The organism is Hydrogenophaga sp., from assembly GCF_026125825.1.
GTDB lineage: Bacteria > Pseudomonadota > Gammaproteobacteria > Burkholderiales > Burkholderiaceae_C > Hydrogenophaga.
Genome location: NZ_JAHCKK010000018.1, coordinates 1 through 54,127, shown reverse-complemented (window position 1 = coordinate 54,127; position 54,127 = coordinate 1). Strand labels below are relative to the sequence as shown.

Below are 54,127 nucleotides of genomic sequence, written 5' to 3'. Positions count from 1 at the left end.
CGCGGTGGAGCGCGCGCTCAAGAAGCGCCGTCACCGCCCCATGTTCATGGTCGATCTGGCCGTACCGCGCGACATTGAGGCCGAGGTCAAGGCCCTGCCAGACGTGTACCTCTACACCGTGGACGACCTGGCGACCGTGGTGCAGACCGGCAAGGATCACCGCCTGGCCGCCGTGGCACAGGCCGAGGCCATCATCGACGCAGGTGTGCTCAGCTTCATGCATTGGATGGAGCAACGCGATCCGGCTCACGGCGTGGTGCCGCTGATCCAGCAGATCAATGCCCAGGCCGACCAATGGCGCGCCGTGGAAATGGCACGCGCCCGACGGCTGCTGGCCAAAGGCGAACCGGTCGAGGCCGTGTTGGAAGCGCTCTCGCGCGGCCTGACGCAGAAGATGCTGCACGGCACACTCGCCGAACTGCACACCGGGGACAGCGCCACGCGCGCTGCCACCGCGCAAACCGTTTCGCGGCTGTTCCTGCGGGACGAACCGCTCAAACCCCGGCGCAACGCGCAAAACTAGCTGACCCGGCCTGTGCGCAGTGTTGCGGGCGCGCGCCCGCACCCGTGTGCCAGGCTTCAATGCTCCTCCATGAAACCTTTTGTCCGTGACACCCTGCTGCGCCAGCGAGCGCGACTGCACGAGCTCGATGCCTTGCTGTCCGCGCCCGATGTCGTCGACCACATGGACCGCTTTCGCGCGCTGAGCCGTGAGCACGCCGAGGCCTCCACCGTGGTCGAGGTGTTCAACCGCTACCTGCAGCGCGAGACCGACCTGGCTACGGCGCGGGACATGCTCGACGATCCCGACATGGCTGAGATGGCGCAGGAGGAAATCCTCAGCGCCGAGGCCGACCTGGCGCAACTCGACGGCGAGTTGCAGCAATGCCTGTTGCCCAAAGACCCCGACGACGAGCGCAACGCCTTCGTCGAGATCCGCGCCGGCACGGGTGGCGACGAGTCAGCCCTGTTTGCGGGCGACCTGGCCCGCCTGTACACGCGTTACGCCGAAAAGCAGCGCTGGCAGGTCGAAACCGTGAGCGAATCACCCAGTGAACTCGGCGGCTTCAAAGAAGTGGTGCTGCGCATCGCTGGCCCAGGCGCCTACGGACGACTGCGGTTCGAGTCCGGTGGCCACCGGGTGCAGCGGGTGCCCGCCACGGAGACCCAGGGCCGCATTCACACCAGCGCCGCCACCGTGGCGGTGATGCCAGAGCCCGACGAGACCCAGGCGGTGCAACTCAATCCGAGCGAGCTGCGCATCGACACCTTCCGGGCCAGCGGCGCGGGCGGTCAGCACATCAACAAGACCGACTCCGCCGTGCGAGTGACCCACCTGCCAACCGGCATCACGGCCGAATGCCAGGACGGCCGGTCGCAGCACAGCAACAAAGCCAAGGCGCTGCAGGTCCTCACCGCTCGCTTGCAGGAAAAAGACCGCAGCGAGCGCGCGGCCGCCGAGGCCGCCACTCGCAAAGGCCTGATCGGCAGCGGCGACCGCAGCGACCGCATCCGCACCTACAACTTCCCGCAGGGACGCTTGACCGACCATCGCATCAACCTCACGCTGTACAAGGTGCTGCAGGTGATGGAGGGTGATCTGGACGAAGTGATCCACGCGCTGCAGGTGGCGCGCGGTGCCGAGTTGCTGGCGGAACTCGAACAACGCAACGGCGCATGACGACCACACTGCGTGAGGCCCTGGCGAACCTGCAGCGCGAGGGCCTGGACCGGATCGACGCACAGATGCTGCTGTTGCTGGCCCTGCAGCGCGAAGCGCACGACCGTGCATGGCTCTTGGCTCATGACGGCGACGCAATGGAAGCCAGCGCTGCCACCCGCCTGGCGGCACTGGTGCAACGCCGGCGGCGCGGCGAACCCATGGCCTACCTGCGCGGGAACCAGGAGTTCTTCGGCCTCACACTGCTGGTGGACGAGCGCGTGCTCGTGCCACGGCCGGACACCGAAACCCTGGTGAGCTGGGCGCTGGATCTGCTGGATGCGCAGCCGCCTTCGGCCCAGGTGCTTGACCTGGGCACTGGCAGTGGTGCCATCGCGCTGGCCATCAAGGCCGAGCGCCCGGCTGCCAGGGTCTGGGCCACAGACGCCAGCGCCGATGCACTGGCCGTTGCGCGCGCGAACGCCGATCGGCTGCACCTGAGCGTGGATTTCCACCTCGGCCACTGGCTCGCCGCGGTGCCGGCTCAGCGCTTCGACCTGATCGCCAGCAACCCACCTTACATCGCTGAAGGCGACCCGCACCTCGCGGCCCTGGACCATGAACCCGGCTCGGCCCTGACGGCCGGACCCGACGGCCTGGACGACATCCGGGCCCTGGTGACCACCGCGCCCGCTGCCCTGAACGCGGGCGGCTGGCTGCTGCTGGAACATGGGCACGACCAGGCGGGCGCCGTTCGCACCCTGCTCCAGGCGGTCGGCTTCACCCAGGTCGGCAGCCGCACCGACCTCGCGGGCATTGAGCGCTGCAGCGGCGGCCGGTGGCCGCTGCGGCGATAATGTGAGCCGTTTCCGGGTCACCCCAGACCCTTTCGCAGAAGGACCTTCAGCCATGAGCGACGCACAAACCCGAATCGACCAGTTGGTCAAATCCCACGACATCGTGTTGTTCATGAAAGGCAGTGCGAGCTTTCCCATGTGCGGCTTCTCGGGCCGTGCGATCCAGATCCTCAAGGCTTGTGGCGTGGAGACCAAGACGTTGACCACCGTCAATGTTCTGGAGGACGACGGCATTCGCCAGGGCATCAAGGAATACAGCAACTGGCCCACCATCCCACAGCTCTTCGTCAAGGGCGAGTTCATTGGCGGCTCGGACATCATGATGGAGATGTACCAGTCGGGTGAACTGCAACAGGTCATCAACGGCGACGCCTGACCCGTTTCTTCTGCATCCGCCAAGGCCACCTCCGGGTGGCCTTGGCGTTTCTGGTGCGTGATTTCGCACACCTCGTGCTCATCTTCCGGAATGCGGTGACTTTGCCGGGCATTTCTGCATTGAGGTCAGGCATGTTGTGTGCTTGAATGAAATCGTCACCGAACCTCAAGGAGAATCGCATGAGCTCTCGCAGCCTGGTCGCTTCACCCTCCCTCGGTCTGCCCATCGCCCAGATGCGCAGCGTGTTCAGCGCCGACGACGTCGAGCGCAAGCTGGCGCACCTGCAGGCCAGTGGCAACGAGCGCGACTATGAAAGCCTTCGCAACACCTGGCAGCGCATGCTGGAGCGAGGCCCCCAGCGCTTCGCGGTCAAGCCCTCGGGGGTGCCAGACATGGCACCGCTCTACGACTTGCTGCCCAACTTTGGTGAAGTGCTCGACGATGTGAAACGCCACGTGGCGCTGAGCCAGGACAGCCGCGACAGCCTGGAAGTCACGCCCATCTTGCTGCTGGGCCCGCCCGGCGTCGGCAAGACCCATTTCGCGCGCCAACTCGCCGACTTGCTGGGCACAAGCATGAGCCTGGTGCCCATGAGCTCCATGACGGCCGGGTGGCTGCTCTCGGGCTCATCCTCGCAATGGAAGGGCGCCAAACCCGGCAAGGTCTTCGAGGCCCTGGTGGATGGGCAGTACGCCAATCCGGTGATCGTGGTGGACGAGATCGACAAGGCTGCAGCAGACGCGCAGTACGACCCGCTGGGCGCGCTGTACAGCCTCCTGGAGCACGACACCGCGCAGAGCTTCGTCGACGAATTCGCGGAGGTGCCGATCGACGCCAGCCAGGTGATCTGGGTGACGACCGCCAACCACGAGCGCGGCATCCCTGAGCCGATCATGAACCGCATGAACGTGTACGAAATCGCGCCGCCCTCGCCCGAGGCCGCGCGCAAGATCGCAGCTCATCTCTACCGTGGCATCCTGGGGGAGCACGACTGGGGCCAGCGCTTTGACCCGGAACCGGCGAACGATGTGCTGGACTTGCTGGCCACCCTGGCCCCACGCGAAATGCGCCGTGCGCTCGTCACGGCGTTTGGCAATGCGCGGCTGGACAACCGCTACCGCATCGAACCCGAGGACCTGCCTCGCGCTGGCCCGGGCAAGGGCCGCATCGGCTTCCTACAGTAGGCAGCGCCGGCGCGTTTACGCGTCCGGGTGGGCCCAGTTCCTGGCGGCGGCATACACCGCGGTCGGGTACTCGGCCCGTCCCCGGCTGCCGTTGTAGCGGCCCAGCGCCATGAAGGTGTCACCACGCTCCCGGTCCAGATAGTGGCGCAGGATCACGCAACCGAACCGCAAGTTGGTCTGCATGTTGAAGAGGCGGCTGGCATCACCGTCGCCGATCAGGCGCGACCAGAACGGCATGATCTGCATGTAGCCCCGCGCGCCCACGCGTGAAATGGCGAACTTGCGAAACGCACTCTCGACCTGAACCAGCCCCAGTACCAGGGTGGTGTCCAGCCCCGCGCGCCGGGTTTCGTACCAGAGCGTCTGCAAAAACTCGATGCGGGTCTGGAAATCCGGCTTGCGGCGCTGCAGCCGGTCGCTGGATGCGCCAAGCCAGCGCAGATAGGCCAGGCGTCTTTCCAGGTCGGTGAACTCGGGCACGGGCGGCGCGCGATTGGCAATCGCCGCGCTCAAGGCGCCGCGCACCGCATCAGCCAGGGGCTCTTCCAGTTGGCCTCCAGCGCGCACGGCCGGGGACCAGGAGCCCAGGCCCACCGCACCAGCGGCCAGCAGGCAGTCGCGGCGCGACCAGGCCAACGGCTTCATGCCGCCAGCTTGCCCTTCAAGAGGGCGACCACCTCGCCCACCGCCACCTGGGTGGCAGCGGCATCGCGTCGGTGCTGGTATTCCACCTGGCCGGCCTTGAGACCCCGGTCACCGATGGTCACGCGGTGAGGCACACCGATGAGCTCCCAGTCCGCGAACATCGCGCCAGGGCGTTCGCCTCGGTCGTCCAGGATCACGTCCACGCCAGTCGCCAGCAGCTCGCCATACAGCTGTTCAGCGGCGGCTTTCACTTCCGGACTGCGGTCCATGCCGATAGGGCAAACCACCACGGTAAACGGTGCGAGCGCGTCTGGCCAGATGATGCCGCGCTCGTCGTGGTTCTGCTCGATGGCCGCGGCCGGCAGGCGCGTGATGCCGATGCCGTAGCAGCCCATCTCGAAATGCGCGGGCTTGCCGTCTTCCCCCAGAAAGGTGGCATTCATGGCCTTGCTGTACTTCGTGCCGAGGTAGAACACGTGGCCGACCTCGATGCCGCGCTCGATCGCGAGAACGCCCTTGCCATCGGGCGACGCATCGCCTTCGACCACATTGCGCAAGTCGGCAACCAACATCGGTTCGGGCAAATCGCGGCCCCAGTTCACGCCCGTCATGTGGAAGTCCGGCTCGTTGGCCCCGCAGATCCAGTCCGCCAACACGGCCACCTCGCGGTCCACGACGAGGTTCACCGGCTTCTTCAGACCGATCGGGCCCAGGTAACCCGGCTTGCAGCCGAAGTGCGCATCGATTTCGGCGCTGGTGGCGAACCGGAAGCCGGCATGGAGGCCTGGCACCTTGGCCACCTTGACCTCGTTCATGTCGTGGTCGCCTCGCAGCAGCAGCAGCCAGACCTGGCTCTTGACAACTTCGCCTTCCTCGTTGAGTTCGTCGGTGGCCAGCACCAGGGATTTCACCGTGGTGGCCAGCGGCACCCCCAGCAGCGTGGCCACGTCTGCACAAGTCGCTTTGCCCGGCGTGGGCGTCTTGGTCATGGCATTGGCCGCAGCGGGGCGCGGTCCAGCCGGCGCCAGCGCCTCGGCCTTTTCCATGTTGGCCGCGTAGTCGCTCGCGGGGCAATAGACAATGGCGTCTTCCCCCGTGGCAGCGATCACCTGGAACTCTTCGCTCAAGTCACCGCCAATAGCACCGCTATCGGCTGCCACCGCCCGATAGCGAAGACCGAAGCGATCAAAGATGCGCCGATAGGCCGCGGCCATCACCTGGTAGCTCAGCTTGGCAGCCGATTCGTCCCGGTCAAAGCTGTAGGCGTCTTTCATGATGAATTCGCGCCCCCGCATGAGGCCAAAGCGCGGACGCCGTTCGTCGCGGAACTTGGTCTGGATCTGGTAAAGGTTCTTGGGCAGCTGCTTGTAGCTGCGGAAGTCCTGACGAGCGATGTCAGTGACCACTTCCTCACTGGTCGGCTGCACCACGAAATCGCGGTCGTGCCGGTCCTTGATGCGCAGCAGCTCGGCGCCCATCTTGTCAAAGCGCCCCGTCTCCTGCCAGAACTCGGCAGGCTGGATCACCGGCATGGTGAGTTCCACCGAACCCGCGCGGTTCATCTCCTCGCGCACGATGGCCTCCACCTTGTGGATCACGCGCAGGCCCATGGGCATGTAGCTGTAGATGCCAGCGCCGAGCTTCTTGATCATGCCGGCGCGCGTCATCAGTTGGTGGCTGACGACTTCCGCATCGGCCGGGGCTTCCTTGAGGGTGGAAATCAGGAACTGAGAGGCTTTCATGGGCGAGCTGGGTTCTGCCGGGAGGCAGTGTTGCGGTCTATCGGAAGGGGACCCGGAGAACGGCGCGCCCGGCAATCTGGACGGCCCACCTGCGCCCGGAGATGCAACAGGTGTGTGATCACTTCGCAACTTGCATGTCGCGATGCATAATGAACACAGTTTAAAAATTTGGGGTTGATTATGCTTGACAGAGAAGGCTTCAGGCCCAATGTCGGCATCATTCTGCTCAACCAGCGAAACCAGGTGTTCTGGGGCAAGCGCATCCGCTCACACTCCTGGCAGTTTCCGCAAGGTGGCATCGACAGAGGCGAGACACCTGAGCAGGCGATGTACCGCGAGTTGCACGAGGAAGTCGGGCTCATGCCAGAGCACGTTAGCATCGTCGCGCGCACACGCGACTGGTTGCGCTACGAGGTGCCGGACCGGTTCATCCGCCGAGATGCGCGTGGTCACTACAAAGGGCAGAAACAGATCTGGTATCTGCTGCGCCTCGTGGCTCAGGACTGGAACCTGAACCTGCGTGCAACCAGTCACCCCGAGTTCGATGCCTGGCGCTGGCACGACTACTGGGTGCCGCTCGACGTGGTCGTGGAGTTCAAGCGTGGCGTCTATGAAATGGCGCTCACCGAACTCTCGCGCTACCTGCCCAAGAACGATACCCGCAACCGATATCTGCGCGGCGGCTCTCGCCATCGCCACGACGAAAGCTCGGAGCCCTCATCCCTATCGGGACCGCCGCCCGGCCTGGAGTTGCCGCCAGGTGCCAGCTTTGATCCCGACCCGCAGAGCGGCACCCGCTCTGCTCACATCGAACACAAATGACTTCTCTCCGCCACCGGTTGCCGCGATGTCTCGCCATCGCGGCAACGCTGATTTCGTTCTTTGCTTTCAGCAGCGCATCGCAGGCTCAACTGAGAGACGACCCCGATGCCGCTCCCTGGCAGGAAGCAACAGTCAAACCACCAGCCAGCTTTAGCACAGACCAATTGCAGGCCATCGATGTCTCAGCAGGTACGGCGCTGAGCTATGGCATTGACCCCAGGACCTTGAGCGTCGGCGAGGACGGTGTGGTGCGTTACGTGATGGTCGCCCGCAGCTCCAGCGGGGCGCTCAACGTGCTGTACCAGGGTGTGCGCTGCCAGACCGGTGAAGTCAAGACTTATGCGCGCTGGAACAACAATGCCTCCAGCTGGAACGTGAACGCCAAAGAAGAATGGCATGAGCTATCGTTTTCCGGGTTCACCCGGCCGGCCATGTTGCTGGCCCGGGCCGGCATCTGCGAAGGCCGGACCATCAACGGCAACGCGCAGAAAATACTGCAGACGCTCAAGCACGGTCGCCCGGAAACGCGCTGAGCGCGACGGCACGCAGGTCTTACCCGCGCGCCAGGACCAGATTGTCGCGGTGGATCATTTCAGGCTCTGCCACGTACCCCAGCAGGCGCTCGAAGTCCTGAGATGACTTGCGGCAGATGAGCCGGGCCTCGCTGCTCGCGTAGTTGGCCAAGCCGCGTGCCACCTCCGCCCCGCGCGCGTCGCGCACGGCGATCACATCGCCCCGGGAGAACTCACCATCGACGCCCGTCATCCCAATGGGCAACAGGCTTTTGCCTTCGCCCACAATCTTGCCCACCGCGCCATCGTCCACGACCACCGCGCCACGCAATTGCAGGTGATCGGAAATCCAGCGCTTGCGTGCCTGATGTTTGGGCGTCTGTGCCACGAGACAGGTGCCGAAGGATTCACCCGCCGTCAGCCTCAAAAGCACGTCCGGCTCACGTCCCCAGGCAATGACCGTGGATGCTCCCGAACCGGCAGCGCGTTTCGCCGCGAGGATCTTGGTGATCATGCCACCCTTCCCGATGCCGCTGCCAGCGCCACCAGCCATGGCTTCCAGGCGCGCGTCGCCCGCGCGGGCCACGTGAACGAACTCGGCGGAAGGATCTCGTCGGGGATCGGCCGTGTACAAGCCCTTCTGATCGGTGAGGATCACCAGAACGTCCGCCTCGACAAGGTTGGCCACGAGCGCGCCGAGGGTGTCGTTGTCGCCGAACTTGATCTCGTCGTTGACCACGGTGTCGTTCTCGTTGATCACGGGCACAACACCCAGCTGCAGCAACGTCAGCAAGGTTGAGCGGGCATTGAGATAGCGCTCGCGGTCCGCCAGGTCTGCATGCGTCAGCAGCACCTGCGCGCTGCCGACACCACAACCGCGCAGCTTGCTCTCATACATCTGCACCAGGCCCATCTGCCCCACGGCCGCTGCCGCTTGTAGTTCGTTGATCTCCTTGGGCCGCACGGTCCAGCCCAGGCGTTTCATGCCTTCGGCCACCGCGCCGCTGCTCACCATGATGACTTCACGTCCCTGCTGCACAAGGGCCGCCAGCTGCTGACTCCATTGCCCGATGGCTTCCTCGTCCAGGCCACGGCCTTCGTTGGTGACCAGACTGGAGCCGACCTTGACGACAATGCGCCGGGCCGTCTTGAACACAGCCGCTGGCGCCATGCCATGCACATTCACGGAATCAACGGATGAGGTGTTGGTCGAAGCGATGTCCATGGAGACGTCAGAGTCAAAATCAGAGGGTGTCCGGACCATGGGCGAAACGGGGATCCACATCCACGGGCGCCTGTGTCGCCCGATGCACCTGTGCGATGTGCTGGTAGATTTTTTGCACCAGCAGTTCGCAACCTTCGCGCGTGAGAGCGGAAATTTCGAACACGGGGCCCTTGTATTTCAGGCGTTTCACGATGTCCTTGACCCTGGCTTCGCGCTCCTCGGCGGGCACCATGTCCAGCTTGTTGAGCACGAGCCAGCGAGGCTTCTCGTACAGTTTCTGGTCGAACTTCTTCAACTCCGCCACGATCGCCTTGGCCTGTGCAACGGGATCGACTCCTTCGTCGAAGGGTGCAACATCCAGCATGTGCAACAGCAGGCGCGTGCGCTGCAGGTGCCGCAAGAACTGATGCCCCAGGCCGGCACCCTCCGAAGCTCCCTCGATCAGACCGGGGACATCGGCCACCACGAAGCTCTTTTCCGGGCCGACGCGAACAACGCCCAGATTCGGATGCAATGTGGTGAAAGGGTAGTCGGCAATCTTGGGGCGGGCGTTGGAGATGGCCGCGATCAGAGTTGACTTGCCTGCATTGGGCATGCCCAACAGCCCGACGTCAGCCAGCACCTTGAGCTCGAGCTTGAGACTGCGCTTTTCCCCCGGCCATCCGGGCGTCTTCTGACGTGGCGCCCGGTTGGTCGAGCTCTTGTAGTGCATGTTGCCAAAGCCACCATCACCCCCTTTGGCGATCGTCACCTGCTCACCCGGTTGCAGCAGCTCGAACAGCACTTCACCGGTCTCGGCATCCGCAATGATGGTGCCCACAGGCATCTTGAGCACGATATCGTCGCCTTTGACGCCGAACATGTCGGAGCCTTTGCCATGTTCACCGCGGTGGGCTTCAAAGCGGCGGGTGAACCGGAAATCCACCAGCGTGTTCAGGCTGGCGTCCGCCACGGCGTACACATGGCCGCCACGGCCACCATCGCCGCCGTCGGGGCCTCCGAACTCCTTGTATTTTTCATGCCGGAAAGATGCGCAGCCATTGCCGCCATCGCCCGCAGCGACATCGATCGTGGCTTCGTCCACAAATTTCATGACATGCTTTCCAGGAAGGAAGTGCTAGGGAAGTGCCAAACAAAAAGCCCGCACGGGCGGGCCTTTTGCATTCAACGCATCACATGTGCTTGACCGCACTGCATCGATTTTTCAATCTTGCAGCACCGGAGCACGCCCGCTCAGACGGGGGTGATGCTGACAACCTGACGATTCAGCGCGCCCTTGATGGCGAAGCTCACGTGGCCATCGACCGTTGCAAAAATCGTGTGATCCTTGCCCACGCCCACGTTCATGCCGGGGTGGAACTTGGTACCGCGCTGACGCACGATGATCGAACCGGCGCTGACCAGTTCACCACCAAATGCCTTCACGCCGAGCATCTTGGGCTTGGAATCGCGCCCGTTTCGCGTTGAGCCGCCGCCTTTTTTCTGTGCCATGTTGACTTACTCCTCAGGCTGCGATCGATGCAATCTGCAGTTCGGTGAAATTCTGACGGTGCCCTTGGCGCTTCTGATAGTGCTTGCGACGGCGCATCTTGAAGATGCTCACCTTGTCGTGCCTGCCGTGGGCCAACACCGTGACCGTGACCGTTGCGCCGGTAACCAAGGGAGTGCCAACCTTGATTTCGGTGCCGTTACCGACAGCCAGAACCTGGTCAAACACGATCTCTTGGCCCACATCCGCAGCAATCTGTTCTACTTTAATTTTTTCGCCAGCAGCAACACGATACTGTTTGCCACCGGTTTTTATGACCGCGTACATATGAACCTCTTTAAAAATTCCACGAATGGAAGCTCGGCGAACCCAATTCCACCGAGCCTTAGATTTTAGCATGTGCCCGGAAAACCGGCAAGCAGCGGCCCCGACGCGGTCTGCGGCCCCCGCCAGGGCGGCCATGCCCAAGGGGCGCGAGGGCTCGGTTCCTATAATCCCAACCCAGCCCGACACCCCCTTTACCGACCGCGCGTTTCCACCTTGACCACCCCCATCTCATCCCCCGCCAGCCCCTTGGAGCTGATCCAGCCCGACATGCAGCGGGTGGACCAAGTCATCAGCGAACGCTTGACCACCGAGGTGCCGCTGGTCCGGGAAGTCGCCCAGTACATCATCTCGGCGGGCGGCAAACGCTTGCGCCCAGCCCTGTTGTTGCTGGTCAGTGGCGCGATCAACAGTCAGAACCCCCAGCGCCATACGCTGGCGGCCGTGGTGGAGTTCATTCACACCGCGACGCTCCTGCATGACGACGTGGTCGATGAATCCACCTTGCGCCGAGGGCGCGAGACCGCCAATGAGCGATTCGGCAACGCCGCCAGCGTGCTGGTGGGCGACTTCCTGTACTCCCGCGCCTTCCAGATGATGGTGGACATCAACGACATGCGCGTGATGCAGGTCCTGTCCGACGCCACCAATGTGATTGCCGAGGGCGAAGTGCTCCAGCTCATGAACATGCACGACGCCACCATCGACGAGGCCGCATACCTGCGTGTGATCCGGTCCAAGACGGCCAAGCTGTTTGAAGCCAGCGCCAGGCTGGCCCCCATCCTGGCGGGCGCAGATGCCCACACCGAGGCTCTGTGCGCGCAATACGGACAAGCGCTGGGCACCGCCTTCCAGGTGATCGATGACGTGCTCGACTACGAGGGCAGCGCCGACGAACTCGGGAAGAACCTGGGGGACGACCTGCGAGAAGGCAAGGTCACGCTGCCCATCATCTGCGCCCTCCGTTCGGGCTCCGATTCGCAAAAAGCCTTGCTGCGCCAAGCCATAGAACAAGGTGATGTGGCTCACCTCGATGCGATCAGGGACATCATTCTTCAAACCGGCGCCCTGGACGCCGCGCGGATGAGCGCACAAGCAGAGGCCCAAAGAGCGATCGAGGCCGCGAAGCAATTGCCGGTGAATACGTACAGCGCGGCTTTGCTACAATTGGCAGCTGGTCTGCTTGAGCGTCGCTCATAGGCAGCCACGGAAGGCCTGCGGCCTTCTGACGATTGACCTTTCTTGGTCCATCGGGGTGTAGCTTAGCCTGGTAGAGCGCTACGTTCGGGACGTAGAGGCCGGAGGTTCGAATCCTCTCACCCCGACCAGTTTCCCTTTTCCGACATTGCCGCTCAGGCCGTTCCAACGACCGGTCGGTCGGAATTCGCCTCTTCGAAACAACGGCCTGCGGGGGGAATCCGCAATTCCGACACAAGTTGCCTCAATAATGGCGGGCAAGTCGTTGATTCACGATAGATTACAAACCCATGGCGTCCGTCGAAACCCTCCCTCAGGAGACCCCGTCCATGGCCTTGCCAGGCCTGGGGCGGGCACTCGTGTCTGCTGGAAAGCTTGGCCAGAAGGCGGCTGAAGATCTGTACCGGAAGGCGCAAAGTGGCCGCACCAGCTTCATCGCGGAGCTGACGGGCTCCGGCGCGGTTTCCGCCTCGGATCTGGCGCACACCATGTCCGTGGCATTTGCTGCGCCACTGCTCGACCTCGATGCCATCGACGTGCAACGTCTGCCGGCCGGCCTGCTCGATGCAAAGATCTGCAGCGACTACCGCATCGTCGTCCTGAGCAAGCGCAACAACCGCCTGATGGTGGCGACGGCCGATCCCGCAGACCAGCAGGCGGCCGAGAAGATCAAGTTCGCGACGCAGATGGGCGTGGACTGGGTGATTGCCGAGTACGACAAGCTCAGCAAACTGGTGGAGACCCAGACCACCAGCGTCAACGACACGATGGACAACATCATCGGTGGCGAGTTCGAGTTCGACGAAGCGGCCACCGACACCAGCGTGAGCGACGTGACCGACAAGGCATCGGAGGTCGACGACGCACCGGTGGTGAAATTCCTGCACAAGATGTTAATCGATGCCTTCAACATGCGGGCATCCGATCTGCACTTTGAGCCTTACGAGCACAACTACCGGGTGCGCTTCCGGGTGGACGGCGAGCTTCGCGAGATTGCGTCGCCGCCCATTGCGATCAAGGACAAGCTGGCGTCCCGCATCAAGGTGATCTCCCGGATGGATATCTCTGAGAAGCGCGTGCCCCAGGACGGGCGCATGAAGCTCAAGATCGGCCCGGACCGCGTGATTGACTTCCGGGTCAGCACCTTGCCCACCTTGTTCGGCGAAAAGATCGTGATTCGTATCCTGGACCCGAGCAGTGCCAAGGTCGGGATCGATGCCCTGGGCTACGAACCCGAGGAAAAAGAAAGGCTGCTGAACGCAATCAGCCGGCCGTATGGCATGGTCTTGGTCACAGGTCCCACGGGTTCGGGAAAGACCGTGTCGCTGTACACCTGCCTGAACATCCTGAACAAGCCGGGCATCAACATTTCCACGGCCGAAGATCCGTCCGAAATCAACTTGCCTGGCGTCAACCAGGTCAACGTCAACGAGAAGGCGGGTCTGACGTTTGCGGCAGCGCTCAAGGCGTTTCTGCGTCAGGATCCTGACGTGATCATGGTGGGTGAGATTCGCGATCTGGAAACGGCCGACATCTCGATCAAGGCGGCCCAGACCGGCCACATGGTGCTGTCCACCCTGCACACCAACGATGCCCCGACCACGTTGACGCGAATGATGAACATGGGCATTCCCACGTTCAACATCGCCTCCAGCGTGATCCTGATCACCGCCCAGCGACTCGCGCGGCGGCTGTGCGCCACCTGCAAGGCCCCACTGGATGTGCCCCGCAAGGCGCTGGTGGATGCGGGATTCAAGCCTGAAGACCTCGACGGCACCTGGACACCCTACAAACCCGTGGGGTGCTCGGCCTGCAACAACGGCTACAAGGGCCGCGTCGGGATCTACCAGGTGATGCCCATTTCGGAAGAAATCCAACGCATCATCCTGCGCGGCGGCAGTGCGCTGGACATCGCGCAGCAGGCCGGCAAGGAAGGCGTTCGCACGCTGCGCGAATCCGGTCTTCTCAAGGTGAAGTTGGGCATGACTTCGCTGGAAGAAGTGCTTAGCGTGACCAACGAATGACCCCGCTCCAGACACAAGGCTCAGAGGGATAGAGGCACACCATGGCAACCGCAGTATCCAAGAACGTCAAGGACGCCGTCTTCGAGTGGGAGGGCAAAGACCGCAACGGCAAGACCGTGCGTGGCGAAACGCGGGCTGCGGGAGAGAACCAGGTGCTGGCCGCCTTGCGTCGCCAGGGCATCGTGCCAGGCAAGGTCAAGAAGCGCCGCATGAGCTCGGGCAAACGAATCAAGCCCAAGGACATTGCCATCTTCACGCGCCAATTGGCCACCATGATGAAGGCTGGTGTGCCACTGCTCCAGGCGTTTGACATCGTCGGTCGCGGCAATGCCAACCCCAGTGTCACCAAGCTGCTCAATGACATCCGCACCGATGTGGAGACTGGCACCTCGCTGAGTTCGGCGTTCCGCAAGCACCCCTTGTACTTTGACAGTCTGTACTGCAACCTCGTGGAAGCAGGCGAAGCCGCCGGCATTCTGGAGGAGTTGCTCGATCGCCTGGCGACCTACATGGAGAAGACCGAGGCGCTCAAGTCCAAGATCAAGTCGGCGTTGATGTACCCCATCGCCGTGATCGTCGTGGCCTTCGTGGTGGTGACCATCATCATGATCTTCGTGATTCCCTCATTCAAGGAGGTCTTCTCCTCCTTTGGAGCCGACCTGCCCGCACCGACTTTGTTCGTGATCGCAATGAGCGAGTTTTTCACCGAGTACTGGTGGCTGATCTTTGGCGTGCTCGGTGGCGGCTTCTACTTTTTCATGCAGGCTTGGCGGCGCAATGAGAAGGTTCAGCGGTTCATGGACCGCCTGTTGCTCAGGTTGCCCATATTCGGGCCCTTGATCGAGAAATCGGTCATCGCACGGTGGACAAGGACGTTGGCCACGATGTTTGCGGCAGGCGTGCCTCTGGTCGAGGCCCTCGACTCGGTGGGGGGCGCAGCCGGCAACTCGGTCTACGCCATCGCGACCGAGAAGATCCAACAGGAGGTGTCGACTGGCACCAGCCTGACCAATGCCATGACCAATGCCAACGTCTTCCCTTCCATGGTGCTGCAGATGTGCGCCATTGGCGAGGAATCGGGCTCGATCGACCACATGTTGGGCAAGGCCGCGGACTTCTACGAAGCCGAGGTCGATGACATGGTCGCAGGCATCTCCAGCCTGATGGAGCCCATCATCATCGTCGTGCTGGGCACCGTCATTGGCGGCATCGTGGTGTCGATGTACCTCCCCATCTTCAAGCTGGGTCAGGTGGTTTGATGCTGACCGGGTCGGGCGCGCCGGGCGCGGCGCTGCTGGGTGTGCTCGGTTTGTTGGTGGGCAGCTTTCTCAATGTGGTGATTCACCGCCTGCCCAAGATGATGGAGTTGCGCTGGGCAGCGGAGTGTGCGGAGATCCAGAACACGGAGGAAAGCCCGGTGGATTCTTCGGCCCCGGAGCCGTTCAACCTCATGGTGCCGCGCTCGCGCTGCCCGCAATGCGGGCATCAGATCCGCTGGTACGAGAACATACCGGTGTTCAGCTACCTGGCTTTGCGAGGCCGATGCAGCCAATGCGCTGCGCCAATCAGCGCGCGCTATCCGGCGGTGGAACTCACGACCGCAGCGCTGTTCGCGTGGTGCGGGTGGCATTGGGGTCCGGGTTGGGAGGCGCTGGCTTGGTGCGGATTTTCCGCGGCCGTGCTGGCCCTCGCTTGCATCGATTGGGACACTACCCTGTTGCCGGACGACATCACCCTGCCATTGCTGTGGGCGGGCCTGTGCGCGGCCGGCCTGCGGGTGACAGACACCCCACTGCCAGACGCCCTCTGGGGCGCGGTGGCCGGCTACCTCTCTCTATGGCTGGTGTACTGGGCCTTCAAATTGATCACGGGCAAGGAAGGCATGGGCTATGGTGACTTCAAGCTCTTCGCTGCATTCGGTGCGTGGTTCGGCTGGCAGGCACTGATCCCAGTGATCTTGATGGCCTCCGTGATTGGTGCTGTGATCGGCATCGCCATCAAACTCAAGGGCAACCTGCGCGAGGGTGGCTATGTGCCCTTCGGCCCCTTCCTGGCCTTGGCGGGTCTGACTTCGATGGTCTTCGGTCCTGCGGCCATTCTGTCTTCGATCGGCCTGTGAATCCGATGCTGCACACCCCGCCCCTGCGGCTGGGACTCACCGGCGGCATTGGCAGCGGCAAAAGCACGCTCGCGCGCCTGCTGCAGGTCCGTGGGGCAGAGGTGATCGATGCCGACGCGATCTCCCGCCGCAGCACCCAAGCCGGTGGGTCTGCGATGCCCGCCATTGCGCAGACCTTCGGCCAGGCCTTCTTGACCCCGGATGGGGCGCTCGATCGGCAACGCATGCGCGATCATGTGTTTGCGCATCCCGAAGCCCGTCACATGCTGGAGCACATCATCCACCCCCTGGTGGGCGCGGATATCCTGCGCCAAGCCCAGGCGTCGACCTCACGCTGCCTGGTATTCGATGTCCCTTTGCTTGTGGAGTCGGCACGCTGGCGGCCTCAGTTGGACCGCGTGCTGGTCGTTGACTGCTCGCAAGCCACGCAGATCCGCCGCGTGCATGCTCGCAGTGGATGGGACGCCGCGACCACCGAAGCCGTGATGCGCAACCAGAGCCCACGCGCCCTGCGACTGGCGGCGGCCGACCTCGTGGTCTACAACGACAGCGATGACCTGCCCCTGCTGGAGCGCACTGCCGAGGCCCTGGCCAGGCGGTTCGGGCTATGATGAACCCCCACCCGCCGCTCCGTCCCGCGACCGCCCCGCTGCCGTGATCCTGTACGACTACCCCTTCAACGAACGCATTCGCACCTACCTGCGGCTTGAACAGCTGTTTCGTCGCATGGTGGAACTGGTGCCCCGCAGCCACCCGCTGGACCACCACTATGCGATCCAGACCATCTTCGAGATCATGGATGTGGCGGCCCGGGCCGACATGAAGTCGGACGTGCTCAAGGACTTGGACCGGCACAAGCAGCAACTCATCGGCTTTCGCGGCAATCCGATGATCGCCGAGCAGGCTCTCGAAGAAGTCATTCAGAAACTGGAGGATTGCTTCACTCAGCTCAGTGAGATGACCGGCAAGACCGGGCAAGCCCTGACCGAGAACGACTGGCTGATGAGCATCCGCAGCCGCATCGGCATTCCTGGGGGCACCTGCGAGTTTGATCTGCCGGGCTACTTTCACTGGCAGCATCGCAGCGCCGAGGAACGGCGGGCGGACCTCCATCGCTGGTCCGTGCCACTGGCCCCGCTGGCGGAGTCCATTGTTCAGTTGCTCAAGATGCTGCGCGAATCGGGCTCGGCCCAGAAGGTCATCGCGCCAGGTGGCCAGTTCCAGTTGACCCTGCCGCAAGGCCGCAGCTTTCAGTTGCTGCGCTTGCGCATCGACCCGGCCACCGGGCTCATCCCCGAGATCAGCGGCAACCGGTTGATGCTCTCGGTGCGCCTCATGCGCCATGGCGAAGACGACCGCCTGCACCCCGCGCAAGAAGACGCCGCGTTTGAACTGACCTTGTGTGCCTGAGGTCCGCGTGAACGGCACCGCCAACAGCGCACCCGTCAGAACCGTTCGCTGCCCGAATTGCGGCGGGCCCAGCGTCTACGCGCCGAGCAACGTGTACCGGCCATTCTGCAGCGAACGCTGCAAGCAGATGGACCTCGGTGCGTGGGCGAATGAGGAATTTGGTCTGCCGGAGAAGGAAGGCCAGAGCGACCCCGGTTTCGAACAGAGCTGAAACCAGCTCCTCAACTGCGCGCCAAGCCGTCCTCACCCCCCTGTTCGGCAGCCAGCCATTCCAGCACGGGCAACGTCCCAGCCAGCACTGGAGTGCAGGACACCGGCAAGCTCTGCCAGCCGTACTGCTGGCCTTCGCGCATCTGCAGTTCGCCTGTCCAGTCGCGCACCTTGCAGAAATGCAAGCGCACAAGGCCGTGAGGGTAGTCCACCATCGACACTTTCCAGGGATGGGCGGTGCCGATTGTCAGGCCGATCTCCTCCTGAAGCTCACGCCGCAACGCCTGCTCCACGCTTTCACCCGCCTCCAGTTTGCCGCCGGGAAACTCCCAATACCCGGCATACACTTTGCCCGGGGGACGCGATGTAAGAAGAAAAGCGCCATCGGGCGCGATCAGCACGCCCACAGCCACGTCCACCACCGGCCGATCGGCAGGGCGCGGCGCGTCCTGATCGCCATCGACCACCAGCACCGGCGCGCTCATGACTGTGTGGCGTGGGTGCCGGCGTAGTCGCGCGCAAACTGGTAAGCCACCCGTCCGCTGCGCGAACCTCGCTCCAGTGCCCACACCAGCGCCAGGGGCCTGGCTGCCTCGATGTCCGCCGCCGGGACGCCCAGCGAGGAAAGCCACTGCGCGACGATGGTGAGGTATTCGTCCTGACTGAACGGATAGAAACTCACCCAAAGACCAAAACGCTCGGAGAGAGAAATCTTCTCCTCCACCACCTCGCCAGGGTGCACCTCACCGTCCGCCGTGTGCGTGTAGGTGAGGTTTTCCTTCATGTACTCGGGCAACAGGTGACGGCGGTTGCTGGTGGCGTAGATCAACACGTTAGGGCTTGCGGCCGAAACCGACCCGTCCAGGATGGACTTGAGCGCCTTGTAACCGGGCTCCCCGTCCTCGAAGCTCAGGTCGTCGCAGAACACGACGAAGCGTTCAGGCCGCTCAGCCACCACTTCGACAATGTCTGGCAAGTCCACGAGGTCGGACTTGTCCACTTCGATCAACCTCAGGCCCTGCGGCGAATACTCATTGAGGCAGGCACGCACCAGCGAGGATTTGCCGGTGCCGCGCGCACCCGTCAGCAACACATTGTTGGCGGGCAGTCCCTGCACAAACTGCAAGGTGTTGCGTTGAATCTTTTCCTTCTGCGCGTCGATTTCCTGAAGATCGCCCAGGCGCATCGCGCCCACATGGCGCACCGGCTCCAGCACGCCATGGCCGCTGCTGCGCTTGCGATACCGCCATGCCACGGCCGCGGCCCAGTCCGGCGCCGACATCGGCTGCGGCAGCACCGCTTCGATCCGCGTGATGAGCTGCTCGGCGCGCTGCAGCAGGCGTTCGAAATGCTCGTTCATGATCGATAGTCGGCGTTGATGGTCACGTACTCATGGCTGAAGTCGCAGGTCCACACCGTCTCGCTTGCCGTGCCACGCCCCAAGCCGATGCGCACCAGGATCTCGGCCTGTTTCATGACGCGCTGACCATCCTCTTCCTTGTAGGAGGGGTGGCGTCCGCCGGCGCTGACCACGTGCACGTCACCCAGGTGCAGATCGATACCGCTGACATCCAGATCGGCAATGCCCGCGTAACCCACCGCTGCCAGGATACGACCGAGGTTCGGGTCGCTGGCAAAAAATGCCGTCTTCACCAGCGGCGAGTGCGCGACCGCGTAGGCTGCAAGCAGGCACTCCGAGGCGTCCCGGCCACCGTCGACCTGCACGGTGATGAATTTGGTGGCGCCCTCACCGTCACGCACGATGGCGTGCGCCAGGTGCCGCGCCACTCGGGTGAGCGCCTCAAGCAATGCAAGCCCCGCCGGGCTCTCCAGATCGGTGATAGGCGCATTGCCCGCCTGACCCGTGGCCACCACCACAAAGGAATCGTTGGTGCTGGTGTCGCCGTCCACGGTGACGCGATTGAAGGAGGCGTCGGCAAGCCGGCGCGCCAGCGCATTCATCAGCGAGGGGGCGACAGCGGCGTCGGTGGCCAGGAAACCCAGCATCGTGGCCATGTTGGGTCGGATCATGCCCGCACCTTTGGCAATGCCGGTGGCGCTGAGGCTGCGCCCTTCAAGCTCGAAGCGCTGGCTAAAAGCCTTGGGCAGGGTATCCGTCGTCATGATGCCCTCAGCGGCCGAGAGCCATTGCGCACCACCATCGGTCTGCGGCTGCGCCGCGTCGGACAGCGCCAGCGGCAGGCCGGCCAGCAGGCGGTCCAATGGCAGTGGCTCCATGATCACGCCCGTCGAGAAGGGCAGCACCTGTTCGTGGTGCAGACCTAGCGAGCGTGCCAGCGCGTTGCAGGTCTGGCGCGCATTCGCCAAGCCCGGCTCGCCAGTGCCAGCGTTCGCGTTACCGGTGTTGATCACCAGCGCGCGGATGGTCTGCCCGGAGGCCAAGTGATCCCGGCAAACCTGCACCGGTGCGGCAGCGTAGCGGTTCTGCGTGAACACCGCGCCCACGGCGCAGCCTTCGTCGAGCAGAAACACCGTGAGATCCTTGCGGTTGGCCTTGCGGATGCCCGCCTGAGCCACACCAATGCGCACGCCCGCAATGGGCAGCAGGTCGGCGACCAAAGGGGCGTTGAGTTGAACAGGCATGTGAACTCCGAGGATGTGACCGTGATACCCAACGGCGCGCGGCGGCGGACACCCCTGGTGCCGCCCGCACGCCACCGTCAGTCCAGCTTGCCGTGGCAGTGCTTGTACTTCTTGCCACTGCCACAGGGGCAGGGATCGTTGCGCCCGACGCGGGGCACGTTGCCCGCAGGGCGCGCGGCCGCAGCAATGGCCGCATCGGCGATGGTTTCCGCCTCGCCGGTTTCAGTCGGGGCGGTGTAGGTCACATTGGCGATCTGCTCGGCACGTTCCTCCAGCCGCTCAGCCGCTTCGGCCATCTGCTCCGCCGACTGCACGCGCACATTCATCAACACACGGGTGACGTCGTTCTTGACGCTGTCGAGGAGTTGGCCGAACAGCATGAAGGCTTCGCGCTTGTACTCCTGTTTTGGCTGCTTCTGCGCGTAGCCGCGCAGGTGAATCCCCTGGCGCAGGTAGTCGAGGGCCGAGAGATGCTCGCGCCACTGGCCGTCGATGGTCTGCAAAAGCACGACGCGCTCGAACTGCGTGAAGTTCTCTTCGCCCACAAGCGCCACTTTGCCCTCGAACACAGACTTGGCAGCGGCCTGGACGCGCTCGACGATTTCTTCCACGTCGATGGCTTCGGCGTCGGCCACCCAACTGGTCACCGGCGCTTCCACCGCCCACTCCTCGCGGAGCACACGCTCCAGCGCGGGCAGGTCCCACTGCTCTTCCACACTGCCCTCGGGCACGTACTGGTGCACGACGTCCGTGAAGCAGCCTTCGCGCAGCGCGTCGATCTGCGCGCGCAGCGACGTGGCGTCAAGAATGTCGTTGCGCTGCTGGTAAATCACCTTGCGCTGGTCGTTGGAGACGTCGTCGTACTCCAGCAACTGCTTGCGGATATCAAAGTTGCGCGCTTCGACTTTGCGCTGCGCACTCTCGATGCTGCGCGTCACGATGCCCGCTTCGATCGCCTCGCCCTCGGGCATCTTCAGGCGATCCATGATCGCGCGCACGCGGTCGCCGGCAAAGATGCGCATGAGCGAATCGTCCAGGCTCAGGTAGAAGCGCGACGAACCAGGATCACCTTGGCGGCCAGAGCGGCCGCGCAACTGGTTGTCGATGCGGCGCGATTCGTGGCGCTCGGTCGCGATGATGCGCAAGCCGCCCAGGGATTTGACCTTGTCGTGGTCCTGCTGCCATTGCTGGCGGATCGACTCGACGCGAGCCGCCTTGGTGGCATCGTCGAGTGCTTCGTCGTTCTGCACCGCATCGACCATCTTCTCGAGATTGCCACCGAGCACGATGTCGGTGCCGCGGCCGGCCATGTTGGTCGCGATGGTGATGGCGCCGGGTCGGCCGGCCTGGATGATGATGTCGGCCTCGCGGGCGTGCTGCTTGGCGTTGAGCACCTCGTGTGGCAGCTTTTCGGCCTGCAGCAGGCTGGCGATGATCTCGGAGTTCTCAATCGAAGAGGTACCCACCAGCACCGGCTGACCTCGTTCGTGGCATTCGCGGATGTCTTCAATTGCCGCGACGTACTTTTCCTTGGTGGTCTTGTAGACCCGATCCAGCTGATCGGTGCGCTTGCTCGGCCGGTTGGGCGGAATCACCACCGTCTCCAGCCCGTAGATTTCCTGGAATTCGTAGGCCTCGGTGTCCGCCGTGCCGGTCATGCCCGAGAGCTTGCTGTACAAGCGGAAGTAGTTCTGGAAGGTGATGGACGCCAGCGTCTGGTTCTCCGGCTGGATGGCGACGCCCTCCTTCGCCTCCACGGCCTGGTGCAGGCCGTCGCTCCAGCGGCGGCCCGACATCAGGCGCCCTGTGAACTCGTCGACGATCACGATTTCACCGTTCTGGTTCACGTAGTGTTGATCGCGGTGATAGAGATGGTGCGCCTTCAGCGAGGTCACCAGGTGGTGCAGCAGCGCGATGTTGGCGGGGTCGTAGAGCGAAGCGCCTTCGGGCAGCAACCCGGCCTGGCTCAGCAGGCGCTCGGCATTCTCATGACCCTGCTCAGTCATGTGGATGGAGTGAGCCTTCTCGTCCACGGTGAAGTCGCCGGGCTTGATCACGCCCTCACCTGTGCGTGGGTCGGCCTCGCCTTCCTGGCGCACCAGATGGGGCACAAGCTGTTTGATCGCCAGATAAACCTGGGTCTGGTCTTCCGCCTGCCCGCTGATGATCAGAGGCGTTCTGGCCTCGTCGATCAGGATCGAGTCCACCTCGTCCACGATCGCGTAGTTCAGGCCTCGCTGCACGCGGTCTGCAGCCTCATAGACCATGTTGTCGCGCAGATAGTCGAAGCCGTACTCGTTGTTCGTGCCGTAGGTGATGTCGGCGCGGTAGGCCGCCTGCTTGTCCTCACGCGGGGCCTGGGGCAAGTTGATACCCACGGTGAGGCCGAGGAAGTTGTACAGCCGGCCCATCCACTGCGCATCGCGGCTCGCCAGGTAGTCGTTGACGGTCACGACATGCACGCCTTTGCCAGTCAGCGCGTTCAAGTAGACGGGCAGCGTGGCGGTCAGCGTCTTGCCCTCGCCGGTGCGCATTTCGGCCACTTTGCCATGGTGCAGTGCCAGGCCGCCCATCAACTGCACATCGAAGTGGCGCATCTTCATGACGCGCTTGCTCGCTTCGCGCACCACTGCAAATGCCTCGGGCAACAAGGCCTCCAGGGCCTCGCCCTGGGCGATGCGTTGCTTGAAAGCCTCCGTTTGGGCTTTCAGCTCGTCGTCGCTGAGCTGCTCGAACTTCGACTCCAGTCCATTGATCCGCTCCACCGTCTTGCGATAGGTCTTCAGGAGACGGTCATTGCGGCTACCAAATATTTTGGTGAGGAAGTTTGTGGCCATACGTGCGGGCCTGCGCCGGATACCCTGTGGATTCCGGGCAGGCAATTGGAGGTAGGAGGGCTCTCGCGAACCCGGGAGAGCAAATGACGGGAAACTACCCGTGATGTGCCGACGGACGCAGGGCTTTCAAGAGCAAAGCGCGCATTTTACCCGTCGCACCTGCCCCTCGCTCAGGGCCTGCGGGGTCCGGGTCCGGTTGCCTTGGCGACGGCCATGTTTTCACCGGCAGCCAGGAAGCGCTGCGGATCCTGCGGCACCCCCGAGACCCACACTTCAAAGTGCAGGTGTGGCCCTGTAGAGCGCCCGGTGGAACCAACTTCGGCGATTTTCTGGCCCCGCTTCACGATATCGCCCTTCTTCACCAACACCTTTGACGCGTGGGCGTACCGGGTGATCAGGTCGTTGCCGTGGTCGACTTCGACCATGTTGCCGTAGGCCGGGTGGTACTCCTGCACCACGACCATCCCACCGGCGGCAGCAAGAATAGGCGTGCCGGGGTCGGATGGGAAATCCAAGCCTGTGTGCAAGGCGGACCGACCGGTGATGGGATCGATGCGAAAACCAAACGGCGAACCCACCTGCACGCCGGCCACCGGCTGTTCGGTCGGCACCATGGTGCGCTGGATCTTCTGGTCGAACAGGCGCGACTCGACCACCGTCAACCAGTCCACGCGCGACCCGCTGGTCTGGTCGATCCGGTCCAGGGCGCCCATCAGCTCGTCCATGCTCAAGTCACGCCCCCCCACCAGCGCCCCGCCGGCGCCCGGCTTGGGCTTGAATTCCGCAGGGCTCAGGCCGGCCAGGCCGGCGACCCGCTCGCCCAGCGAGTCGATCTGAACCATGCGCGCCTGCATTTCACCCAGCTTGCGGGCCATCGCGTCGAGATTGGCGCGCATGTACGCGTTCTGGGAATTGGCTTCGTCCTGGTGCACCAGTCGCGCCACCGGGGCGAACCCGGGCCAGCCCTGGCGCACGCCTTCCAGAAACACCCAGTGATAGGTCGTGATCGCGCCCAGCATCAACAGCACCGACGCGAGCACGCCGACACCGACGAGCTTGAGTCCGCTGAGGTGCATGGCGCGGCTCCGTGCCAGCCAGGCGTCCGTGATAATGATGTGCACTGCTCTGCTCTACCTTTCCAGGCCGCCCGGATTCACTTGGGCCACCCTCATCGCATGTCTAACGCCCCACGCTCCCACAACACCATGCTCAGTCTGGAGCAGGCGGTGGGAGCTGCGCCCACTCTCGCCGCGCTGCAGGAGCGCATCCGCGAATCCCGCTGGTGCCTGGATCAGGTTCAACACCTGATACCTGCGAGCTTGCGCCCTCATGTGCAGGCTGGGCCCTTGCAGGATCAGGAGTGGTGTCTGCTGGTGGCCAGTTCCGCCGCGTCGACCAAACTTCGCCACCTGCTGCCTTCGCTGCAATTGGCTTTGACTCAAAGGGGTGCGCAGGTTAACGCAATCCGCATCAAAGTCCAAACGCCGGGGCGATGAGCGCGGCCTGCGTCTTCGCGGGCGGTGACTGGTGCGCTTGTCTGACTCGAAAATACAACGGCAAGCCGCATAAATCCTCACACGTAGCGCGCCCCCCGAAAAAAGTACCGTCAAAAGTACCGTCATGTTGATCTTGGTGGGGCTGATGGTCGCACGCTCATCACTTTCCATCCGCCACATGCACGCTCCTAGCCATTTCTGAAGAGCTGGGTCGCTCGTGAGACTCTCCGCCCGAATGCTAGACTGGAAAGTTTTGTACAAGGTAGTCCGCGAGGTCGCGGGTCTCCCCCCACTAAGTTGGAAGGCGTCAAGATGGAAGAGAGCACGGTAGTCGCAGCTTTGAAGCCAGTAGCTGTGATTGTTCAGCAAGGCAAGGTGCTTGATTTCATCGACGGAAGGACCCAGCGCGAGGAAACTCCAGAAGAGTACGTACGCCAAGAGATCGCGAAATCGCTTGTCCGTGAATATGGCTACCCCAAGAGCGACATACTTGTTGAGTATGTACTGCGGCTAGGTTCGCGCAAGCCGAGAGCCGATATTGTGGTGTTCAACTCGGGCGAAGATCGAGATCAGTCGAGCGCGTACATCATCGTCGAGTGCAAAGAAAAGAAGGTGCGGTCCAGCGATCGCAAAGAAGGCGTTGGACAGCTACAGAGCTACATGGCGGCTTGCCCCAATGCCATCTACGGCATGTGGACGAATGGACTAGAACGCTTTTGTTATCGGAAGGTGGAGAGCAAGGGAAAGATCCTTTTCGAGGAGCTTCCTGACCTTCCCAGCTTTGGTCAAACTGGAGACGAGGCAGAACGCCCCAAGTTTGATCAGCTCAAACCCGCCTCGTCTGACGCTCTCCTCTTCGCCTTCCGTCGTTGCCACAACTACATCGCCGGCAATCAAGGTTTGCAGAAGCCTCAGGCGTTCTGGGAGCTGCTAAAGCTCATCTTCTGCAAGATTCATGATGAGCGCGACAGCGAGGTCGTAGAGTTCTACGCCGCTGGCAATGAGCGAGCTGGAATCAACGGACCGCTGAAGGTAAAAAAGCGGCTCGACGCACTTTTCGAAGCCGTGAAAAGCGAGTTTCCGGCGATCTTTACAGCTAACGACACTATAGAGCTTAAGCCTCAGGTGCTCGCTTATCTCGTCAGCCAACTTCAGATGTACTCGCTGCTTGAGAGTGACGTCGACGTGAAAGGGCATGCATACGAAGAGATCGTCGGTTCGAACCTTCGAGGAGACCGTGGCGAGTTCTTCACTCCCCGCAATGTCTGCAACATGGCGGTATCTATGCTCGACCCATCTGAAGGTCAACTCATGCTAGATCCGGCTTGCGGTACGGGAGGGTTCCTGATCGCTGCGATGAACCATGTGATCGAGAAGATCCGTGCTTCTGAGTTGGACAAATGGAGAGGTGACATCAAACGCGCAGAGCCGAAAATCGTCTCTCGCATCGCTAAGTTCGCGGGCTCTTGTATCGTCGGCCTTGACTTCAACCCAGAGCTGGTGAAGGCCACGAAGATGAACATGGTGATGAACAATGACGGTGCGGGCGGGCTCTATCAAGCGAACTCGCTTGCGAGCCCCGCCACATGGGAAGAGGGCCTTCGCGATCGGTCACTGATTGGAAAAATTGATCTCATTTTCACCAATCCGCCGTTCGGGTCGAAGATCCCCGTCGACGATCCAGCCATCCTAGAGAAGTATGACCTGGGGCACTCTTGGGCATACAACGAGCAGACTGACCGTTGGATTATGGGTGAAGGCATCCAGAAGTCTCAGCCGCCGGAGATTCTCTTTATCGAACGCTGCGTGAAGTTCTTGAAGCCCGGCAGCGGTCGCGTAGCCATGGTGTTGCCAGACGGAATCTTAGGCTCGCCAGGCCTTGGCTACGTGCGCCAGTGGATCCTTCAAAACACGCAAGTGCTTGCGTCCGTTGACCTTCATCCGGACACGTTCCAACCAAACGTTAGCGTCCAAACCAGTGTTCTTGTTCTTCAGCGTAAAACAGACGCATTGATTGCTCTTGAGGACGCGGCCGGCCGCATGAATGACTACAGCATATTTATGGCTGTTGCCAATCATGTAGGACACGACAAGCGCGGGAACACGACTTACGTACGGGATAAAAAGGGCAACGAGGTGGTTGAGGAGGTCGAAAAGAAGTTCAAAGAGTTTGAGGATGGACAACTGGTCTACAAGTCGCAGAAGACCCTGACCAAAGTAGTCGACGACAACACTCTTCAGATTGCCCAGGAGTTTCGCAAATGGCTCTCCGAGCAAAACTAAGCGCCCCCAAAGAGGAGAGGAACCACTGGGCTTGGCACAGCGCCAAGTGGATGGAAGTGTCCGCCTCATCGCTTTGGACCAACGAGCGTAGGTTGGAGGCGGAGAACTATCTTGCCAGTGGATACGGTCTTAGGCTAGCTATGGACAAGCGCGGCACGCCGGCCATGCACACGCTCGCATCAGTTTGGCAACCCTCTCGTCTAAAAGGTATCCAAGTCTCTCGGGAGTTCGGCACGCCGTTCCTCGCTGCAACGCAAGTACTTGACCTCCGGCCGGTCCCTCGTAAGTTCCTTTCGTTGGACCGTACCGACAGTGTCGCGGAGCGCATGGTTAGCTCAGGCCAAATAGTCGTCACATGCTCCGGCTCTGTAGGTAAGACTGCGCTCGCCTACGCGCCGCATGAGAACACACTTATCTCGCATGATCTCTTGCGCGTGACGCCACACCAGTCGGACACCTGGGGATGGGTGTTCGCATACCTGAGGAGCCAGCAAGCAATCTCTATGATGGGAGCCGCGCAATACGGTCACATCATTAAACACCTGGAACCAGAGCACCTACTTGCACTTCCCATTCCCACGCCAACGCATGAGCGGCTGGCGGAATTTGACGTCGCGGCGAGAGGCATTCTTACCCGTCGCAACGAAGCATGGCGCCTTCAGCGCGAAAGCGAAAGCATCTTTTCGGAAGCTATCGGTGCCGTAGCAAGCAGCGAGAGAAAGTCCACGGGCTTCGAGGTCAAGTCGCGTGAGCTGTTCAGTGGTCGGCGGCGACTGGAAGGCTCTTACCACTCTCCTGCGGCGACGGCGATTCTCGACCGCTTTCACACCGCGAAGCTCCCGACCCAGACTCTCGCGCAAGTCACTGATGGGGTGTGGTGGATGACGCGATTCAAGCGAGTCTTCGGAGAGAACGGTGCACCGTATCTAAGCGCAGACGAACTCTTCTCGGTCAATCCTCCGATTACAAAAAGGGTGATGCTGGAACAAGCTGAAAATGCGGAAGACTTTTTCGTCAAAGATGGCTGGCTTGTGATGGCGTGCTCAGGGCAAACCTACGGCCTAAATGGCTCCGTGGCGCTTATGACGAAGTGGCACGAGCGGGCATTCCTGTCACACGATCTGGTGCGGATTGTTCCGAAGACCGATGTCGTCCGGCCCGGCTATCTCTACACCGCGCTGGGACATCCCACGCTTGGTCGCCCACTTGTCATTCGCCAGGCGTACGGGACTTCGATACCCCATTTGGAGCCGGCGGACATAGCCGCCACGCCGATCGTTCGGCTTTCGAACGATCTGGAGACGCAGATCGCAGATCGCGCAGAAAAGGCGGTGAGCCTTCGCGCAGAAGCGGACCAACTTGAGAATGACATCGCTGACAAGGCGACGGAGCTAGTTGATCAACATCTCTCCGGAACCTCGATCTAGCGATGACACGAGTTCGATATTGACGCGCCTAGATGCCGCACGCATCTACGATGCCGGCACTTGCCCCTAGCGACTGCCGATCAATGTCACCCTTCGACGCGTTAGCAATGAAGCGAACGAAGCCGGCATACCCACCGAAACTGTTCTTCGCGTTGACCTCCCCGCAGACAAGCACCCCTCCTGCATAAGAAGCGACACGAAGACTCCGGAACTGAGCGCTTCCTGGGTCTCTCAGTTGGTCGGCGATAACCACTTTGGCTCGCTCCATCAACCCCTGCTCATTCATAACCCGCAGATCCGCCGCGCCGCCAGTAGCGATCGAACGTGCAGAGGCAATAGCTGCGTTGTGAACGCTCATGACACCCCCCGGGATAGCGATTGGCGCAACCGGCGCCGTAGGCCGCGATGGAGCAGCGCCACAACCGGTCAAAAGAGCCGCAACGACCATGAAGGCAAGATGTTCCTTGGAGACTTTCATTTTTTTCCTTGATGCGATGTAGGGCACGCGCTTAGCGCATGGCAAGCCGGTGATCTCTGTGAGCGACAAATGTCACTCATAGTGAGTGTCATTATAAGACGTGGCCTTATCGAGCTCAAAAACATAGATTTCCCGATCACTCGGAAAGCTATGTATGGAGTACAACCCCCTGGCGCTCTTCGGCGCCCATTTGGCCTCACTGCGGAAATCACGCGGCTGGTCGCAGGAGGCGCTTGCGCTGAAGAGTGGATTGGCTCGTTCATATGTAGGTGGTATTGAACGCGGGCAGCGCAACCTCTCGCTTATCAACATCTGCGTGCTCGCTCACACGTTAGAAGTACCCCCTCGCGAGATGCTTGACTTCTTTGGGGAGTCAAGCATGTTGTAAGCGCTCTCCGGCCCAAAAATCTGACTATGTCAATTTCATACTCAGTATTCAGCGCATTGCTTCTGTACGATCGTTTAAATCGGAACACAACTCCGCACTAGCGATTTTTTTGAAATCGATTTCAAACTCTTAAATCCGTAAAAAATCGCAGCCGCGAAGATTTTCAGGATTTAATAGATTACCTATCGAAAATATCTGCCACGGCAACCGGCATTTCTGACCACAGTGCTTCTGGGCTCCACCATTCCGGCGGCTCCAACTTGCGCACTAAGCTAGCGTATCTGGTTCGTGTTCGCTGATTTGGAATAGTAGAGAGTGCAGCTTGAATTCCTCTGTAGCGACATGCATCTAAAAACCACCCTTCGACATAGCCGCTCACCGATTCTCCCATTTGCCCAATTGTGCTAACCGTGTATCCGGCGAATGGATTACTCAGTGCGTCAAGCTCGGCAAAACTCCCGACGTCTTTTAGTCGAACTTCAAATCTCGTCCAAGGTCTAGTTCTTCTTACCAGGTTTGAAGTGCGTGCAGCCCTTGTAAACCGCCCTATTAGGGCACTCCCAAGCTGCAAGCGCTTGTCATAGACCAGAAGATACCTATCTCCGCCATAGCGCCCGATTTCTATGGAATTTGTCACCCCAAGAGGTCCATGTTCGTAACGTCCGCTGTGAGCCCTTCTCAACAAGGAAAAAACTTGAATTCCATTGACATGCTGCCCATGCAGATCAAATGCTAGGTCTATCCGAGTGATTACCGCATGCTCCAAAACATACTCGATATCGAACCCAGGTATTAGTTCACTAAGCACATGTTGAATCTGGCTCCAATGCTGTGGATTCGCCCGTCGCGCTTCATTCGGGTTCCACTCAAGTCTCATGAAGCGCCGACCTCTCGCATTGCCTTCAGTATCGACTCTGTGCGCCATCAGTGGGTTCATTTGCACTGTCATCATCTGATGACCTCCAAACCGAAGTTGGTATGCCCGTCCGTAGTGGTTGAGTAGCTCCCCGCGGTTGATTCGATAAAGTAATTCTTGTGCCTCTAATCCTTCTGCGGCTGCAAGGATACGATTGTGAAGTTCACGTCTAACGCCTAGTGTGATCGCAAGTTTGTCTATAAAAAGTCTAGTTCTGTGTGACATAACACCTTGCCGTGTACGTCTGCCCCTCTAATAGACACACTGAATATGCTATCAGGTGGACATTTTGAAATTGATTTCAAACTGTGGCGCCATACCCGGCCACAATCTGTGCGAAGCGCTAGCCGAGGCCCCGGCCACGGGGCAATCTCCTAGTGCTGCAGTGCATCGGCTCGAAGGTAATCCTCAATCGCGGCAATATCGAAGAGGGTTACTCTAGCCCCGGCTTTGAAAGGCTTGGGGAAGCCGGGCCTAGTTTTTACCCAATTCCAGAGGGTGGACGGGGCGATGCGAAAATAGGCGCTGGCTTCCCGCGCACGCATGAAATTTGAGCCGGGGCGAGCCGACACGTGAGATCTTGGCTTATTCATCATCAATGTCCTTTATTGAATCAACTTGGACATTGTGTCAAAGCCTATCGGCCTGGTAAAGATGTAAGACAGAAAAGTGCCATTTCGGAGATGGCAATCAACGCGATTCAGGCCGCCAACTGCGGTAGGTGCACCACATTTCCACCTACCGTGAGCGCATCAACGAGATTGGCCCAATCATTCATGATTTTTCGGCGCTCAACCAAGTGCTCGCTACGCGCATATGCTGCAACGGATTTATTCCTTTCAGCATGGTCCAACTGCCTTTCAAGCGCATCGACAGTCCATCCACGCTCGGATAGCAAACTCCTAGCGGATGCTCTAAATCCGTGCAATGTTTGTTTCCCTTGGTAGCCCATGCGGATCAACATTCGTCCAATGGTGTTTTCGCTCATGAAACCATCGGCACCGTAGTTGTTGGGAAATACGTTTTCAACTTCACCAACGTACGCTTTGATTTCTTGAAGCAGTGCGATTGCTTGAGGCGCCAGCGGAACAATGTGTGCTTGATTCAATCCCTTTCCCATTTTCATACGCGCGGCAGGGATGCGCCACTCGCGCGCTTCCACATCAATTTCACTCCAACGTGCATACCGTAGTTCCTGCGAACGAACGAATGTCAAGAGAGCGAGTTTTGTGGCCATCAGGGTGAGCCTATCCGCAGACTCATAACTAGCCAGGTCGCGAAGAAATATTCCAAACTCTCGCTTGTCTGTTATGGCTGGTCGATGCTTGACAGATGGAACAGCAATGGTGTTCCTTAAATCATTGGCGGGATTGTACGTAGCTCGACCCGTGGCGATCGCATAAGCGATAACTTGGCGGCAAATTTCGCGAACCCGAGAAGCGGTGTATGCAGCGTTTCGAGCCACGATTTTATTGAACAGTGCCAACAGCTCCGGCGCTGTTATTTCTGCGATGGGACGATGACCAATGACGGGGAACACGTCCGCCACCAAGTGAGTCATTTGCTTATCGGCGGTTACCTGCTTCCATCTAGCGGATTTAACCGCATGCCAATCTAGTGCAACCGTTTTGAAATTGTTTGCAGCCGACGCAGCGACATGGCGTTTGGTAGCGGCACGCTCCGCCGTTGGATTGCGCCCCTCGCGAAGCAAAGCGCGTGCGTCATCGCGACTCTGCCGAGCGGTTTTAAGATCTACTTCCGGATAGACCCCAAGAGCCAAAGTCAACCGCTTGCCGCCGTACCTGAAGTCAAACCTCCAGTACTTCCCTGCTACGCCGTGTGCGTCTGCTGCTTTAACTAAGAGATAAAGGCCTCGCTCGTCGGCCAGCTTCTTAGGTTTATCTTGAGGCTTGAAATTGCGGCAGGCCGCGTCTGTAAGTGCCATGACGGTATCTCCTCGACGTGTTTTCGTCGGTACCGTCGAAGATACCGCCAACAAATGGCGGACGTCAATGGACACTATCGAACTTGGCAAGACGCCAAATTTATCTAACCTATTGATCCAAAAGGAATTTTTGGACTATGTTGGATTCAGATAGACAGAAAGTGGTGCCGCTTGTCTGACTCGAACAGACGACCTATCGCTTACAAGGCGATTGCTCTACCAACTGAGCTAAAGCGGCGACTTCTACGAAAAATTCTACTTGACGCGCTTGAGCTGGGGCCTGCCGCCCGGACGGCCCGGGCCGGCCGGAGGATCGGGCAGGTCGCCCGATGGGGCCGCAGCATCGCTGGGTACGGACCGTAGGGGGCCACGGGCCAACCCGTCGGCAGCCTCTGCGGCGTCCCCCGATGCGTCGGGCACCACGGCGGCATCCACGGCAGGCCCGGAGGCAATGGCCGCAGCGGGAGGCGCCGGAAAGGCCATGCCCTGGCCGTTCTCTCGCGCGTAAATGGCGATCACATGACTGACCGGCACGATGATTTCGCGAGCCACACCACCAAAGCGGGCTTTGAACTCGATGAATTCATTGCCCAGCTTGAGCGAACTCGTGGCCTCCATGCTCACGTTGAGCACAATCTCGCCGTTTTTCACAAACTCCATGGGCACGCGCACCGATGCATCGACCTGAACGGCGATGTAAGGCGAGAACCCGTTGTCGGCACACCATTCGTGCAAGGCACGGATCAGGTACGGCCGCGTGGAAGGGATGTCCGGTTCGAAGGCGCTCATGGAGGTTCGCTGGCCAGGCCCCTGCGGGGCCATCAGCCATTTACTTGCGCATCACCTTTTCGGATGGCGTGAGTGCCTCGATGTAGGCAGGTCGCGAGAAGATGCGCTCGGCGTACTTGAGCAAAGGAGCAGCGTTCTTGCTGAGTTCGATTCCGTAGAAATCCAACCGCCACAGCAGGGGCGCGATGGCCACGTCCAGCATCGAGAAGTTGTCACCCAGCATGAACTTGTTCTTCAAGAACACCGGTGCGAGCTGCGTCAGACGGTCGCGAATGTGCGAACGCGCCTTTTCCAGCGCTTTTTCGTTGCCTTTGGTGCTGCGCGATTCCAGCATCGACACGTGCGTGAACAGCTCCTTCTCGAAGTTCAGAAGGAACAGGCGCACGCGTGCACGGTCCACCGGGTCGCCCGGCATCAGCTGGGGATGCGGGAAGCGCTCATCGATGTACTCGTTGATGATGTTCGATTCGTACAAGATGAGATCGCGCTCGACCAGGATGGGCACCTGCCCATACGGGTTCATCACGCTGATGTCTTCAGGCTTGTTGTAAAGGTCGACGTCCCGGATCTCGAAATCCATGCCTTTTTCAAACAGCACGAAACGGCAGCGGTGGGAGTAAGGGCAGGTGGTGCCCGAATACAAGACCATCATGTGGGAGTCTCCTTAAAGCAAAAAACAGTGGCTTGCGAACATGCCCGCCGGGCAGTGCAAACCACTGTGGAACGGTCAGGCCGGTCTCCTTTGAGACCAGCCCACCCGGATCGGATTATTTGACGTCTTTCCAGTAGGCCGCATTCAAGCGCCAGGCCACGATGGTGAACGCGGCCAGGAACAGCATCACCCAAACGCCAATGCGCACGCGCGAGTTCTGGGACGGCTCAGCCATCCATTGCAGATACGCCACCAGGTCGCCGACGTTTTCCTCGTAGCGGGCATCGCTCAGGGTGCCGGGCTTGACCTGCTCCCAGCCCTTGACGCGGTCCACCTCGTGGCCGTGGCTCATCACCTTCTCATGCACGGGGCGGCGCTCGCCCTGCAGTTCCCACAGCGGGTGCGGCATACCAATGTTCGGGAACACCAGGTTGTTCCACCCGGTGGGCTTGGTGTCGTCGCGGTAGTAGGTGCGCAGCAGGGTGTAGACGTAGTCCGCACCGGTGCCGGCGCTGCTGGAGCGCGAACGGGCGATCAGGCTCAGATCAGGCGGGTTCACACCAAAAAACTGCTTGGCCTGCTTGGGATCGATGGCCGCCTTCATCGTGTCGCCGATCTTGTCGGTCGTGAAGGTCAGGTTTTCGGCGATCTGCTTGTCATTCAGGCCAATGTCGCGCAGCCGGTTGTAGCGCATGAACGCCGCAGAGTGGCAACTCAGGCAGTAGTTGACGAACAGTTTGGCGCCGTTTTGCAGGGCAGCCATATCGTTGGTGCGCTGAGGCGCTTTGTCCAGCGGGAAGTTCCCGCCAGCGGCCAGCGCCGCACCCGACAAGCCCAGGGCCAGCATGAAGCCCAAGAGGATTTTTTTCATTTGCTTGACTCTCCGGATTGGCTCTGTGGGTTCAGTGGGGCTGGAACGTGACGCGCTGGGGCACCGGCTTGAATTCGCCGATGCGACTCCACCAGGGCATCAGCAGGAAGAAGCCGAAGTAGAACAGCGTACCCAACTGGGACACCCGCTCGCCAATGGGCGACGGCGGCTGCACCCCGAGATAACCGAGGATCAGGAAGTTGATCACGAACACCGTATACAGCCAGATGTTCCAGTTCGGACGGTACCGGATCGATTTGACCGGGCTGTGATCCAGCCAAGGCAGGAAGAACAGGATGATGACGGCTCCACCCATGGCGACCACGCCCCAGAACTTGGCATCGATGGACAGCATCAGCGCCACCAGCACCAGTGCGGCGATCACGATGCCGCCCTTGACCGCACCAGACACCTTGGCTTTGAGTGCTCCCAGCACCGCAGCGATGACGACGATGGCCACAAGCGCGTACATCATTTCCGTGGTGATGGCCCGCAGCATCGAATAGAAAGGTGTGAAGTACCAGACCGGTGCAATGTGCAGCGGCGTCACCAGCGGATCGGCCGGGATGAAGTTGTTGTACTCGAGGAAATAGCCGCCGAACTCCGGGGCAAAGAAAATGATCGCCGAGAACACCATCAAGAAGACAGAGACACCCAGGATGTCGTGCACGGTGTAGTACGGGTGGAAAGGGATGCCGTCCAGCGGCTTGCCCGACGCGTCCTTGGTCGCCTTGATCTCCACACCATCGGGGTTGTTCGACCCCACTTCGTGCAGCGCAATCAGGTGGGCAACCACCAGACCCAGCAACACCAGCGGCACTGCGATCACGTGGAAGCTGAAGAAGCGGTTCAGCGTGGCGTCGCCCACCACGAAGTCGCCACGAATCAGCAGCGCCAGATCGGGTCCCACGAAGGGGATAGCGGAGAACAGGTTGACGATGACCTGGGCACCCCAGTAAGACATCTGCCCCCACGGCAGGAGGTAGCCCATGAAGGCTTCCGCCATCAGGCACAGGAAGATCGCACAGCCGAACACCCAGACCAACTCGCGCGGCTTGCGGTAGCTGCCATAGATGAGGCCGCGGAACATGTGCAGATACACGACCACGAAGAACGCCGAGGCGCCAGTGGAGTGCATGTAGCGGATCAACCAGCCCCAGGGCACATCGCGCATGATGTATTCGACCGACGCGAAAGCCAGGTTGGCGTCGGGCTTGTAGTGCATCACAAGGAAAATGCCGGTGACGATCTGGATCACGAGCACCAACAGGGCCAGCGAGCCGAAGAAGTACCAGAAGTTGAAGTTCTTGGGCGCGTAGTACTCGGAGAGGTGCTCCTTGTACAGCTTGGACGCAGGGAACCGGTTGTCGATCCAGTTCAGCGCTTTCTGACCGATCGGCGCGTCGGGGGAAATTTCTTTGAATTCAGCCATGGGGATGCCTCTGTGATCCGTTGTCTGTCAGTGCCGCTCAGGCCTGCTTCTCTTCACCCACCAGCAAGGTGGTGTCGGACAGGTAGTAGTGCGGCGGCACTTCCAGGTTGTCGGGCGCCGGCTTGTTCTTGAACACGCGGCCGGCCACATCGAACGTGGAGCCGTGGCAGGCGCACAGGAAGCCGCCCTTCCAATCGTCGGGCAGCGAGGGCTGTGGGCCAGGGGTGAGCTTGTCGCCCGGCGAACAACCCAGGTGGGTGCAGATGCCCACGGTCACGAGGAACTCGGGCTTGATGGAGCGGTGGCGGTTCTTGGCGTAGGCCGGCGTTGGGTAAGCCGTGCGGTCCGAATTCGGGTCGGCCAGTTGCCCTTCGATGGTCTCGAGCGCGGCGAGCTGCTCAGGCGTCCGACGCAGGATCCACACCGGCTTGCCGCGCCACTCGACGACGATCTTCTCGCCGGGCTGGATGCCGGAGATGTCCACTTCCACGGCAGCACCGGCGGCCTTGGCCCGCTCGGAGGGCTGGAAGGTGCTCACGAAGGGAACGGCGACGGCGGCTGCACCAGCACCACCCATGGCGCAGGAGGTGATCAGCCAGGTTCTGCGGCTGCGATCAACAGTCGCACCGGCGGTTGCTTCACTCATGGGGATCTTTCAATGGGGTCGGGACGGGACACTAGGGACAACCCGGCATTGTACTGGAGCAGTCAAGGGGCTTTACCGCTTGTCGGGGTGTGGGACTTGGCTATTTGCCCCAGAGCACCCGATGCAGGCGGCCTCGAGGGACGACTGTGTGAGAATGCCTCTCGACTTTCAGCCATCCAATTCAATCACTCGCCAACTGGAGGACCTCATGGGCATGTTGCAAGAGTTCAAGGAATTTGCCGTCAAGGGCAACGTGATCGATCTCGCCGTGGGCGTGATCATTGGCGGGGCCTTCGGCAAGATTGTCACCTCCATGGTCGACGACGTGATCATGCCCATCGTGGGCGCCATTTTCGGCAGCCTGGATTTCACCAACCTGTACCTGGCGCTCGGCAGAGTCCCCGAAGGCACACCTGCCACGCTGGCCGGCCTCAAGGCGGCAGGCGTGCCGACCCTGGCTTACGGCAACTTCATCACGGTGGCGTTGAACTTCACCATCATGGCGTTCATCATCTTCATCATGGTCAAGCAGATCAACCGCCTCAAGCGAGAAGCGCCTGCGGCCCCGGCCGAGCCGCCTGCAACGCCTGAGGACATTGCGTTGCTGCGCGAGATCCGCGACAGCCTGCGCAAGTAGCCCCCAGGCGCCTGCAGACACGCCGCACCCCTTAACAGGGCTGCGGCGTTTTTCATGCCCTAGCCGCCCGACGCGGCCAGGGCGGCATCGATGGCCGCCAAGAGACTCGTGGCGCTGGCGCGGCCGGTACCCGCGATATCGAACGCCGTGCCGTGATCAGGGCTGGTGCGCACGAAAGGCAGGCCCAGCGTGGTGTTGACGCCATGTTCCAGCCCCATCAGCTTGACGGGAATGAGTCCCTGGTCGTGGTACATCGCCACCACGACGTCAAACGCTCCCTGGCGGGCGCGCATGAACACCGTGTCAGGTGCATAGGGCCCGCTGGTCTGCACACCTTCCCGCTGCGCCTGCGCCACCGCGGGTGCGATGGTCTCGATCTCTTCGCGGCCGAACAGCCCGCCCTCTCCCGCATGCGGGTTCAGCCCGGCCACGGCGATGCGCGGCGCGGCCAGTCCAGCACGACGGAAATGCGCGTCGGTGATGCGGATGGTCTGCAGCACCTGGTCGAGGGTCACGGCCTTGAGCGCGTGCTGCAAGGAGACGTGGATGCTCACCAGCACGGTGCTGAGCCCGGGGCAGCTGAGCATCATGCGCACAGGCAGGGCCGAGACTGGCAGACCGGCATGGGCGGCCGCGAGCGCCTGCAGCATCTCGGTGTGGCCGGGATGGTCAACACCCGCCGCCGACAGCGCTTCCTTGTGGATGGGCGCGGTCACCAGGGCGCGGGCCTGACCCGACAAGGCCGCCTGCGCGGCCCAGCGGATGCAGTCAGCTGCGGCCAGCCCGGCCTCGGCGCTCACTTGCCCTGGGATCACCGGTCGGGGCAGCGAACAGGCCTGAGCCACCGCCATGCAACCGGGAGGCACGGCGTCCAAGTCCGACAAAGCCCCCACCTCTGCCAGCATCAGGGGATGGCAGGCCGAGTCGGGCTCCGCAGCAGTGACGCGCAAAGCCTGGTGCATCGTTCCCACATCGCCAGCCACCACCACCTGCCCCTGCAGCGCTGGCCGCTCGCGGAAGGCCTTGGCAATGATCTCGGGCCCGATCCCTGCGGGATCACCCATGCTGAGGACCAGCGGAGGACGTGTGAAAGGCTGCATGTGGCGCCTCAGGCAGGGTTGTCGATGTCGATGAACACGTGGGCGAGCCCCAACTGAGTGGCCACATGAGCACCGACGGCGGGCGCCCCATACCGCTCGGAAGCATGGTGCCCGCAGGCGATGTAGGCAACACCGCACTCACGGGCGTAATGGGCCTGCGGCTCGGAAATCTCGCCGGTGATGAACACGTCCGCCCCAGCAGCGATGGCCGCCTCGAAGTAGCCCTGCGCCCCACCCGTGCACAGCGCCACATGGCGCACCGGACGATCGGGCTCGGCCACCAATGTCACCGGGCGCCCCAGGCAACGAGACACGTGATCGGCCAGGGTGGCGGCCGAATCGCTGCGGCGCTCACCCATGAAGCCCAGGGCCTGCTCGCCAAAGCGGCCGCGCGCATCGGCGTACACAGCCACGCCCAACTGGCGTGCGAGTTGCGCGTTGTTGCCCAGTTCGGGGTGCGCATCCAGCGGAAGGTGGTAGGCAAGGAGGTTGATATCGTGCGCCAGCAGCAACGCCAGCCGCTGCTTCATCCAGCCAGTCACGCGTCCGTCCTGGCCGCGCCAGAACAGGCCATGATGCACAAGGATGGCATCTGCACCTTCGGCAATGGCTGCCTCGATCAGCGCGCGGCTGGCCGTCACGCCACTCACCAGCTTGCGCACCTCCGCCCGGCCCTCCACTTGCAGGCCGTTGGGCCCATAGTCCTTGAATTGGGACGGCTGCAGCAGCGTGTCCAGCGCTTCGGTCAGGGCGGCACGGGAAACCGCAGGGCAATCGGTGCGCGGATGAGGCATGGGCTGTCAGCATGTAGAAGGGCGTAGCTCTCCATTTTGACACCCCGCACCTCTCGCTGACCGGGTCGCCCTCCCACTTGAAGCCGTCGCCGCTCGCGCCCATATGCGGGACAATAACGACGGATGCGGCCCAGGTCGCGCGCCCTTCAACCCGTCTGACATGCTCATGAAACGTCTCTGGCTCCTGTTCGCCCAAACCGTTACCGTTCTTGTGGCGGCGTTGTTCGTGGTGGGAACCTTGCAGCCCCAATGGCTGGGCCGCCAGACTGCCGTGGTGCCGGTGTTCGAGGCACCGTCTGGCACGCCGGTGGCGACGGTCGAGGGCAGTGCGAATTTTCGCACCGCCGCTCGCACCGCTTCCCCGGCCGTGGTGAGCATCAACACCAGCAAAGCTCCTGCCAACAACCCGCAAAGTGCCGACCCATGGTTCCGCTTCTTCTTTGGCGACCAGGCTCCATCGCAACAACAGAGCGGTCTGGGGTCGGGGGTGATTGTCAGCCCCGCCGGCTATGTGCTGACCAACAACCACGTCATCGAGGAGGCCGATGAGATCGAGGTCATCCTCAACGACGGCCGCAAGTCCGTGGCCCAGGTCATCGGCACCGACCCCGAAACCGATCTGGCGATCCTCAAGATCAATCTGACCGATCTGCCTGTGATCACGCTGGGCAACTCCGACGCGCTGGAGATAGGCGACCAGGTGCTGGCCATCGGCAACCCGTTTGGCGTGGGGCAGACCGTCACCAGCGGCATCGTGAGCGCGCTGGGTCGCACCCAGCTCGGCATCAACACCTTCGAAAACTTTATTCAGACCGATGCCGCCATCAACCCGGGCAATTCGGGTGGTGCGCTGGTGGACGTGAGCGGCCAACTCATGGGCATCAACACCGCCATCTACTCGCGCTCTGGCGGATCGATGGGCATCGGTTTCGCCATCCCCACCTCCACCGCCCGCAGCGTGATGGAAGCCATCGTGAAGGACGGGCAGGTCACACGCGGCTGGATCGGCGTGGAGCCACAGGACCTGAGCCCCGAACTCGCCGAGAACTTCGGCATGCAGCCCGGCACGGGCGTCATCATCAGCGGTGTTCTGCAGAATGGGCCTGCCGCCCAGGCCGGCATCCGCCCGGGTGATGTGATCACCGCCGTGGCCGGGCGCCCGGTCAACAATGTCGCGCAACTGCTGTCGGCAGTGGCCAACCTATCGCCGGGCACGCCTGCCTCGCTCGACGTGGTCCGGCGCGAAGGCAAGACAAAGATCGAGGTCACGCCAGGACGGCGCAATCTGCCGCGCCAGCAGGCCACCCCACGCTGAAGCGCGGGATCGTTCAAGCCGCTGGCTTTTCTTCTTCTTTGGCTTCCTCGTCGGTCTTGGCCGACGCCTTGATGAACCACTGCGCCCCCCAGATGCCCAACTCATAGAGCAGGCACATGGGCACAGCCAGCGCCAGCTGGGAGATCACGTCAGGCGGCGTGACCACCGCCGCAATGACGAAGGCCACGACGATGAAGTAGCCTCGGAACTCCTTGAGCTTCTGCACCGTCACCATGTTCATCTTGACCAGCAGAACCACCACGATCGGGACTTGGAACGCCAGGCCAAAGGCGAGGTACAGCGACAGAATCGCCTCCACGTAAGAAGCAATGTCGGGCGTGGCGGCCACACTCGCGGGCGTGAACTTCTGAATGAAGCCGAACATCTTGTCCAGCACGAAAAACTGCACAAACGCGATGCCGATGTAGGCCAGGAAGCTGCCCAGCACGATGAGGGGCACGGCGAACCGCTTCTCGTGGCTGTAGAGGCCTGGCGCCACGAAGGCCCACACCTGGTACATCCACCAGGGCAGGGAAAGCAGCAGCGCTGCCATGGCCAGCACCTTGATCGGTACGAAGAAGGGCGAGAACACCCCCACGGCGATCAATTTGGCGTCGGGTGGCATGTGCGCACGAATCGGCACGGCGATCAGGTCGATCAGACCACTCGGGCCTGGCCAGACGGCCAGCAAGGCCATGCAGATGGCCAAACCGATGATGCCGTACAGGAGCCGGTCGCGCAGCTCCATCAGGTGCTGGACAAACGGCTGCTCGGAACCGGCGAGCTCGTCGGTGGAATCTTTGGGATCGGACATCAACGGGGAGCGGAAGAGGAGCGAGGCCGGAAGCGGGCCACGCGGGCCGCACCCGACTGGGTGCGGGTGCGCACGCCGGTGCGGGCCTTGAACCACTGGGGCATCGCCTTTTGCTTCAGGCGCCAGTTTTTCTTGGGGTGTTTGTAAACGGGTGGCGTGTCGAAGGCACTGTTGGCACCGTAGCTCGTGGACGTGCCATCCAGACCCGAAGTCGCCTCCGACCACGATTTCTCAAAATCGCTGGCACCGCTCTGCACCGAGGCTTCCACATCGCGCGCCGCCTCGGTCACCGAGTCCTTCATCTTCTTCAGTTCTTCAAGCTCCATGGAGCGGCTGACCTCGGCCTTGACGTCTGACACGTAGCGCTGCGCCTTGCCCAGCAAGGCACCCACGGTGCGGGCGACGCGAGGCAGCTTCTCGGGGCCGATGACGATCAACGCCACCGCCCCGATGAGGGCGAGCTTGGAGATGCCCAGATCAATCATGTTTCAGCCATCCTGCGGGCAAGGTGGGGCGGGTGGTCCGCCCGGCAAGGGTGCTGCCCAGGGTGTTCAGACCCATTGTGGGCAGCTGGAGCATCAGCTTTTGTGCTTGGCTTCGACGTCGATCGTGTTTTTGTCGGTGCGGGTGTCCTGCGACACCTGCCCGGCTGGTGCAGCCGCGCTGTCAGCGGGCGTCTGGCCGCCTTCCTTGATGCCGTCCTTGAAGCCCTTGACCGCACCGCCGAGATCAGAACCGATGTTCTTGAGCTTCTTGGTGCCGAACACCATCACCACGATCAGCAGCACGATCAACCAGTGCCAGATGGAAAACGAACCCATGAGTTACTCCAGATAGGGGAAATAGGGAAGCGAGAACCGCTATGCGTGGGATTCTAAGCCCCGGGGGGAGTTCAGCCGCTCTGGCCATGCAATACCTGCGCCCGCCGGACGGCACTTATCCACGCAACCAGGGTCGAGGTCCCCCCATGACATGCACGTGAAGGTGGTGCACCTCCTGGCCGCCTTCGGCTCCGTTGTTGCACACGATGCGAAATCCACCTTCGGGGTATGGATTGCATCCTTGCTCCAGCGCCAGGCGAGGGGCCAGCGTCATCATGCGGCCCATCAGCCGCTCGTGCTCTGGGCCCAGTTGAGCCATGGAGAGGATGTGCGCCTTCGGCACCATCAGAAAATGCACCGGTGCCCACGGGTGAATGTCGTGAAAGACGTAGATGTCCTCGTCTTCATAGACCTTTTTCGAGGGAATCTGGCCGGCAATGATCTTGCAGAAGATGCAGTTCGGGTCGTGAGCGCTCATGAGATCGGGGGTGTTAGTCGGGCATGGCCTGGCTGGCATTCATGCGCACCATGCCCTTGACGATGCGGTAGAGGAACCAGATGGAGATAAGGCACCATGCGATCCAGCCGGGCGCCAGGAACAACAGCCACAGCGGCAGGGTCGCGAGGTAGAGCACGGCGGCCCAGATCACGGTGCGGATGCGCCAGGCGAAATGTGTTGCCTGCCAAGTGCCCTCGGCATCGCCCTTTTTCACGAGGTCGATGATCAAGGCGATGATGAGCAGCACCGGACTGGCCTGTGCACCGGGCAACACCGCCGCCACGGCCACGATCAGGTGCAAAAGGTAGCTGACCCAGCCCACGGTCTTGAGAGACTGGGCCTTCTCACTGTCCACCGCTTTGACGTCCAGGATGTCGCTCATCACAGGCTCCTTTCAACCAGCTTCCGGACCGTCCGCAGCTTCTCGCTGCAGCACCTTGCGCATCGCCTTTTCCTCCAGGCCGCTCAAGCCTTCGCGGCGCACCAGCTCAGCCACCACGTCGGCAGGGCCCAGTTTGTAGTGCGCCAGCGCGATCATGCAGTGGAACCAGAGATCGGCAATTTCATTGACCAGCTTCTGGGGGTCGCCGCCATGGTCAGCGTCCTTGGCCGCCATCACCGTCTCGGTGGCTTCTTCGCCGATCTTCTTCAGGAAGGTATCGGGCCCCTTGTGCAACAGGCGGGCGACGTAGCTTTTTTCGGGGTCGCCCCCGTTGGCCGGCTTGCGGCTTTCGATCACGGCGGCCAGGCGCGCCAAGTCATCGGTGGTGGACATGTCGGTTTACTTGTAGATCGATTCGGGGTCTTTGAGCACAGGCTCGACGGCTTGCCACTGGCCAGCCTCAAAGCGCTGGAAGAAGCAGCTATGGCGGCCGGTGTGGCAGGCGATCCCGGGTTCGTGCCCCAGCTGCGTGACCTTGAGCAGCACCACATCGTTGTCGCAGTCCAGGCGGATGTCGTGCACGGTCTGCACGTGACCCGACTCCTCCCCTTTGAACCACAGCCGTTCGCGCGAACGGCTGTAGTAGACGGCGCGGCCCAACTCCGCGGTCTTCTGCAAGGCGTCGCGGTTCATCCAGGCGAACATCAACACGTCGCCCGAGGCGGCTTCCTGCGCGATCACAGGCACCAGGCCTTGCGCGTCCCACTTCACTTCATCAAGCCAATTCATGGCAGGAATCTACCATGGGGCCCGGCCACGACGCCCCTGGCAGCCGGAATGCCGTTAGGATGGTCCAGACACTGGTCCGGGGCACTTCGCCCCGCCCCTCCTCCATGACAAGGAACACCATGAAACTCCGCACCCTGCTCCTGGTCCTCTTCATCCTGTTCATTGCGGGCTTTGTGGCCCTGAACTTCGAGCAGATCCTGCAACCCACCGCGCTGAATTTCGGCTTCACCCAGGTGCAGGCGCCCATGGGACTGGTGCTGCTGGGCATGCTGGCCCTGGTGCTCGTGGTGTTTCTGGCGGCGCTGGTGTACTACCAGACGCTGCACCTGATGGAGGTGCGCCGCATCACCCGGGAGGCCGCCGACCAGCGCCTGCTGGCCGACAAGGCCGAAGCTTCGCGCTTCACCGAACTGCGGCAGTACCTCCAGACCGAGCTACAAGCCACCACGGCGCGCGAGCAGGCGCTGTCGGAAAAGGTGCACGCAAAACTGGACCAGGTTCAGTCGGCCTTGACACAGGTGATCGAACAAACGGGCAATGGTCTGAGCGCGAGCGTGGGCGAGCTGGAAGACCGGCTGGAGCGGCATTTTCCGCCTCGCAGCGGCGAACACCTCTGAAAAGGCGGCTCAGAGCCGGACCGGGATGCCACGTTCGGCCATGCGCGCCTTGGCCTGAGCCACGGTGAATTCCCCGTAGTGGAAGATGCTGGCGGCGAGCACGGCGTCGGCTCCACCTTGTTGCACGCCGTCGGCCAGGTGGTCGAGGTTGCCCACCCCGCCCGAGGCGATCACCGGCACGCTCACGGCGTCCGCAACCGCCCGCGTCAGGGCCAGATCGAAGCCGGACTTGGTGCCGTCGCGGTCCATGCTGGTAAGCAGGATCTCGCCAGCGCCGAAGTCGGCCATCTGCGATGCCCAGGCCACCGCGTCCAGGCCTGTGTTTTTGCGCCCACCGTGGCTGTAAACGTCCCAGCCTTCGCCACGCTGGGCCAGATCGTCGCCCTGGCGGCGCTTGGCGTCGATCGCGACCACGATGCACTGCGCACCATATTTGTCAGAGGCTTCTCGGATCACCTGAGGGTTGGCGATCGCTGCGGAGTTGAAGCTGGTTTTGTCGGCGCCGGCATTGAGCAGGCGGCGAACGTCTTCCACGGTGCGCACGCCTCCACCTACCGTGAGAGGAATGAAGACCTGCGATGCAACCGCTTCGATGATGTGCAGGATCAGATCGCGGCCATCCGAGGTGGCGGTGATGTCGAGGAAGGTGAGTTCGTCGGCGCCCTGCTCGTTGTAGCGGGCGGCGATCTCTACCGGGTCACCCGCATCGCGCAATTCCACGAAGTTGACGCCCTTGACGACACGACCCCCGGTAACGTCCAGGCAAGGAATGATGCGCTTGGCGAGCATAGGCTGCGTTATCCGTTCAGGTCGTCGGCCAGCTGCTGCGCGGCCTCGAAATCGAGGTCGCCGCTGTAGATTGATCGGCCACAGATCACCCCTTCGACGCCTTCGTCTTCGACCGCGCACAGGGCGCGGATGTCGTCCAGGTTGGACAGCCCCCCCGATGCGATCACGGGAATGGACAGCGCCTGCGCCAGCTTGACGGTCGCCTCGATGTTGATGCCCGAGAGCATGCCGTCGCGACCAATGTCGGTATAGATGATGCCTTCGACGCCGTAGTCCTCGAATTTTTTGCCCAAGTCCACCACCTCGTGGCCGGTCAGCTTGCTCCAGCCATCGGTGGCGACCTTGCCGTCCTTGGCGTCCAGGCCGACGATGATGTGGCCGCCGAAAGCGGTGCACGCATCCTGCAGGAAACCCGGGTTCTTCACCGCCGCCGTCCCGATGATCACGTAGCGCAGGCCTGCGTCCAGGTAGCGTTCGATGGTGTCGAGATCGCGGATACCACCCCCCAGTTGAACGTCCACCTCGGCGCCCACTTCCTTGAGGATCGCGCGAATCGCCTGTTCGTTCTTGGGTTTTCCAGCAAAGGCGCCGTTGAGGTCCACCAAGTGCACGCGTCGCGCCCCTTTATCGACCCAGCTGCGCGCGATGGCCGCCGGGTCTTCGCCGAACACCGTGGATTGGTCCATGTCACCTTGTTTGAGGCGAACGCACTGGCCGTCTTTCAGATCAATGGCAGGAATCAGCAGCATGATGGTGTGGGTGAAGGGCGGATGGACTCAGGGATTCCAGGACAGGAAATTGCGGTAGAGCGCCAGCCCCTGATCGGCGCTTTTTTCCGGGTGAAACTGGGTGGCGAAAATATTATCGCGGGCAATGGCCGCAGCAAAGCGCCCACCATAGTCCGCTTCGCCCACGCAGTGCACCGCCTGGGCGGGGCGGGCATAAAAGCTGTGCACGAAATAAAAGTAGGCCCCCTCCGCGATGCCCGACCAGAGGGGATGGGATGGGCCACGCCCCAATTCGTGAAATACCCGGTTCCACCCCATCTGAGGCACCTTGAAGCGGCTGCCGTCGGCCTGCAAACGACCTTCGAGCTGGAAACGAACGACCTCGCCAGGGATCAGACCCAGGCCGTCGGTCGGCCCCTCCTCGCTGCGGTCCAGCAGCATCTGCATGCCCACGCAGACGCCAAACAAGGGCTTGTGGGCGGCAGCGTGCAGCACGGCATCCAGCAGGCCGGACGCCGCCAGTTCGCGCATGCAGTCGCCCATGTGGCCCTGGCCGGGCAGCACCACACGATCGGCATCCAGCACCTCCTGGGCGTGGGACGTCACGCACACCTCCACGTCGCGCGCACGCGCCACGTGTTGCACCGCCTGCGATACCGAGCGCAGGTTCCCGCTGCCGTAGTCCACCACGGCGACCGTCTTGCGTTTCATCGGGGTGAAGGACTCAGAGCGAGCCTTTGGTCGAAGGAATCACGTCGCCCATGCGCGGGTCGCGCTCCAGGGCCATGCGCAGCGCACGAGCGAACGCCTTGAACACCGTCTCGGCCTGATGGTGTGCGTTTTCGCCATGCAGGTTGTCGATGTGCAGGGTCACGCCGGCGTGGTTGACGAAGCCCTGGAAAAACTCAAAGGCGAGCTGGGTGTCAAAGGCGCCGACCATGCCGCTCTTGAACGGCACGCGCATGTGCAGGCCCGGGCGGCCCGAGAAGTCGATCACGACACGCGACAGCGCTTCGTCCAATGGCACGTAGGCATGGCCGTAGCGACGGATGCCCTTTTTGTCACCCACGGCTTGCGCGAAGGCCTGGCCCAGCGTGATGCCGACGTCTTCCACCGTGTGGTGTCCGTCAATGTGCAGATCGCCTTTGGCCTGGATATCGAGGTCGATCAGCCCGTGACGGGCGATCTGGTCCAGCATGTGATCAAAGAATCCGATGCCGGTGGACAGGCTGGCCTGTCCCGTGCCGTCGAGGTTGATGCGCACGCCGATCTGCGTCTCCGAAGTATTGCGTTGCACTTGGGCCACGCGGTCGGACACGGCGGGGGCGGGAGGCGTCTGGGTCATAGGGCGGTCTGGAGGGCTCGGAGCAACTGGGCGTTTTCCGACGGTGTACCCACCGTCAGGCGCAGACAATGGGTCAGCAAAGGATGCATTCTAGAAACATTCTTCACCAGAATGCCCTGGGCCTTGAGCCCATCGAAGCAGCGTTGCGCATCGGGCACACGCACCAGGACCATATTGGCCTCGCTGGGAAAAGGCGTGACGCCCGGCATGGCCCTGAGCGCATCGATCAGCAAGGTGCGCTGTTCGCGGATTTGCGCGGCCTGGCTGGCGAATACCTCGGCATGTTCCAGCGCAAACAGCGCGCACTCGGCATTGAGCACGCTCACGTTGTAAGGCGGCCGCAGTTTGTCGACCTCGTGCACCAGCGCCTGAGCACCCACCATGTATCCGATGCGCACCCCGGCCAGGCCAAATTTAGAGAGGGTGCGCATCAGCAGAACATGCGCATGGGCAGCCGGCTGCGACCGGATCTCGTTCAGCCAGCTTTGGCTGGAAAACGGCTGGTAGGCTTCGTCCATCACCACCAGGCCGCCGAAATCGGCCGCCTCGGCAATCAGGCGGCGAATGGTATCGGCGTTCCACAGGTTGGCGGTGGGGTTGTTGGGGTAGGCGATGTAGGTGATGGCCGGCTTGTGCTCTCGCATCGCGGTCAGCATGGCCGGCTCGTCCAGTTCGAATTCGGAAGTGAGCGGCACGCCAACGAAGTTCAGCCCTTGCAGCTGGGCGCTCATGGCGTACATGACAAAACCTGGCAGGGGCGCCAGAATGGAGGCGCCCGGCAGGTCACAACCCATGGCCAGCAGCGAGATGAGCTCGTCAGAGCCGTTGCCCAGCATCAGGTCGCAGCCTGCGGGCAAGTCCACATAATGGGCCAGCGCGCGCTTGAGATCGTCGATGCGGGCACCGGGATAGCGGTTGATGGCAACCGAGCCCAGGCGAGCACCCAGCTCCGCCTGCAAGGCGGGCGGCAGGGCGAAGGGGTTCTCCATCGCATCCAGCTTGACCATGCCCGTCGAGTCCTGGACGGCATAGGCGTGCATGGACTGCACGTCCTGGCGGATCGTCTTCAAAGGATTGGGGTTCATCGGGCGCCCCGCATCGGTGGCACATTCTCGAGCCGCATTTCGGCGGCACGCGCATGCGCCTGCAGGCCCTCGCCGTAGGCCATTTCGGCCGCGATGGCACCCAGGCGCTGCGCACCGGCCTGACTCACCTCGATCAGGCTGCTGCGTTTCTGGAAGTCGTAAACGCCCAGGGGCGAGGAAAAACGAGCGGTGCCGCTGGTGGGCAGCACGTGGTTGGGCCCGGCGCAGTAGTCGCCCAGGCTTTCGCTGGTATAGGCCCCCAGGAAGATAGCCCCGGCATGCCTCAACAGAGGCTCCCAGCGGTGCGGCTCGTTGCTGGACACCTCCAGGTGCTCGGGCGCGATCCGGTTGCTGATCGCGCAAGCCTCTTCCATATGACGGGTGTGGATCAGCGCCCCCCGGCCGCTCAGGCTCTTGGCGATGATGGCCGCACGCGGCATGTCGGGCAGGAGGCGATCCATCTCCCTCTGCACCGCGTCAAGGTAGGCGGCGTCGGGGCACAGCAAAATGCTCTGGGCCAACTCATCATGCTCGGCTTGGCTGAAGAGGTCCATCGCCACCCACTGCGCCGGTGTGCTTCCATCGGCCAGCACGAGGATTTCGCTCGGACCAGCGATCATGTCGATGCCCACGGTCCCGAAGACGCGCTTCTTGGCGCTGGCCACGTAGGCGTTGCCTGGGCCGGTGATCTTGTCGACCTTGGGCACGGTGGCGGTGCCGTAGGCCAGCGCGGCCACAGCCTGCGCGCCGCCGATGGTAAAGGCACGGGTGACGCCTGCCACGTGCGCTGCGGCGAGCACCAGATCGTTGCGCTCGCCGCGCGCCGAGGTCCCCTCACCGCTACCGCCGGTGGCCACACTGCCGCGCACAGGCGTAGGCACCACCATGATGATTTCCTGGACCCCGGCCACGTGCGCGGGGACGGCGTTCATGATCAGGCTGGACGGGTAGGCCGCCTTGCCACCTGGCACGTAGATGCCCACGCGGTCCAGCGGCGTGACCTTCTGGCCCAGCAGCGTCCCGTCCTCGTCCCGGAAGCTCCAGCTTTCGCCACCAGCCTTCTTCTGGGCTTCGTGGTAGCTTCGAACGCGGCGCGTGGCGGCTTGCAGGGCTTCGCGCTGGGCTGCGGGCAGGCCATCGAACGCGGCCTTGAAGTCGGCCTGCGTCAGCTCCAGATCGGCCACGCCGTTCGCCGTGAGGCCGTCGAAACGCGCCGTGTATTCCAGCACCGCCGCATCACCGCGCTCACGCACATCGGCCAGGATGTCGGCCACGCGCTGCTCGATCGCCCCGTCGGTCTCCGCCGACCAATGGAGGCGGGCCGCGAACTGCGCCTCGAAATCCGCGGCGGTGGTGGACAGACGGACTGGGCGGGCAAAGAGGCTCATGAGGAAACAGGGTCCTTTTCGATGGCTTGCGCGAAGGCGTCGATGATGGGGCGGATGGCCGTCTGCTTGAGTTTGAGCGAGGCCTGATTGACGACCAGTCGCGCGCTGATGTCCATGATGCGCTCCACCTCGACCAAGTGGTTGGCCTTGAGCGTGTTGCCTGTGGACACCAGATCGACGATGGCGTCGGCCAGGCCGGTCAGCGGTGCCAGCTCCATGCTGCCGTAGAGTTTGATGAGATCCACGTGTACGCCCTTGCCCGCGAAGAACTCGCGCGCGATGGCGGTGTATTTGGTGGCGACCTTCAGGCGCGAACCCTGGCGCACGGCCGAGGCGTAGTCGAAGTCGGCACGCACGGCCACGCTCACGCGGCAGCGCGAAATGTGAAGATCCAGCGGCTGGTACAAGCCCTGGCCACCGTGTTCGATCAAGGTGTCCTTGCCGGTCACACCGATATCGGCGCCGCCATACTCCACGTATGTCGGCACGTCGGTGGCGCGCACCAGCACGACACGAACCTCAGGGTTGCTGGTCGGCAGGATGAGCTTGCGCGATTTCTCGGGGTCTTCCAGCACCTCGATGCCGGCGGCTTTGAGCAGCGGCAGGGTCTCGTCGAAGATGCGGCCTTTGGAGAGGGCGAGAGTGATCATTTGATGCGTTCGATGTCTGCGCCGATGGCGCGCAGCTTGGCTTCCATCTGGTCGTAGCCCCGGTCCAGATGGTAGATGCGGTCGACAATGGTTTCACCATCGGCCACCAGGCCGGCGATCACCAGGCTGGCCGAGGCGCGCAGATCGGTGGCCATCACGGTGGCACCCGACAAGCGAGGAATGCCCTCGATGAGCGCCACCTTGCCGTCCGTCTGGATGCGGGCGCCGAGCCGCACCAGCTCATTGACGTGCATGAATCGGTTTTCGAAGATGGTCTCGGTGACCTTGCTCGTGCCTTCAGCAATGCAGTTCAGCGTCATGAACTGGGCTTGCATGTCGGTCGGAAAGCCCGGGTACTCGGTGGTTCGGAAGCTCTGCGATTTGAGGCGACCCGAGGCACGCACTCGAATGAAGTCGCCGCGCGCGTCATTACCTGCCTCGATCTGGGCGCCGGCCTCGTGCAGCTTGTCGATCACGGCATCGAGGTGGTCAGCGCGGCCGTGGCGCAGCACCACATCGCCCCCCGCGGCGGCCACGGCGCACAGGAAGGTACCGGTCTCGATGCGGTCGGCCACCACTTGATGCGTGCAGCCCTTCAGGAGGTCCACACCTTGCACATGAATGCGGCTGGTGCCGTGGCCTTCGATCTTTGCGCCCATCGCGATCAGCATTTCCGCCAGATCGCCAATCTCCGGCTCCTGCGCCGCGTTTTCTAGCAACGTCTCGCCCTGGGCCAGCGCGGCGGCCATGAGGAAGTTCTCGGTGCCCGTGACCGTCACCATGTCGGTGGTGATTCGGGCGCCGTGCAGGCGGGTCTTGCCCGCAGGCAACTTGGCGACCATGTAGCCATGCTCAACCACGATCTCCGCGCCCATGGCCTGCATGCCTTTGATGTGCTGGTCCACTGGACGCGAACCGATCGCGCAGCCACCCGGCAGCGACACACGGGCGTGGCCAAAGCGCGCCAGCAGCGGTCCGAGCACCAGCACCGAAGCCCGCATGGTCTTGACCAGCTCGTAAGGTGCCTCGGCCTTGATCGGCTCGGCCGCCCGCAGGGTGATGCCGCTGCGGTCTTCCCGCGTCTGTGTTTGCACCCCCATGTTGTCGAGCAGCTTGCGCATGGTGACCACGTCCTGCAGGCGAGGCAGGTTGTTCAGCGTCACCGGTTCAGGGGTGAGCAGCGCGGCGCACAGTTCGGGCAGCGCGGCGTTCTTGGCGCCGGAGATGGTCACTTCACCCTGCAGGGTGCGGCCACCGTTAATTCGCAGTTTGTCCATGGGCGTGTCAGTGACGAGGTTGGGCGGCCCACTCGGCGGGCGTGAATGTCTTCATTGACAAGGCATGCACCTCGTCGGTCTGGATGCGCGCGCCCAGCGTGCCGTAGACGGCCTGGTGGCGCTTGATCAGCCGCTGGCCCTCGAAGGCCGGCGAGACGATGACCGCCGCCCAATGGCGGCCGTCCCCACTGACTTCGAGGTGCTCGCAGGGCAGGCCGGCGGCGATGAGGGATTGCAGTTCTTCAGCGGTCATGGGGTTTGGTCAGTGCCGGATCTTGTAGCCGGTCTTGAGCAGGTGCAGCGCGATCGCGCTCACCACGGCCAGCGCGCTGCCCACCAGGGCCAGGCTGATCCAGGGCGAGACGTCGCTCACCCCGAAGAAGCCATAGCGAAAGCCGTCGATCATGTAGAAAAACGGGTTGAGGTGGCTCACGCGCTGCCAGAAAGCCGGCAGGGAATGGATGGAGTAGAACACGCCCGAGAGGAAGGTCATGGGCATGATGATGAAGTTCTGAAACGCCGCCATCTGGTCGAATTTCTCAGCCCAGAGTCCGGCAATCAACCCCAGGGTGCCCAGCAGCGCCGCGCCCATGAACCCAAAGGCCAGGATCCACAGCGGAGCCACCATCGAGGGCTGCGCGAACCACCAGGTGACCAGCATCACGCCCAGGCCCACGGCCATGCCGCGCACGATCGACGAGCCCACGTAGGCCACGAACCAGGCACGGTGCGACAGGGGCGTGAGCAACAAGAAGACCAGGTTGCCCATGATCTTGCTCTGGATCAGCGAGGACGAGCTGTTGGCAAAGGCGTTCTGCAGCACGCTCATCATCACCAACCCGGGCAGCAGGAAGGCGGTGTAGCTCACCGAGTCGTAAACCTGCACCCGGTCTTCGAGCACGTGGCCGAAAATCATGAGGTAGAGGATGGCCGTGATGACGGGCGCGGCAACGGTCTGGAAGCCGACCTTCCAGAAGCGCAGCACTTCTTTGTAGAACAGGGTCTGCCAGCCGTTCATTGGGAAACTTTCGTGCGTTGCATCGGGGTGTGAGCCCTCTTCGGCATGATCCGGCGGCGGCTCATGCCGCCACCTCTACGGGTGAGGCAGCGCGCGGGTGGGCACCGGTTAGATCGAGGAAGACGTCTTCCAGGTCGGCCTTGCGGATCTCGATGTCCTCGGGCGATACACCCACCTCGCGCAGGCGAGCCAGGATCCGCTCGACCGCCAGCGCGTCATTGGCGGGCAGCTGCACCACACGGCCGGTGATACGGGCTTGCACAGCGAGGTCGACCGGCAGGGCCGCGTCGGTCTTGAAGCGCAGCACATTGGACGCCGCCCGCGCCAGCAGTGCGGAGGTGGATTCGAGCGCCACCACCCTGCCCTGCTTGAGCATGGCAATGCGGCCGCACAGGGCCTCGGCCTCTTCCAGATAGTGCGTGGTCAGCAGCACCGTGCTGCCCAGGCGCTTGTTGAGGTCTGAGACAAACTGCCAAAGCGTCTGGCGCAACTCGACGTCCACACCGGCGGTGGGTTCGTCGAGCACGATCACTGGTGGTTTGTGCACCAGCGCCTGCGCGATCAACACGCGGCGCTTCATGCCGCCCGAGAGCTGGCGCATGTTGGCCGACGCCTTGTCCGCCAGCCCCAAGCCTTCGAGCAACTCATCGATCCAGGCGTCGTTGCGCCGGATGCCAAAGTAGCCGGACTGGATGCGCAGGGCCTCGCGCACGTTGAAGAAAGGGTCGAACACCAGCTCCTGAGGCACCACGCCGAGCTGACGGCGGGCGGTGGCGTAGTCGGCCTGCACGTCGGCGCCATGCACCAGCACTCGACCCGAGGTGGCGCGCGCCAGGCCCGCGAGCACGCTGATCAGGGTGGTCTTGCCCGCGCCATTGGGGCCGAGCAGACCAAAGAACTCGCCGGGCTCGATGTCAAAGGACACCGATTGCAGCGCGTGCAGGTCGCCGCGAGGGGTCGGGTAGGTCTTGGAAACGTTCTGGAAGGAGACGGCGGACATGCGCGGGCGGGACCCATGGGACACCGGCCACGGGGCAGGACATCTGGCGCCCGCCGGTGAACCGGGTATTTTATGCGCCCCCCTCCCGCCGCGCTGGCGCAGGGTCGCTTGGCTGCCGCTCAGGCCGCCAGAAGTTCGTGCACGCCGTAGAGCGAAGCGAGGTCTTCCAGCCGCCGCGGCCAGCCGCTGACCCGCATGGCCTTGCCCTGGGTCAACAGGCGACGGCGCAGCTCCAGCAGCACAGAGAGCGCCGAGGAGTCGAACACCTGGAGGGAGCCGGCATGGACCACCACCGTGGCGTCAGACTGGCCGGCCAACTCGCCACCCAGGCGGGCGAGGGTCTGGTCAGCCTCGGCCAGTGTCAGCCGCTCGGGCAATTCAAGGGCGGCCATGGGTCAGCTGGCCTTGGGGGCCGCACCGCTCTTGTTGCGCTGCGCCAGCGACGCGATCAGGCCGTCGATGCCCTTGCTGCCGATTTCCTGGGCAAACTGAGTGCGGTAGGTTTCGACCAGCCAGACA

Annotated in this window: 62 protein-coding genes and 2 tRNA genes (1 of these 64 cut by a window edge); 22 read left to right on the top strand and 42 right to left on the bottom strand. The window is 62.3% G+C overall.

Annotation, left to right across the window (positions count from 1 at the left end; genetic code table 11):
* The 5 genes from hemA to KIT86_RS09040 form a co-directional block, all read left to right on the top strand.
* A protein-coding gene (hemA, locus tag KIT86_RS09060; protein ID WP_297397442.1) for a glutamyl-tRNA reductase crosses the window boundary here: on the top strand, window positions 1-523 show its 3' end. The gene continues 776 nt to the left of window position 1, outside the view; the window shows 523 of its 1,299 coding nt (coding positions 777-1,299); its start codon lies off the left edge, out of view; its stop codon occupies window positions 521-523.
* Between the two features lie 69 nt (window positions 524-592).
* The gene (prfA, locus tag KIT86_RS09055; protein ID WP_297397440.1) at window positions 593-1,681 is read left to right on the top strand and encodes a peptide chain release factor 1; all 1,089 of its coding nucleotides are present in this window, start codon (window positions 593-595) and stop codon (window positions 1,679-1,681) included.
* The gene (prmC, locus tag KIT86_RS09050) at window positions 1,678-2,517 is read left to right on the top strand and encodes a peptide chain release factor N(5)-glutamine methyltransferase (RefSeq protein ID WP_297397438.1); all 840 of its coding nucleotides are present in this window, start codon (window positions 1,678-1,680) and stop codon (window positions 2,515-2,517) included. Before prfA ends, prmC begins: the two co-directional genes overlap by 4 nt.
* A 52-nt stretch (window positions 2,518-2,569) precedes the next feature.
* Window positions 2,570-2,893 (top strand): Grx4 family monothiol glutaredoxin, encoded by a 324-nt coding sequence (gene grxD, locus KIT86_RS09045; RefSeq protein ID WP_297397436.1) that lies wholly within the window; start codon window positions 2,570-2,572, stop codon window positions 2,891-2,893.
* 179 nt (window positions 2,894-3,072) lie between these two features.
* The gene (locus KIT86_RS09040; RefSeq protein WP_297397434.1) at window positions 3,073-4,077 is read left to right on the top strand and encodes an AAA family ATPase; all 1,005 of its coding nucleotides are present in this window, start codon (window positions 3,073-3,075) and stop codon (window positions 4,075-4,077) included.
* 15 nt (window positions 4,078-4,092) lie between these two features.
* On the opposite strand, the gene KIT86_RS09035 is transcribed toward KIT86_RS09040, so the two are convergent.
* Both KIT86_RS09035 and KIT86_RS09030 read right to left on the bottom strand, forming a co-directional pair.
* Entirely contained in the window at window positions 4,093-4,722 is a 630-nt protein-coding gene (locus KIT86_RS09035) for a lytic transglycosylase domain-containing protein (RefSeq protein WP_297397433.1), read from the bottom strand.
* Window positions 4,719-6,464, bottom strand: coding sequence for a proline--tRNA ligase (locus KIT86_RS09030; protein ID WP_297397431.1), 1,746 nt, complete (start codon window positions 6,462-6,464; stop codon window positions 4,719-4,721). Before KIT86_RS09030 ends, KIT86_RS09035 begins: the two co-directional genes overlap by 4 nt.
* A 180-nt stretch (window positions 6,465-6,644) precedes the next feature.
* Here KIT86_RS09030 and KIT86_RS09025 point away from each other — a divergent pair, with 180 nt between their 5' ends.
* Entirely contained in the window at window positions 6,645-7,286 is a 642-nt protein-coding gene (locus KIT86_RS09025) for an RNA pyrophosphohydrolase (RefSeq protein ID WP_297397429.1), read from the top strand.
* Complete coding sequence (locus tag KIT86_RS09020) at window positions 7,283-7,819, top strand: CNP1-like family protein (RefSeq protein ID WP_297397427.1); 537 nt, start codon at window positions 7,283-7,285, stop codon at window positions 7,817-7,819. Before KIT86_RS09025 ends, KIT86_RS09020 begins: the two co-directional genes overlap by 4 nt.
* 19 nt (window positions 7,820-7,838) lie before the next feature.
* On the opposite strand, the gene proB is transcribed toward KIT86_RS09020, so the two are convergent.
* The 4 genes from proB to rplU all read right to left on the bottom strand — a co-directional run bounded on the left by proB (window position 7,839) and on the right by rplU (window position 10,839).
* Window positions 7,839-8,969, bottom strand: a complete 1,131-nt coding sequence (gene proB, locus KIT86_RS09015; protein ID WP_297397463.1) for a glutamate 5-kinase — start codon at window positions 8,967-8,969, stop codon at window positions 7,839-7,841.
* A 73-nt stretch (window positions 8,970-9,042) separates the two neighbouring features.
* Window positions 9,043-10,116 carry an Obg family GTPase CgtA gene (gene cgtA / locus KIT86_RS09010; RefSeq protein ID WP_297397425.1) on the bottom strand — a complete coding sequence of 358 codons (1,074 nt, stop codon included), beginning with the start codon at window positions 10,114-10,116 and terminating at the stop codon, window positions 9,043-9,045.
* Window positions 10,117-10,256: 140 nt separating this feature from the next.
* Window positions 10,257-10,514, bottom strand: a complete 258-nt coding sequence (rpmA, locus tag KIT86_RS09005) for a 50S ribosomal protein L27 (protein ID WP_297397423.1) — start codon at window positions 10,512-10,514, stop codon at window positions 10,257-10,259.
* A 13-nt stretch (window positions 10,515-10,527) separates the two neighbouring features.
* A complete protein-coding gene (rplU, locus tag KIT86_RS09000; protein ID WP_297397421.1) occupies window positions 10,528-10,839 on the bottom strand; it encodes a 50S ribosomal protein L21 in 312 nt (103 codons plus the stop codon).
* Window positions 10,840-11,106: 267 nt separating this feature from the next.
* Between rplU and KIT86_RS08995 the strand changes: the two genes are divergently transcribed.
* The 8 genes from KIT86_RS08995 (at window position 11,107) to KIT86_RS08960 (ending at window position 17,797) form a co-directional block, all read left to right on the top strand.
* A complete protein-coding gene (locus KIT86_RS08995) occupies window positions 11,107-12,036 on the top strand; it encodes a polyprenyl synthetase family protein (RefSeq protein WP_297397461.1) in 930 nt (309 codons plus the stop codon).
* 51 nt (window positions 12,037-12,087) lie between these two features.
* A tRNA-Pro gene (locus KIT86_RS08990) sits at window positions 12,088-12,164 on the top strand.
* Between the two features lie 159 nt (window positions 12,165-12,323).
* Complete coding sequence (pilB, locus tag KIT86_RS08985; RefSeq protein WP_297397419.1) at window positions 12,324-14,057, top strand: type IV-A pilus assembly ATPase PilB; 1,734 nt, start codon at window positions 12,324-12,326, stop codon at window positions 14,055-14,057.
* Window positions 14,058-14,098: 41 nt separating this feature from the next.
* On the top strand, window positions 14,099-15,316 hold the full coding sequence (locus tag KIT86_RS08980) for a type II secretion system F family protein (protein ID WP_297397417.1): 1,218 nt from the start codon (window positions 14,099-14,101) through the stop codon (window positions 15,314-15,316).
* Window positions 15,316-16,176: an A24 family peptidase gene (locus tag KIT86_RS08975; protein WP_297397415.1), complete on the top strand. Its 861-nt coding sequence runs from the start codon at window positions 15,316-15,318 to the stop codon at window positions 16,174-16,176. The genes KIT86_RS08980 and KIT86_RS08975 overlap by 1 nt, the downstream gene beginning before the upstream one ends.
* A 5-nt stretch (window positions 16,177-16,181) precedes the next feature.
* Window positions 16,182-16,787: a dephospho-CoA kinase gene (gene coaE / locus KIT86_RS08970; protein ID WP_297397413.1), complete on the top strand. Its 606-nt coding sequence runs from the start codon at window positions 16,182-16,184 to the stop codon at window positions 16,785-16,787.
* A gap of 43 nt (window positions 16,788-16,830) precedes the next feature.
* Entirely contained in the window at window positions 16,831-17,586 is a 756-nt protein-coding gene (gene zapD / locus KIT86_RS08965) for a cell division protein ZapD (RefSeq protein ID WP_297397411.1), read from the top strand.
* A gap of 7 nt (window positions 17,587-17,593) precedes the next feature.
* Window positions 17,594-17,797, top strand: a complete 204-nt coding sequence (locus KIT86_RS08960; protein WP_297397409.1) for a DNA gyrase inhibitor YacG — start codon at window positions 17,594-17,596, stop codon at window positions 17,795-17,797.
* Between the two features lie 10 nt (window positions 17,798-17,807).
* Here KIT86_RS08960 and KIT86_RS08955 read toward each other — a convergent pair whose 3' ends face one another.
* The 5 genes from KIT86_RS08955 to KIT86_RS08935 form a co-directional block, all read right to left on the bottom strand.
* Window positions 17,808-18,281 carry an NUDIX domain-containing protein gene (locus tag KIT86_RS08955; RefSeq protein ID WP_297397407.1) on the bottom strand — a complete coding sequence of 158 codons (474 nt, stop codon included), beginning with the start codon at window positions 18,279-18,281 and terminating at the stop codon, window positions 17,808-17,810.
* The gene (locus KIT86_RS08950; RefSeq protein ID WP_297397405.1) at window positions 18,278-19,156 is read right to left on the bottom strand and encodes an ATP-binding protein; all 879 of its coding nucleotides are present in this window, start codon (window positions 19,154-19,156) and stop codon (window positions 18,278-18,280) included. Before KIT86_RS08950 ends, KIT86_RS08955 begins: the two co-directional genes overlap by 4 nt.
* Window positions 19,153-20,400: a bifunctional glutamate N-acetyltransferase/amino-acid acetyltransferase ArgJ gene (argJ, locus tag KIT86_RS08945; protein ID WP_297397403.1), complete on the bottom strand. Its 1,248-nt coding sequence runs from the start codon at window positions 20,398-20,400 to the stop codon at window positions 19,153-19,155. Before argJ ends, KIT86_RS08950 begins: the two co-directional genes overlap by 4 nt.
* A gap of 77 nt (window positions 20,401-20,477) precedes the next feature.
* Window positions 20,478-23,237, bottom strand: a complete 2,760-nt coding sequence (gene secA, locus KIT86_RS08940) for a preprotein translocase subunit SecA (RefSeq protein WP_297397401.1) — start codon at window positions 23,235-23,237, stop codon at window positions 20,478-20,480.
* A gap of 170 nt (window positions 23,238-23,407) precedes the next feature.
* Window positions 23,408-24,313: a M23 family metallopeptidase gene (locus tag KIT86_RS08935; protein WP_297397399.1), complete on the bottom strand. Its 906-nt coding sequence runs from the start codon at window positions 24,311-24,313 to the stop codon at window positions 23,408-23,410.
* 129 nt (window positions 24,314-24,442) lie between these two features.
* Here KIT86_RS08935 and KIT86_RS08930 point away from each other — a divergent pair, with 129 nt between their 5' ends.
* The 3 genes from KIT86_RS08930 to KIT86_RS08920 all read left to right on the top strand — a co-directional run bounded on the left by KIT86_RS08930 (window position 24,443) and on the right by KIT86_RS08920 (window position 28,443).
* Complete coding sequence (locus tag KIT86_RS08930; protein ID WP_297397397.1) at window positions 24,443-24,733, top strand: DciA family protein; 291 nt, start codon at window positions 24,443-24,445, stop codon at window positions 24,731-24,733.
* A 312-nt stretch (window positions 24,734-25,045) separates the two neighbouring features.
* Window positions 25,046-27,016: an N-6 DNA methylase gene (locus KIT86_RS08925; protein WP_297397394.1), complete on the top strand. Its 1,971-nt coding sequence runs from the start codon at window positions 25,046-25,048 to the stop codon at window positions 27,014-27,016.
* Between the two features lie 296 nt (window positions 27,017-27,312).
* Window positions 27,313-28,443 carry a hypothetical protein gene (locus KIT86_RS08920; protein WP_297397393.1) on the top strand — a complete coding sequence of 377 codons (1,131 nt, stop codon included), beginning with the start codon at window positions 27,313-27,315 and terminating at the stop codon, window positions 28,441-28,443.
* A 28-nt stretch (window positions 28,444-28,471) separates the two neighbouring features.
* Here KIT86_RS08920 and KIT86_RS08915 read toward each other — a convergent pair whose 3' ends face one another.
* Window positions 28,472-28,948: a hypothetical protein gene (locus KIT86_RS08915; protein WP_297397391.1), complete on the bottom strand. Its 477-nt coding sequence runs from the start codon at window positions 28,946-28,948 to the stop codon at window positions 28,472-28,474.
* Window positions 28,949-29,075: 127 nt separating this feature from the next.
* On the opposite strand from KIT86_RS08915, the gene KIT86_RS08910 reads away from it, so the two are divergent.
* Window positions 29,076-29,309 carry a helix-turn-helix domain-containing protein gene (locus tag KIT86_RS08910; RefSeq protein WP_297397389.1) on the top strand — a complete coding sequence of 78 codons (234 nt, stop codon included), beginning with the start codon at window positions 29,076-29,078 and terminating at the stop codon, window positions 29,307-29,309.
* 178 nt (window positions 29,310-29,487) lie between these two features.
* On the opposite strand, the gene KIT86_RS08905 is transcribed toward KIT86_RS08910, so the two are convergent.
* The 8 genes from KIT86_RS08905 to petA all read right to left on the bottom strand — a co-directional run bounded on the left by KIT86_RS08905 (window position 29,488) and on the right by petA (window position 36,560).
* Window positions 29,488-30,246 (bottom strand): hypothetical protein, encoded by a 759-nt coding sequence (locus KIT86_RS08905; RefSeq protein WP_297397388.1) that lies wholly within the window; start codon window positions 30,244-30,246, stop codon window positions 29,488-29,490.
* A gap of 679 nt (window positions 30,247-30,925) precedes the next feature.
* On the bottom strand, window positions 30,926-32,170 hold the full coding sequence (locus KIT86_RS08900) for an integrase arm-type DNA-binding domain-containing protein (protein WP_297397385.1): 1,245 nt from the start codon (window positions 32,168-32,170) through the stop codon (window positions 30,926-30,928).
* Window positions 32,171-32,332: 162 nt separating this feature from the next.
* Window positions 32,333-32,408 (bottom strand) — tRNA-Thr (locus tag KIT86_RS08895).
* A 17-nt stretch (window positions 32,409-32,425) separates the two neighbouring features.
* Complete coding sequence (locus KIT86_RS08890) at window positions 32,426-32,959, bottom strand: ClpXP protease specificity-enhancing factor (RefSeq protein WP_297397383.1); 534 nt, start codon at window positions 32,957-32,959, stop codon at window positions 32,426-32,428.
* 40 nt (window positions 32,960-32,999) lie between these two features.
* Window positions 33,000-33,611, bottom strand: coding sequence for a glutathione S-transferase N-terminal domain-containing protein (locus tag KIT86_RS08885; protein WP_291121425.1), 612 nt, complete (start codon window positions 33,609-33,611; stop codon window positions 33,000-33,002).
* A gap of 115 nt (window positions 33,612-33,726) precedes the next feature.
* Window positions 33,727-34,482, bottom strand: a complete 756-nt coding sequence (locus KIT86_RS08880; RefSeq protein ID WP_297397380.1) for a cytochrome c1 — start codon at window positions 34,480-34,482, stop codon at window positions 33,727-33,729.
* A gap of 31 nt (window positions 34,483-34,513) precedes the next feature.
* A complete protein-coding gene (locus KIT86_RS08875; protein WP_297397378.1) occupies window positions 34,514-35,914 on the bottom strand; it encodes a cytochrome bc complex cytochrome b subunit in 1,401 nt (466 codons plus the stop codon).
* A gap of 37 nt (window positions 35,915-35,951) precedes the next feature.
* Window positions 35,952-36,560 carry a ubiquinol-cytochrome c reductase iron-sulfur subunit gene (gene petA / locus KIT86_RS08870; RefSeq protein WP_291121418.1) on the bottom strand — a complete coding sequence of 203 codons (609 nt, stop codon included), beginning with the start codon at window positions 36,558-36,560 and terminating at the stop codon, window positions 35,952-35,954.
* A gap of 208 nt (window positions 36,561-36,768) precedes the next feature.
* Here petA and mscL point away from each other — a divergent pair, with 208 nt between their 5' ends.
* A complete protein-coding gene (gene mscL / locus KIT86_RS08865) occupies window positions 36,769-37,197 on the top strand; it encodes a large conductance mechanosensitive channel protein MscL (protein WP_297397374.1) in 429 nt (142 codons plus the stop codon).
* Window positions 37,198-37,256: 59 nt separating this feature from the next.
* On the opposite strand, the gene pdxA is transcribed toward mscL, so the two are convergent.
* Both pdxA and KIT86_RS08855 read right to left on the bottom strand, forming a co-directional pair.
* Window positions 37,257-38,261, bottom strand: coding sequence for a 4-hydroxythreonine-4-phosphate dehydrogenase PdxA (gene pdxA, locus KIT86_RS08860; protein ID WP_367185434.1), 1,005 nt, complete (start codon window positions 38,259-38,261; stop codon window positions 37,257-37,259).
* 44 nt (window positions 38,262-38,305) lie between these two features.
* Window positions 38,306-39,091: a Nif3-like dinuclear metal center hexameric protein gene (locus tag KIT86_RS08855; protein WP_297397370.1), complete on the bottom strand. Its 786-nt coding sequence runs from the start codon at window positions 39,089-39,091 to the stop codon at window positions 38,306-38,308.
* A 166-nt stretch (window positions 39,092-39,257) separates the two neighbouring features.
* Here KIT86_RS08855 and KIT86_RS08850 point away from each other — a divergent pair, with 166 nt between their 5' ends.
* Window positions 39,258-40,406, top strand: coding sequence for a Do family serine endopeptidase (locus tag KIT86_RS08850; RefSeq protein WP_297397368.1), 1,149 nt, complete (start codon window positions 39,258-39,260; stop codon window positions 40,404-40,406).
* Window positions 40,407-40,419: 13 nt separating this feature from the next.
* Here the strand turns inward: KIT86_RS08850 and tatC are convergent, their stop codons facing one another.
* The 7 genes from tatC to hisI form a co-directional block, all read right to left on the bottom strand.
* The gene (tatC, locus tag KIT86_RS08845; protein WP_297397366.1) at window positions 40,420-41,220 is read right to left on the bottom strand and encodes a twin-arginine translocase subunit TatC; all 801 of its coding nucleotides are present in this window, start codon (window positions 41,218-41,220) and stop codon (window positions 40,420-40,422) included.
* Complete coding sequence (gene tatB / locus KIT86_RS08840; protein ID WP_297397364.1) at window positions 41,220-41,705, bottom strand: Sec-independent protein translocase protein TatB; 486 nt, start codon at window positions 41,703-41,705, stop codon at window positions 41,220-41,222. Before tatB ends, tatC begins: the two co-directional genes overlap by 1 nt.
* Window positions 41,706-41,798: 93 nt before the next feature.
* Entirely contained in the window at window positions 41,799-42,041 is a 243-nt protein-coding gene (gene tatA / locus KIT86_RS08835; RefSeq protein WP_297397362.1) for a Sec-independent protein translocase subunit TatA, read from the bottom strand.
* Window positions 42,042-42,156: 115 nt separating this feature from the next.
* On the bottom strand, window positions 42,157-42,519 hold the full coding sequence (locus tag KIT86_RS08830) for a histidine triad nucleotide-binding protein (protein ID WP_297397360.1): 363 nt from the start codon (window positions 42,517-42,519) through the stop codon (window positions 42,157-42,159).
* 13 nt (window positions 42,520-42,532) lie between these two features.
* Window positions 42,533-42,922, bottom strand: a complete 390-nt coding sequence (locus KIT86_RS08825) for a hypothetical protein (RefSeq protein ID WP_297397358.1) — start codon at window positions 42,920-42,922, stop codon at window positions 42,533-42,535.
* A gap of 12 nt (window positions 42,923-42,934) precedes the next feature.
* Window positions 42,935-43,315 carry a phosphoribosyl-ATP diphosphatase gene (locus tag KIT86_RS08820; RefSeq protein WP_297397356.1) on the bottom strand — a complete coding sequence of 127 codons (381 nt, stop codon included), beginning with the start codon at window positions 43,313-43,315 and terminating at the stop codon, window positions 42,935-42,937.
* 6 nt (window positions 43,316-43,321) lie between these two features.
* Window positions 43,322-43,720 (bottom strand): phosphoribosyl-AMP cyclohydrolase, encoded by a 399-nt coding sequence (gene hisI / locus KIT86_RS08815; protein WP_297397459.1) that lies wholly within the window; start codon window positions 43,718-43,720, stop codon window positions 43,322-43,324.
* Window positions 43,721-43,830: 110 nt separating this feature from the next.
* Between hisI and KIT86_RS08810 the strand changes: the two genes are divergently transcribed.
* Window positions 43,831-44,328, top strand: coding sequence for a LapA family protein (locus KIT86_RS08810; RefSeq protein WP_297397354.1), 498 nt, complete (start codon window positions 43,831-43,833; stop codon window positions 44,326-44,328).
* Between the two features lie 9 nt (window positions 44,329-44,337).
* Here the strand turns inward: KIT86_RS08810 and hisF are convergent, their stop codons facing one another.
* The 13 genes from hisF to KIT86_RS08745 form a co-directional block, all read right to left on the bottom strand.
* Window positions 44,338-45,117 (bottom strand): imidazole glycerol phosphate synthase subunit HisF, encoded by a 780-nt coding sequence (gene hisF, locus KIT86_RS08805; RefSeq protein WP_297397352.1) that lies wholly within the window; start codon window positions 45,115-45,117, stop codon window positions 44,338-44,340.
* Between the two features lie 8 nt (window positions 45,118-45,125).
* Window positions 45,126-45,866, bottom strand: coding sequence for a 1-(5-phosphoribosyl)-5-[(5-phosphoribosylamino)methylideneamino]imidazole-4-carboxamide isomerase (hisA, locus tag KIT86_RS08800; RefSeq protein WP_297397350.1), 741 nt, complete (start codon window positions 45,864-45,866; stop codon window positions 45,126-45,128).
* A 27-nt stretch (window positions 45,867-45,893) separates the two neighbouring features.
* On the bottom strand, window positions 45,894-46,556 hold the full coding sequence (gene hisH / locus KIT86_RS08795) for an imidazole glycerol phosphate synthase subunit HisH (RefSeq protein ID WP_297397348.1): 663 nt from the start codon (window positions 46,554-46,556) through the stop codon (window positions 45,894-45,896).
* A gap of 13 nt (window positions 46,557-46,569) precedes the next feature.
* Entirely contained in the window at window positions 46,570-47,190 is a 621-nt protein-coding gene (gene hisB / locus KIT86_RS08790; protein WP_297397346.1) for an imidazoleglycerol-phosphate dehydratase HisB, read from the bottom strand.
* Window positions 47,187-48,275 (bottom strand): histidinol-phosphate transaminase, encoded by a 1,089-nt coding sequence (gene hisC, locus KIT86_RS08785; RefSeq protein WP_297397344.1) that lies wholly within the window; start codon window positions 48,273-48,275, stop codon window positions 47,187-47,189. Before hisC ends, hisB begins: the two co-directional genes overlap by 4 nt.
* Window positions 48,272-49,663: a histidinol dehydrogenase gene (gene hisD / locus KIT86_RS08780; RefSeq protein WP_297397342.1), complete on the bottom strand. Its 1,392-nt coding sequence runs from the start codon at window positions 49,661-49,663 to the stop codon at window positions 48,272-48,274. Before hisD ends, hisC begins: the two co-directional genes overlap by 4 nt.
* Window positions 49,660-50,313, bottom strand: a complete 654-nt coding sequence (gene hisG / locus KIT86_RS08775) for an ATP phosphoribosyltransferase (protein WP_297397340.1) — start codon at window positions 50,311-50,313, stop codon at window positions 49,660-49,662. The genes hisD and hisG overlap by 4 nt, the downstream gene beginning before the upstream one ends.
* Window positions 50,310-51,590: a UDP-N-acetylglucosamine 1-carboxyvinyltransferase gene (murA, locus tag KIT86_RS08770; protein ID WP_297397338.1), complete on the bottom strand. Its 1,281-nt coding sequence runs from the start codon at window positions 51,588-51,590 to the stop codon at window positions 50,310-50,312. The genes hisG and murA overlap by 4 nt, the downstream gene beginning before the upstream one ends.
* Before the next feature lie 7 nt (window positions 51,591-51,597).
* Complete coding sequence (locus KIT86_RS08765; RefSeq protein WP_297397336.1) at window positions 51,598-51,843, bottom strand: BolA family protein; 246 nt, start codon at window positions 51,841-51,843, stop codon at window positions 51,598-51,600.
* A gap of 9 nt (window positions 51,844-51,852) precedes the next feature.
* Window positions 51,853-52,608, bottom strand: coding sequence for an ABC transporter permease (locus KIT86_RS08760; protein ID WP_297397334.1), 756 nt, complete (start codon window positions 52,606-52,608; stop codon window positions 51,853-51,855).
* Between the two features lie 61 nt (window positions 52,609-52,669).
* The gene (locus tag KIT86_RS08755) at window positions 52,670-53,608 is read right to left on the bottom strand and encodes an ABC transporter ATP-binding protein (RefSeq protein WP_297397332.1); all 939 of its coding nucleotides are present in this window, start codon (window positions 53,606-53,608) and stop codon (window positions 52,670-52,672) included.
* Window positions 53,609-53,727: 119 nt separating this feature from the next.
* On the bottom strand, window positions 53,728-54,000 hold the full coding sequence (locus tag KIT86_RS08750; RefSeq protein ID WP_297397330.1) for an STAS domain-containing protein: 273 nt from the start codon (window positions 53,998-54,000) through the stop codon (window positions 53,728-53,730).
* Between the two features lie 3 nt (window positions 54,001-54,003).
* On the bottom strand, window positions 54,004-54,127 hold a 124-nt coding region (locus KIT86_RS08745; RefSeq protein WP_297397457.1), incomplete at its 5' end, for an ABC transporter substrate-binding protein.

Excerpts from the sequence above, each read along its gene's own strand:
- KIT86_RS08925 (WP_297397394.1), top strand. The coding sequence starts at position 25,046 with ATGGAAGAGAGCACGGTAGTCGCAGCTTTGAAGCCAGTAGCTGTGATT.
- argJ (WP_297397403.1), bottom strand. The coding sequence starts at position 20,400 with ATGCCTGTTCAACTCAACGCCCCTTTGGTCGCCGACCTGCTGCCCATT.
- hisA (WP_297397350.1), bottom strand. The coding sequence starts at position 45,866 with ATGCTGCTGATTCCTGCCATTGATCTGAAAGACGGCCAGTGCGTTCGC.
- KIT86_RS09035 (WP_297397433.1), bottom strand. The coding sequence starts at position 4,722 with ATGAAGCCGTTGGCCTGGTCGCGCCGCGACTGCCTGCTGGCCGCTGGT.
- hisB (WP_297397346.1), bottom strand. The coding sequence starts at position 47,190 with ATGACCCAGACGCCTCCCGCCCCCGCCGTGTCCGACCGCGTGGCCCAA.
- prmC (WP_297397438.1), top strand. The coding sequence starts at position 1,678 with ATGACGACCACACTGCGTGAGGCCCTGGCGAACCTGCAGCGCGAGGGC.
- KIT86_RS09030 (WP_297397431.1), bottom strand. The coding sequence starts at position 6,464 with ATGAAAGCCTCTCAGTTCCTGATTTCCACCCTCAAGGAAGCCCCGGCC.
- KIT86_RS08905 (WP_297397388.1), bottom strand. The coding sequence starts at position 30,246 with ATGAACCCACTGATGGCGCACAGAGTCGATACTGAAGGCAATGCGAGA.
- proB (WP_297397463.1), bottom strand. The coding sequence starts at position 8,969 with ATGGCGCCAGCGGCTGTGTTCAAGACGGCCCGGCGCATTGTCGTCAAG.
- hisF (WP_297397352.1), bottom strand. The coding sequence starts at position 45,117 with ATGCTCGCCAAGCGCATCATTCCTTGCCTGGACGTTACCGGGGGTCGT.
- pdxA (WP_367185434.1), bottom strand. The coding sequence starts at position 38,261 with ATGGGTGATCCCGCAGGGATCGGGCCCGAGATCATTGCCAAGGCCTTC.
- rplU (WP_297397421.1), bottom strand. The coding sequence starts at position 10,839 with ATGTACGCGGTCATAAAAACCGGTGGCAAACAGTATCGTGTTGCTGCT.
- KIT86_RS08955 (WP_297397407.1), bottom strand. The coding sequence starts at position 18,281 with ATGAGCGCGCCGGTGCTGGTGGTCGATGGCGATCAGGACGCGCCGCGC.
- murA (WP_297397338.1), bottom strand. The coding sequence starts at position 51,590 with ATGGACAAACTGCGAATTAACGGTGGCCGCACCCTGCAGGGTGAAGTG.
- KIT86_RS08765 (WP_297397336.1), bottom strand. The coding sequence starts at position 51,843 with ATGACCGCTGAAGAACTGCAATCCCTCATCGCCGCCGGCCTGCCCTGC.
- KIT86_RS08890 (WP_297397383.1), bottom strand. The coding sequence starts at position 32,959 with ATGAGCGCCTTCGAACCGGACATCCCTTCCACGCGGCCGTACCTGATC.
- KIT86_RS08885 (WP_291121425.1), bottom strand. The coding sequence starts at position 33,611 with ATGATGGTCTTGTATTCGGGCACCACCTGCCCTTACTCCCACCGCTGC.
- KIT86_RS08950 (WP_297397405.1), bottom strand. The coding sequence starts at position 19,156 with ATGAACGAGCATTTCGAACGCCTGCTGCAGCGCGCCGAGCAGCTCATC.
- pilB (WP_297397419.1), top strand. The coding sequence starts at position 12,324 with ATGGCGTCCGTCGAAACCCTCCCTCAGGAGACCCCGTCCATGGCCTTG.
- KIT86_RS08825 (WP_297397358.1), bottom strand. The coding sequence starts at position 42,922 with ATGAGCGACATCCTGGACGTCAAAGCGGTGGACAGTGAGAAGGCCCAG.
- KIT86_RS09020 (WP_297397427.1), top strand. The coding sequence starts at position 7,283 with ATGACTTCTCTCCGCCACCGGTTGCCGCGATGTCTCGCCATCGCGGCA.
- KIT86_RS08900 (WP_297397385.1), bottom strand. The coding sequence starts at position 32,170 with ATGGCACTTACAGACGCGGCCTGCCGCAATTTCAAGCCTCAAGATAAA.
- tatA (WP_297397362.1), bottom strand. The coding sequence starts at position 42,041 with ATGGGTTCGTTTTCCATCTGGCACTGGTTGATCGTGCTGCTGATCGTG.
- KIT86_RS08930 (WP_297397397.1), top strand. The coding sequence starts at position 24,443 with ATGCTCAGTCTGGAGCAGGCGGTGGGAGCTGCGCCCACTCTCGCCGCG.
- secA (WP_297397401.1), bottom strand. The coding sequence starts at position 23,237 with ATGGCCACAAACTTCCTCACCAAAATATTTGGTAGCCGCAATGACCGT.
- KIT86_RS08875 (WP_297397378.1), bottom strand. The coding sequence starts at position 35,914 with ATGGCTGAATTCAAAGAAATTTCCCCCGACGCGCCGATCGGTCAGAAA.
- KIT86_RS08850 (WP_297397368.1), top strand. The coding sequence starts at position 39,258 with ATGAAACGTCTCTGGCTCCTGTTCGCCCAAACCGTTACCGTTCTTGTG.
- KIT86_RS09040 (WP_297397434.1), top strand. The coding sequence starts at position 3,073 with ATGAGCTCTCGCAGCCTGGTCGCTTCACCCTCCCTCGGTCTGCCCATC.
- hisH (WP_297397348.1), bottom strand. The coding sequence starts at position 46,556 with ATGAAACGCAAGACGGTCGCCGTGGTGGACTACGGCAGCGGGAACCTG.
- KIT86_RS08760 (WP_297397334.1), bottom strand. The coding sequence starts at position 52,608 with ATGAACGGCTGGCAGACCCTGTTCTACAAAGAAGTGCTGCGCTTCTGG.
- KIT86_RS08995 (WP_297397461.1), top strand. The coding sequence starts at position 11,107 with ATGCAGCGGGTGGACCAAGTCATCAGCGAACGCTTGACCACCGAGGTG.
- KIT86_RS09025 (WP_297397429.1), top strand. The coding sequence starts at position 6,645 with ATGCTTGACAGAGAAGGCTTCAGGCCCAATGTCGGCATCATTCTGCTC.
- petA (WP_291121418.1), bottom strand. The coding sequence starts at position 36,560 with ATGAGTGAAGCAACCGCCGGTGCGACTGTTGATCGCAGCCGCAGAACC.
- KIT86_RS08855 (WP_297397370.1), bottom strand. The coding sequence starts at position 39,091 with ATGCCTCATCCGCGCACCGATTGCCCTGCGGTTTCCCGTGCCGCCCTG.
- tatB (WP_297397364.1), bottom strand. The coding sequence starts at position 41,705 with ATGATTGATCTGGGCATCTCCAAGCTCGCCCTCATCGGGGCGGTGGCG.
- KIT86_RS08975 (WP_297397415.1), top strand. The coding sequence starts at position 15,316 with ATGCTGACCGGGTCGGGCGCGCCGGGCGCGGCGCTGCTGGGTGTGCTC.
- rpmA (WP_297397423.1), bottom strand. The coding sequence starts at position 10,514 with ATGGCACAGAAAAAAGGCGGCGGCTCAACGCGAAACGGGCGCGATTCC.
- prfA (WP_297397440.1), top strand. The coding sequence starts at position 593 with ATGAAACCTTTTGTCCGTGACACCCTGCTGCGCCAGCGAGCGCGACTG.
- hisD (WP_297397342.1), bottom strand. The coding sequence starts at position 49,663 with ATGAGCCTCTTTGCCCGCCCAGTCCGTCTGTCCACCACCGCCGCGGAT.
- KIT86_RS08755 (WP_297397332.1), bottom strand. The coding sequence starts at position 53,608 with ATGTCCGCCGTCTCCTTCCAGAACGTTTCCAAGACCTACCCGACCCCT.
- KIT86_RS08880 (WP_297397380.1), bottom strand. The coding sequence starts at position 34,482 with ATGAAAAAAATCCTCTTGGGCTTCATGCTGGCCCTGGGCTTGTCGGGT.
- hisG (WP_297397340.1), bottom strand. The coding sequence starts at position 50,313 with ATGATCACTCTCGCCCTCTCCAAAGGCCGCATCTTCGACGAGACCCTG.
- KIT86_RS08810 (WP_297397354.1), top strand. The coding sequence starts at position 43,831 with ATGAAACTCCGCACCCTGCTCCTGGTCCTCTTCATCCTGTTCATTGCG.
- tatC (WP_297397366.1), bottom strand. The coding sequence starts at position 41,220 with ATGTCCGATCCCAAAGATTCCACCGACGAGCTCGCCGGTTCCGAGCAG.
- hisC (WP_297397344.1), bottom strand. The coding sequence starts at position 48,275 with ATGAACCCCAATCCTTTGAAGACGATCCGCCAGGACGTGCAGTCCATG.
- grxD (WP_297397436.1), top strand. The coding sequence starts at position 2,570 with ATGAGCGACGCACAAACCCGAATCGACCAGTTGGTCAAATCCCACGAC.
- KIT86_RS08750 (WP_297397330.1), bottom strand. The coding sequence starts at position 54,000 with ATGGCCGCCCTTGAATTGCCCGAGCGGCTGACACTGGCCGAGGCTGAC.
- KIT86_RS08935 (WP_297397399.1), bottom strand. The coding sequence starts at position 24,313 with ATGCACCTCAGCGGACTCAAGCTCGTCGGTGTCGGCGTGCTCGCGTCG.
- KIT86_RS08980 (WP_297397417.1), top strand. The coding sequence starts at position 14,099 with ATGGCAACCGCAGTATCCAAGAACGTCAAGGACGCCGTCTTCGAGTGG.
- mscL (WP_297397374.1), top strand. The coding sequence starts at position 36,769 with ATGGGCATGTTGCAAGAGTTCAAGGAATTTGCCGTCAAGGGCAACGTG.
- cgtA (WP_297397425.1), bottom strand. The coding sequence starts at position 10,116 with ATGAAATTTGTGGACGAAGCCACGATCGATGTCGCTGCGGGCGATGGC.
- KIT86_RS08910 (WP_297397389.1), top strand. The coding sequence starts at position 29,076 with ATGGAGTACAACCCCCTGGCGCTCTTCGGCGCCCATTTGGCCTCACTG.
- KIT86_RS08820 (WP_297397356.1), bottom strand. The coding sequence starts at position 43,315 with ATGTCCACCACCGATGACTTGGCGCGCCTGGCCGCCGTGATCGAAAGC.
- KIT86_RS08830 (WP_297397360.1), bottom strand. The coding sequence starts at position 42,519 with ATGAGCGCTCACGACCCGAACTGCATCTTCTGCAAGATCATTGCCGGC.
- coaE (WP_297397413.1), top strand. The coding sequence starts at position 16,182 with ATGCTGCACACCCCGCCCCTGCGGCTGGGACTCACCGGCGGCATTGGC.